The organism is Rhizobium sp. B21/90 (genome assembly GCF_019355815.1).
Taxonomy (GTDB): domain Bacteria; phylum Pseudomonadota; class Alphaproteobacteria; order Rhizobiales; family Rhizobiaceae; genus Rhizobium; species Rhizobium rhododendri.
The window spans coordinates 1,380,856-1,437,994 of the sequence record NZ_CP072163.1; the positions used below are offsets into that span (position 1 = coordinate 1,380,856).

The following is a 57,139-nucleotide window of genomic DNA, read 5'->3' on the forward strand; positions in this document are numbered from 1 at the left end:
TCACGATCAGCAAGTCGGCCTTGCACCGCTTCCTTGTCCGGCACGGCCAGACGCGTAAAAAAAGACTGGCCACGCGATAGAGCAGAGCCGGCCCGATGTCTTGGAGCAGCGCCAGCGCTGGTTCGACGACCAATTGGATCTCGATCCCGCCAAGCTCGTCTTTATCGACGAAACCTGGACTGCGACGAACATGGCCCGCAGCCATGGACGCTGCAGGAAGGGAGAGCGCCTGCGAATGGGCTTTCCTCACGGCCACCGCAAGACGACGACGCTGGTGGCGGGTTTGCGCAGCACAGGCATGGTTGCACCGCTCGTGATCGACGGGCCGATAAACGGAGACTGGTTCGAGGCCTATGTCGCACAGGTGCTGGTTCCGACATTGAAGCCTGGCGATGTTGTCATCCTCGACAATCTTTCCAGCCACAAGAGGCCCGCAGCCCGCGCGTTGATCGAGACTGCCGGTGCACGCATGCTGTTCTTGCCGCCCTACAGCCCCGACTTCAACCCCATAGAAAAGGCATTCTCAAAGCTGAAAGCACTCCTGCGCAAGGCGGCAGAACGCACTGTGGCAGGCCTTTGGGACAGGATTGGAAAACTGATCGACCTCATTGAACCTCAAGAAGCCCGAAACTTCTTCACCTCCTGCGGATATGATCCAGAATGAAAGGGAAACGCTCTAATGGACGAGGGCCAATGCTTTTCGGGATCGGTCCGCTGCGGTCGTTCAACCATAGTGCGCATCTCCGGCTACCGGTACCGATGATCGGCGCGGCTGCCGGCTTTATGCCATCCGCCAAATCTTTCTGCCGCGCGAGGCGCCGACCAGGCGAGGTCCGGCCATGCAAACAAGGAGGCACAGGATCGTCGGCAATGACCTGTTCTGAACTTGGCTGTGGTGGGGTCGCGCCGCTTCAGTTAGCGCGAAGGAGGCAGGTCTCGATAGTGTGCCCGACGTCCACGAGCAGACGTCCCCCGCTCGAAACGTAGAGCGGCCACGTTGACGAGCAATACCTGAGGTATATGTCTCCTTGACGTGTCGGATCTGATTTCACGACGAAGACAACGTTGTTCCGGGCGTTGAATAGGCTTTTAATTAAAAAACTCATTCTCGCTTCACGGGCATACGATAGTTTCCCTGAACATCAGGGAGAAGGTCATGGCAATTTCTATCTACCTCGCGATTGCAACTAGCTTTGCTATTCCAACCGTGATCGAGGGCAATCGCAATGGCATCGGGTGGTCGTTCAATCGTTTCGCGGGCCTTGCAACGTGTTTGGCCTGGCCGTTTGTGCTAATAGCAACCGCAATTCTGGCGAGTGCATCCGCATCACGCTCAGTCTGAAGCCGATTATCGCTGTCCCGCCGTTTATGGGGAAGGGGACCCCATTTGCTTTACGTATATGGGAAGTCCTCTGTTTCCGTGGCGTTTGTGATCGCGCCATGATGACGCCGGTCACCGGTCCCTGATGCCCATGGTCGAGGGAGCCCACCGCGCCAACATGCGGCGAGCTGGTGGTCTTACGTGGTCTCTTACATCACAATGGATCAATCGTGAGGAAGTCTCCTGCGCTACACCGATTCCAGCTTTTGTCTTGGATCGCGTGTGTCTGACCCATCCAGACGCGCGCCCGCCGCAAGCGCTGTCAGGCCCAATCGATCTTCGCTCCATTTCGGGAACCATCGACATCCACCACGGCGCATTGTCGAACTGTCTCTCAGGAGCGTCACGCTCTGGCAGGCGATCGGGCTGCTTTGGAATTTCAAGGCGACATTCAGATCGATCGGGAAAGACTCCAGACACGCCGCGAGGGCGCCGCGCGGGATTTGGCCTTGACTGTCCTTGCCGCCGAAGTGCGCTTGGCAAGCCAGCGGCTCGTTGTTGACGCCAGAGCTCAACCGCGGCTCCGATGAGATGCCGAACCGAGACCATCGCATTTTTGTCTCTGGGGATGGCGCACTGCCAAGACTGGGCGGCAACTTCCTTGATGTCTGACGAATGTCGTCGGCAACGAAAACGCGGGCCCGGCGTCATAGGTCTCTCACCCCATCGATGCGCCCTCGGTGACGATGGGCATATCGGGATCACAGGGTCGCCGGTAGTCGCTTCCGTCCATGAGCCGCTTCTCGCGCCATTCGAAGGCATCGGCGGTTCCGACCGCCGGATGTCATGCAGCCGCATGACTGGCGACAGCTTTGGATCATCCTATTTCAACGGTGCCAGGACTGCGTTGCCCCTTTGGCAGATCCAGCGGGTAGCCGCGCTAAAGGGCCGAACGCAATTGCGCCAACCGCGACCCGCAGCCTGTATTTCAATGGCTATTCCTCAGGCAACGTTATTGCTAACTCTCGGGCAGGTCCTTGACGGATCCGTGTCCGCGACGGGACAGTGTGAATCTTCGGCAGATACGCCACGAGACCCATTGTTGACAATGAGGTTGGCCACCCCGCTCTATGGCCGTTCCATTGAAGCCGTAATCACGGCCCTGCTCCCCTGCGTCGCCACCGGCCAGGCTCGAGCGACGTCGAAGATCGAGATGGGCCAAACAGAACTTGCACAAATACGGCTTGCCGGCTTTCCGTATTGTGGCGAAGGCAGGCGTGGTCGAGTGCGCGACGCCCCCGCAGACAGACTGTCTGAGGTTTTGCATGGGGGCGGCTACTATGGAGAGGGTATGAGCTGGCACACCTTTTACCTGGGTGGCAATGATTGTCGTCAACGCTAGGCTGTAAAGCGGTAATGACGGAAAAGCCCCGTTCTTTCAAAGCGAGTGAGCTTCGCCTTTTACTACACCTTAATCAGGGCGTGGTCGTTACTGATTTGCGGTGGTGCGTCAGCCCTTTGAGGATAATTTTTGCGGTCGCTGGCGCTTCTACTGTTTTAGAGACCATCATGGGCGTTGGGCGGCCGGTTTTCAGCCCAACCCATTGCTGCGGACCATTTTCCGATTGAAACATTATCCAGCGCAAATCTGTCGACCGCCAGTCCTTGATCCGACTGGTCCGATTATCGAGCACTAGATCGCCCTCGGACGTCTTGGCAATCAACACGGCGTGGCCCTCGCCAGCTGATGTCCGTGCAACGGCAATCCTCAGGGCACGGGAAGACCATCCCAAAGCCAACAAGTGCTTGCGTTTCGTAAGAGCAAAGTCTTCGCAATCGCCCTGTGCAACATCAACGCTCCAAACATCGGTGCCGGCGGGGTCGTTGACTGGGCGGATCGCCCGGTTGACGGAGGAATTGACGTCGGTCAACTGACGCCTGTGTACGTCGTCTAGCATGACAACATTGGCGCCGCCTGTGTCTTTGCACTGATCAGGTTGCTGAAGACAGAACACGACGCTGGCGAACGGTGCCAAAGCACGGTCACCCTCCAGGATGTGAGTGACGGCAGCTCCAATCCCCTTGGCTTGGCCTGCGGGGCCTGCGGCATGCGAGACGGCTGGCATGGTCAAGACGGAAAGGAAAATACCGAGCGGCGCGGCGAAGCATAATGCAACTTTGGTTTTCAACATGACAGAAAGCATCCCGGTGATCTCCCTTTGGCGATGACACCGTTTTAGAGGTCATCCAGTAGAGATTTCGTGCGCCGAAATACTAAAATTTTATCGATGTCTGAAATTGGGACATAGGGGGTGACGACCGAGGGTCAGCGACGTCACCGATGATTGAACGGAGGGGTCAAAGGGGGTTGCCAGATACGCGTTTGAAATTGGATCGGAATGCCATATGCCTGTTCAGCATAAGAGGCATCTTCGCCTCGCAGACTGTCCGATACCTGGCAACGAAAGCCCTGCCCAAGACAAGAAGTTCCAGCTGGTAGGGCACCCAAGGGACGGCCTACGGGTATGATCCGCTCTGCCCCTGCGTCCTTCATTGCGCTGATTCTAAAGTTAGTTGAGCGGCTTTGATGGAACGATGGGCCTGCCGAACGCACGAAGAAGCTGTCTTAAAGAAGATTGTACACCGCGCGTCAAGGAACCACACCAAGGCCGATCTTCCGTCAGGAACATCGGCAATGGCGATGTTGGCGCTGTCGATCTCCGCGATCAATCAAATGGCCTCCGACGATACAAATCGGTCACGCGGAGTAACTGGTCTGCATCTTAAGTACGGCCGGGGGAGGATCAGCATCATGTTGCATGGATCACCTACCAATTCGCTAAAAACTCAATAAAAAGTTCTCGGCGATTCAAATTCTGCATAAGGAAACCTAGAGCAAAATTTTGCGGTTTGATCTGGAGGTGAGGGCATATTAAATGTCAGTAACATCATTATCCAACCCAATGGCGCAACGCGACAATATATAAATTATTTACCATGTTCGCCTTTGAAGGCGTACCTTTGACGGAACCATTCCATTCTATTCATCTAGCTAATCGAAAATTAACGTGGCGGCGTTTTACTCGGCTAAACATGAATTGGTGTAACCGATGTCGACGCGAATAAAGTACCTTTTCATTGCCTTTGTGGTTTCGATCGGCCTCTGGAGCAGCCTGATTTCAGGCGTCGTTTGGATCAGCGGTAAATCCAGCGACGGTATCGATATGAACACCACCGCTGCCGTCTCGGGCAGCCGTTGATGGCAGGGGGCGCCTAATCACTTATCCCGAGGCGGCGGATTGGTCCCAGTGATGACGCCAGAAGGCGGAGGATCGTTGGCGATCCATAGGCCAAACTCAACTATCCCGACCCACATTACCAGGGAAATCAGGATCGCAATGATCAGATATTTTAATCGATTCGTCATGGCACAAAGCTATTTCAGCTCGAAAAATGTGTCTCGATAAGGTGTCAGACTCAGATAACAACCCGTAAACGCACTCTGTGTTCTGATCTATAATCGAACAATTTTCATTGCTCGTGCCCCGATTCGTAACAGTATGAGACATTTTACCAAACCTCCTCATGCGTTTTTGGATACGCAGACTTCGAGTCGTCCACACTCGACATAGGTCACGCGCGTGACTCTCACCGAGAGCTGCGCGGGCAAGGCGCGCCTGCCCCTCACTCGACATGCCGGGCCAAGCAATCTGGACAAAAGGGGGGTGTCGTCTTGCAGGGCCTTCGTGAGTGGACCTACTCCTCGACTTCCTTCGTCAAAGCGGGCAAGAGGAAATAGACCCGCAGAGCCTGACACCGGCGAAAACCGTCCCCGTAAACAGAAGATGGTCTGACACCGCGAGACGCGAAACGCCGGCCGGAGCGATGCAGCTGGTCTCGGTGAAACATGGGGCTATCTGGACCGCATGACCTCGGAAAAAGACTTCCGGCGTGCGATAAATTCCCTCAGAAGCGGCAAGAAGAATGCCTTGCTGAAACGACCGATCGGAGGTTCAGGTTCCAGATAGAACGACCGGCCGATGATGTCGCTATTGAACTCGTCGAGGATGATCCAGAGACGCAGATCTACATCGAGGGCCGCCCGGCGTTTTTCGATCGCTGGTATTTCGACCGTGAAACGATTTGCCTCCGGCTGCTTCGTCGTAATAGGGAAGAACAATGCGATATCCCCGTCCGCTCGCGGGATACGAATGCCGCCTGCCACGGGTCGATCCTTGCGCTCTTCCGTTTCACCCTTCCTTGCTTCACGTCCAGAGATAGGGATAGCGGATCACCGCCGCTGTCTGGAACTCGTCATATCCGCTTATCGGTTTGTTTCATCGCTGTTAGCGTAAGCATCGACAGCGCCTTCGAATTCGCAGAGCAATGCGTCGGACATGGTCTCAAGTGTGCCAGCCATACGCATATCGGACTGACGCATCAAGCGCTCGTAGTCTTCGATGTTAAGAAGTACAGTCGCGGCTTATTGCGTTGCGTGATGGTAACCGGATGACGCAAGGCCTCGGCGATGATGTCGCCTGACTTCCGCGATAGGTCACTTGTCGTGTAGGAACCGATGCTGCTCGTCATTGCGTTTCTCCTCGCCATGAAATGTTATTAAATCGGATAAAGAGTGCCGCTGAGACATCTTCAGCAAATGCATCATTGCTGTAAATGCTGCATTTGCTGTAGAGCAGTGACCGCCCGCCGATAAATACTGGTCGGATTGAGGGCAATTTTAGCTGCAATATCCCCGATGTCGATGGCCTCGCTCGACAAGGAGACTATGAAACGTCTAACGCCTTTCGAAACCTTACAGAGAATGCACTGGCGTTGGCTGTCGACTAAGGGGCACGTCAGGCGCCAGAGAGGGCAGAAAACTTCCGATCCGGTTTCGATTTCCTGGAGCGTTGGCTTGATGGAGAGACCCCGAAAAAGTCCATAGCGACGGCCAATCTCATCGCGCTCAGGAGCGGTCCGTTTTGCAATTGCGAATAGGTAGCCTATGACTTGAGCTGCTCGTGTCGCATTGTTGGATGAATTCCTTTACCATGTAAGCGCGGAGATCTGAGGCGTCGCAAGCGGCACCCGCTTGGCCACGCCGGATAGCATAGCCAGTTTGCTGTCGATCGAAAAAGAGTCTAGCGACAGCTCCTGCGTTCATTTGCAAGTCTGCTGTGCCTCTCGTGCCACAACGTTTTGTAAATCTACGGCCGATTCACACTATTTCCTGTCCTATTGACGTATCTTGCGATTGACATTGCAGTGGATGATCGCGCAAATGACGTTAACTTTAACGGCAGATACAATGCTGGCCGTGATGTTACTGATACTAGTTTTTTACATCAGGCGTGCTACTGGTCTCAAGCTTCTGACGTAGAGGCAATGATTATCCTTTGGTGCAGAAGCGACTGGGTTTTAGATGAGCAAGATTTCTTTTCCGCGTACGAGCCTCGTCTGTCTGAGCATTGTTTTGCTTTCCAGCTGCACCTATTTGCCCCGTTCTGGGCCAGACGCAAAACTGATAGATACTCAGGCATCTATCAAGGTTTCATCTCCTGACCGGAGGGTCGGGATCGACTACGCATTGATCGATCTGAACCAGAATACGTTGAAATTTTTCGACCAGAAGTCTATCGCCTCGCTGAAGGAAAGTTTCGGCGGCGGGCGCGGTGGTGCTCCGGACGTTCCGCTCGGCTATGGTGATGTTGTCCAGGTTTCGATTTTTGAATCCCAGTCGGGAGGCCTGTTCATCCCTGCAGACGCGGGTAGCCGCGCGGGCAATTTCGTGACACTGCCAAATCAGACCATCGACCGCGGCGGCACGATCAGCGTGCCCTACGCCGGACGCATCGTGGCTGCGGGAAAATCGAAGGAAGAAGTCGAACGCAACGTAGAAGACAAGCTGGCGAGCCGAGCGATCGAGCCGCAAGTGGTTATCTCTACTGTAAGCTCGGTGTCCAGTCAGGTTGCCGTGCTTGGGGACGTCAATAGTCCGAAGAAAATTGAAGTCAGTCCCGCCGGTGATCGCATTCTTGACGCGCTGTCCGAGGCAGGTGGCCTTGCGACGCCTGGCATGGAAACCAATATCACCCTTCAAAGGCGCGGTAAGACGGCGACCGTGGCCTATGAAACGCTTCTCAAGAACCCGATCGAAAATATCTATATCGCGCCCGGCGATACGATCTTCGCCGACCGTCATCGCCGCACGTTCGTGGCCTTTGGTGCGGCGGGGAATAACGGGCGCTTCGACTTTGACGATACGGATCTCAGCCTTAACGAAGGTATCGGCAAGGCTGGGGGGCTTTCCGATACGCAGGCCAACCCAGGACAGGTTCTGCTATATCGCTTGGTGGATAAGAAGATCTTGGAGGATATGCACATCAATACAGGCTCGTTCCGCGATGAGACTGTTCCGGTGGTGTTCCGGGCGAACCTGCGGGATCCGGCTGGCCTGTTCGCGGCGCAGAAATTTGCAATGCGGGACAAGGATGTCCTGTACATTTCCAATGCGGGTTCGATCGAACTGCTGAAGTTCCTGAATATTGCAAACTCGATCACATCAACAGCATCCGGAACGACATCCGACGCCGTTACAACGCGAGATGCGATCCGCACACTCAATTGACGCACCGCAGAACGGCTGGGCACTCTTTGAAGACCCATATCCTCGGGTCAAGTCGGACTGCGTAGAACCGTTTCCTTTCCGGTATGCGATGAACCGATGAGGGCACGCACAACGATCGGACGGGGAACACGGTGGCAAATGTCCAGCCGCTCCTTTGATAGGCAGAATGTCCGGTCTAAGCACTGTCTCGCATAGTTGCCGCCAATCACCGCCTCTGCCCTCTGCTCCCTGAGGAGACTTTGGCTCCGGGTCATCAAGAGTGACTTGACGCCAAATGTGTATGCATGTGCCGAACTTCACAGCCGAGTCGACCTTCTTTCCGTTTCTCTCGTTCCCTCGGTGCACAGCAGATCTAAACCGATTGTGATCTTTCCAAACATTCCGCTTGGCTGACCACCGCATCCGGTAGGTGGGTGATCCCGTGGCCCGGATTTTTGGGCCTGCTTCCGGTTTGCGGCTGATGCCTGGTCGATCAGAATTGTCACTTGCGATTTCTGCTTTGCTGTCCACCCAAACGGGTAAAGCATGTCGACTTGGATAGATGAGGGCGCTCTAATGGAGGAAGCTGACCAACATCTGATCGCGAGCGATATGCTTCAGGGAGTGCTTGGCCTCGCGCCCGCCGACGTGACGCTGCCGCTGATGGGGTTCCTCGATGCAGAGAGATCCGCGATAGCGGTTCAGGGCAATATCCGACTGCTGGAATAATGTGGGTCGGCCTAGTTTGCGGTAGTTCACAAGGTGCTGTGCGGCTAGTTTACATGCGGTTTACCGGCTGCACTTCGGATCAAGTAAGTCCTCTGCCGAACCGTGAAAGCCCCTATGACCGAGGAGCCGAGCCAGAATGTAAAAGCCTCGTTGGCCAGTCTTCAACGAGGCCCCTACAACGCCGATGGCAACATCCTGCATATCTTCTCGCGCGCCTGGTACGCCATCCGCAACGATGTGAAATGGATTGATGTCCGTCAGGTTATCAGCAGCGTAGAACTTCACCCAGAATGAACGCCAGGCGGTATCGGTTCTTATTTTTTGGAAGGAAAGGACGCCGATCTCGTCTCGCTTGCCGCTCAAAGCGGATTTCAACCGCGTGGAGACGCATCCTATGTGGATATGGAGGTGATCCTGGGTGCGGTTCGTTGCAGCGTTTATGGCAAGGGCCGCATCCAACCAATCGTCTTTCTGCGGGTAGCCATCCAGAATGATCGATCGTTCCTTCCAGGCATCATCGAAATAATTCGGCCCTCCGGCCGCCATAAGGCGTGAATCTTCTATGCCGCTGATCGCGTCGAGCGGTGTAAGGATGGTCCGCTCTTTGTGCGTCGGCTCTCGTAATATTGCATAGGCTGACAACGGACGCGGCGACTGGACGATCTTCAAGCAGGGGAATGGCGAACCCGTTATGGAAAGATTGAGCTCACAACTGTCGATCACAAGGCCCAACGCCGAGCGGCTTGCGTAAGAGCTGGTAAGCACCGCGACCACAACGATACTGGCCGAAATAAGGAGGCGACGGTAGTTCATGAACAGCGGGAAACCCTGGGTGTGGAGCGAGCATGGCTGAAGCCGATCTCAATATCTCAACTCGACCGTTACCTCATTTTCTTGAAAAAGACATCCCGTCCTTCGCAATTCTGCAGGTGTGGCGATACATTCCAAAAGTCTTTAAAACTGTCGGCGCCGCTCGTCGTCAAGGCCACGACGATTCCATCAAAACGATGAGCGCACCGCAGGACGTTCGATGCCGCCAATCCTGGACTTGTGGTAGGGGGCCGCCGCCGGCCGGCTGTTTGGTCCTCGTTTTGTAAGGCAATCCTATCGCATATAGGACAGCAACTCCTTTGCCTCTCTCAATGCCGCTTCCTGCGTTGCAAATTTGCGGCTTGGCCTGCTTTTGTTTTCGCTCAAGTGAATGACGTAGACCCATTTACCGAAGCGTACTGCGTGGGTTTCGATCGCGTACTTGAACGATAATGTGTCTGCCGGCATTGTGGTTTCCCTCTTCATGTGAGCTACGGACTGATTAATGGGAGATTAAGGCCCTGGCCAGCCAATGCTTTAATGATGGTTTATCGAGAAGGTTAATGGCCAGTGAGCAAGAGGGGAGCGCTTGCGGGCTAGCGCTTGCAGATCCGTCTTCCGCGGCTGTCCACGTAGCAGCGGCCAGCTTTCTGGTGCAGCCTGTTGAAGCTGTCAGTGGGGGTTTTTCTCAGATAGGCACCCGGTCGATTGCTCTGCGTGACCCCGCAGTTCGAACCGATGCAGCCTGGCCGGGCGATGCGCGCGTCGGTTTGGGCCTGCGCCGCCGAGCTAGCCAGAACTATCATCGCTATAAGTACATGTTTCATATACTTTATTTCTCACCTGTTGGACGACATTCAGGAAAACTGGAATTGTTCATTCGAACTCAATCGAATGCTTCAGAGGACGCATATTCAACGGAAAACAACAGCCAATACCGCCAATTCCCTGATCCGCTGAACACTGATTTCAGCGAGAGCAACATCGAGTTCCCGTTGGTTGTCACTGTGATCTTCGTTGTCCTTGCGAAACTCTCTCCATTCTTTCTCGATGCGCTCAAATGTATCCTGCAGTACTGTCTGCATACGTTCCTCCGTACTGATAACGCTAACATGCCAGAATCGCAGGGCTTCGCAACCGAGACCCGCCTTTAACCTTAGTCAAAAAGGTAAACGTCCCCGCTATTCTCAAAGTTCAAGATCATGTGTCACTGCGTAAACTTTTACTAGAGCGCCCTGTTCGCGATATAATGTAGGTCTGCAACCGGCAATCCATGAGTTGATTGATCCAGGTGGAGGGCATCGCTTACCTCGGCCCACCGACAAATCGCGGCGGAATAGGCAATTCAGGTTGAGCGGAACGCTGCCTGATCTCGACGGCTAGGCTTCTCACCAAAAATTACATCAACCTGACCGACGGTATCGCAAGCCATGCCGTCGAGGAGAGCTAACTGGCGACCTGGCTGGGGCTTCAATGGGGATGTATGAATATGCGTGGCTCGGTCAGTTGGGATGTAAACATCGTCCCGACAATAAAGGATTGATACGTGAGGTTCTCAGCATTCCCTGCAGCAACCTAAAACCCTGCAAGGTTACTGTTCCATTTTGATACATTTACATCTAATGTGGTTGCTGGAATATTAAGAACGATTTGGGCATATCTGCTCCATTCCGAAGCTAACCGGGGTCCCATGCTCTTATTTTTGATAATATCGCTCCTCCTCAACTATTTCTATGTTTCCAGTGGAAATTTTATTATCAGTCTGGTCGCATGGCCGCTTATTGTTGTGATTGCAATGTCCACATGGGGTCCCGCATGGGGCATTCTATCGGTGTCGTTCATTGTCGTTGTGTCGAGCGCGTTACCCTTCTTGGGTTCGATTGGCATCGTTGACCGGATCACGCGCTGAAAGAGGCCTGATCGTGGCTTTAGATAGAGGGTGAGCCTCTCGCATACGGCCATGATTCAGCCGGACTTACGCCGGTTCGGAATGGCGCTCGGCGCCCGGTGAGAAAGTGAGCCCAGCCTTTCAGGCCATGGATGGGCTCGCAGATGGTATTCACGGCCACGAGCAACGGATCAGCAACAAGCATTCCGCCGGCCCGACCACCGCCATGCGCAGGGGGGCACGGCGATGAAGACGACGCTGCTGTTCAGCCGAAGAGTTCGTCCGATGGGGTCGGGTGTGTTTAACTGGCCTTCAACGCTCGTCCAGCCAATATAGAGGACGCCGACTGCAATCGACTAGCCGCGCCAATCGGGCACGTTGAGCGCAGCCAGTGCCACACGTGTCGCGAAGAGAATGCCCGCGCAGGCACTGAGATGGGCAATGGCGTGGAGAAAAGACGCCAGCAAATGTGCGTATGAGGCGGCCCGTTATGTCTCGCCTTCGCCATGGTTCGGCCGTCCGATGCTCGAATATTCGAAGCCGTGCTTTGTGATTTCGTCGCGGCGGTAGATATTTCTGAGGTCGACGAGCACAGGTGCGGCCATGACCCGCTTCAGGCGGGCAAAATCGAGCGCGCGGAACTGGTTCCATTCGGTGACGATGACGAGAGCGTCTGCGCCCTCGGCGGCGGTGTACGCATCGGCTGCGAACGTCATGCCCTCGATCAGGGCGCGTGCGTTGTCCATGCCCTCGGGATCGTAACCGACCACCTTGGCGCCGGCATCCTGCAAGGTCTGGATGATCGAGATCGCAGGGCTGTCGCGCATGTCGTCGGTGTTCGGCTTGAAGGTCAGACCGAGGACCGCGACGCTCTTGCCGCGAACGTCGCCACCAACAGCCGCGATCACCTTGCGACCCATGGCCCGCTTGCGGTTATCGTTGATCGAGATGGTTGTTTCGATGAGGCGCACCGGGCTGTCGTGATCCTGGGCGGTCTTTGCCAGAGCCAGCGTGTCCTTCGGAAAGCAGGAGCCGCCATAGCCCGGGCCCGCATGCAGGAATTTGGCGCCGATACGGCCATCGAGCCCGATGCCGCGGGAGACTTCCTGGACATTGGCGCCGACTTTTTCGCAGAGATCGGCCATCTCGTTGATGAAGGTAATCTTCATGGCGAGAAAGGCGTTTGCGGCGTACTTGATCAGTTCCGACGTGCGGCGCGAGGTGAACAGCAGCGGCGCCTGGTTGAGGTAGAGCGGCCGGTAGACTTCGGTCATCACGGCCCGGGCACGATCGTCGTCGAGGCCGATAACGATGCGGTCCGGTCGCTTGAAGTCCTCGATGGCGGCGCCTTCGCGCAGGAATTCGGGGTTGGACACGACGGCGATGTCTGCGTCCGGGTTGGTGTCGCGCATGATCCGCTCCACTTCATCGCCGGTGCCGACAGGAACGGTCGACTTGGTGACAATGACGGTGAAGCCCTTGACGTGCGTTGCGATTTCGCGGGCGGCTGCATAGACGTAGGACAGGTCGGCATGACCATCGCCACGGCGCGACGGGGTGCCGACGGCGATGAAGACGACATCGCTGGCGGCGACGCTTTCTGCCACTTCCGTCGAAAACGACAGGCGGCCGGAGCGGACATTTTCCGCCACGAGACTTTCGAGCCCCGGCTCGAAGATCGGGATCTCGCCGGCCCGCAAGGCTGCAATCTTCTTCTCGTCCTTGTCGACGCAGATGATGTCATGGCCGAAATCCGCAAAGCAGACGCCTGACACCAAACCCACATAACCAGACCCGATCATCGTGATACGCATCGATTTTCCTCTTTTTCAGACAACGCAAACGCGCTCACTTGCAAACATCAGTTACATTTCGCGTCTATGCAACGCGGGCGAATTTTCGGTTGTTGCTCTACTATTATAAGCTGTGAACAAAAACCAGCGTAACTCAGGTCTCGGCCCCGTCCATCAACATTAAAAGAAGACTGGCAAAAGCGCCTCGTACATTTGGCGACATTGATCGGCGAGGGAAGGCACGAAAGTGGTCCATAGTGTGGGACTGCGATGGGCGTCGCTGTTGAGAATGCGGTCGGCGCCCGATGCGATGAGAGGACGACGAGGGTCCAGTTTGGACTTCCGAGGGTTTGTCCGCGTTCCAATGATTGCTGGACCAGCTTGGCGCTCAGGGCACAGCCGCGGACGTTCAACCGTCACCTGGCCAAGGGTCTACGGAGCGCCCTGGCGCAACCGTTCAGTGCAAATGCCGGCAACAATGCCCTGTAGTTTCTTGATCCGGCCGAAAAGCCACTCAAGTTCTTCGTTGGTAATTTCGTAATGTGCGGAGTACCGTGCATCGACATAGGCTCGGTCGAGACGCGTAAAGCAGCGCCTCGCAAATTTCTGATCGCCCAGCCAAGCTTCGACAAGGCGCGCATCGATGCGCTCAGCGTGTAAGCGCAGCATGCTGAGACGATGGGACTTCGGGCTGTAGAGGGTTAGAACAAGCAGCACGCAGTGGTATGCGCTCTCTGTCGCCTGATGTAAGTTGAACGCTGCTAAACTTGAATTTCCCTTCTCGCTATAAAACGCAGCGCCTTGCAAAAAGTCGACAATGCGAGGAAACCAGTGATCAAAATGTCGTTTGGCTTCGAGCCGCTGGGCCTCCGGTGTGAGCGCCTTCGGTTCGGCAAGAGGAAAGCCAGGCGCCTCATACAGGACAATGCCGTCGCGCGCGATATCCACGAAAAACGGCAGGCCACGGGTGAGTTTGTCATGGATGTCAGCCAGGCTGTGAACGATGACTTTGGCGGGCGTGGCGAGATGCTGGCTGATCATAAAGTCTCTCGTCAAGCGGTCATCGATTGTAAGCCAGACATCGTTGTCCTCAGCGTGGCGGTTGGTGTTGACGACGGCCAGAAGATCGTAGTCGGAGCGGTAGCCGCTGGTGTGATCCTCAACCCAGTCACCGCGGGCGTAAGAGCCAAACAGGATCAATTTTAGAATTCGCCCGGATCTCGCCTTCTCGGACATCTTGGTTTTCTGCGCGTCTTCGAATGTGTCAAATATGACCTGCACGACGTGAGACAACTCACGGCGCTTGGTATGGGGCAAATGTTCGAGTTTTTCGGGAAAGATCAAAAAAGCGCCCCATCATAAATCTCCGTAGCAACCGCGCTACGGCGTCTTCGATTCTGGTGCGGCACCGGCGAAATTGCAAGGGCAACATCCCCGCGGCCTTTCTCGCGGTCTGCCTCAATAGGCGAGTGCAAGCGGCAAGGGCGCCAGCGTGACAACGACCGTGACACCCGGCTAAGAGCCGCATTTTTTAAGATCCATACGGATTGATAGCATTTTACTGATCCTTATCGTGATCTGAATAAACGAATTGTGTTGCGGAAATGAAGAAGTCAACGTTTCGGCTGAATACGTGCCGCCGTGCCTATTCAAGAGACGGCTTGTATCCGTAAGTCAAAATATCTTAAACGACTAATTAGACTGCCACAGAATCCCTGCGACGACCTTGCGTATGTGTATCCGTGAATTCGATGTAGCAGGCAGGCGCGATACATGGCGTCGGTAAGCCACTATTGTTTGTCTAAACTCGGTCTTAAACTCTTTACTATGCTGTGAAGCCGCATTCATTCTTTGCCAAATCGTAGCAATTTTGATTTAGCGGTGGCTTTGCTTGTTTAATCAAATAGGGCGGATCGCCCAGGAGGTATATGTGGGACGGCATAAGAAAGTACGTAAGGCTGTGTTTCCGGTCGCTGGCCTTGGAACGCGGTTTCTGCCGGCAACAAAGGCAGTACCGAAGGAAATGCTGACGGTCGTCGATAAGCCGGTCATCCAGTACGTCGTAGACGAGGCTATGGAAGCCGGCATCGAGCATTTTGTCTTCGTCACCGGGCGCAGCAAGCACGTCATTGAAGACTATTTCGACATCCAGTTCGAGCTCGAGCAGACGCTGCGCCAGCGTAACAAGAAGGCCGAGTTGACGCTGCTCAGCAAGATACTACCCACCGCCGGCACCGCCAGCTTCACCCGCCAGCAGGAGCCGCTCGGCCTCGGCCACGCCGTCTGGTGTGCGCGTGAAATCGTCGGCGACGAGCCATTTGCGCTGTTGCTGCCCGACATGGTCATGCAATCCGATGTCGGATGCATGAAAAGCATGATCGAACTCTACGAGCAGAGCGGCGGCAACGTCATCGGCGTCGAGGAATGCGCGCCGGACCAGACCCATAAATACGGCATCGTCGGCGTCGGCGAAAGCATCGGCAACGGCTTCCGGGTGACCGAAATGGTCGAGAAGCCGCCGCAGGGTTCTGCCCCGTCGAACTTCTTCATCAACGGCCGATACATCCTACAGCCTGAGATTTTCCACATCCTCGAGCATCAGGAGCGCGGCTCCGGCAACGAGATCCAGCTGACCGACGGCATGCTGAAGCTTGCCAAGCAGCAGGATTTCGCTGGCTACCACTTCAAGGGTGAAACCTACGACTGCGGCGCCAAGGATGGCTTCATCCTCGCCAACGTCGCCTTCGCCCTGTCGCGTGCCGATATCCGTCCGACCGTCGAAGACGGTTTCAAGGCGCTGCTCGCAGCCCTGAAGTAACGACCAAGCGCTGCTCGCCTTTCGGGGGCGGGCGGCATTCCATGTCAGTGTTGGGACATCAGCCGATCTTACTCTTAACCGGCGCTATGATTTCCTTTGGTCAACCTTTCCGACAAATTCGGCGCACTCAAAGCGATGATCTTTGCCTCAAGAACATGGAAGGTTGCGACTGGCGAAACTATCATCTCACAACAGTCGTAGAGCCTTGGTGATTGCTCGGGAGCTCCCATGCGAAAAAATCGGCGCCATTCTTCCAAAAGTCCAAGAACAACTGCACGCAAGCGACCCAAAAAGCCAATTCAATCCAAGGCGTCAGTCTCCGCACGATAAAATTTACGGGGTACTAGGGGCTGGATCGCGCTTGACGCTTTCGATTAGGCTGGTGCGGGGGCGTCAGGCGAGAAGGACTGCTATTGGCATAGCAACGACGACTGTCCATCTCGCAAGGTGATCGCACACCAGTCCGTCCGAAGCGCCGATTGGTCGCCCCGGTGTTGGAAGGGCTCATATTACAACGGCGCTGATCGAGAGATCAACACCGCTGTTTTTCCGCAAGCTCAATGCGCGAGCCGAGCCTTGGTTCGCCTTTGACAAGCATGGCGCCGTCGGCGCCGACGTACACGGGACCCCGCATGCACAGCGCTTGCAGGCGCCGAAGTCTCCTGGAGCATGATGAAGATACGTGAAGCTGAGCTTCGGAATGCCAGCCTGAGCATATCAGGACTTCAGTCAACCGGCAGAAGAGAGTTTGACCCGTGCCAAGTCCGCCAGGCGTTGTAAGCGTTGACATCGTGACCAAGCCTCGATCTCGAGGAATAGAGACCCTTCATAATTGTTTGAAAACTTTTCGGAGTCAATATGTAGTTGTATTTAGGGTTGCGTCGCTTCGAGTTTTGCGCAAATTGATCTGACCTCTCAGACGGTATGGGACGAAAAGGCAAGGAATGCAGCAAGAAGACTTCTTGGCTCTGGCTACGGGATATTTGGTCGCAAAAGGTAATCTTGCAAAATGTGAAGCGCACGGTTCGATTTTTCGCATTGAAAATTCGGACTTTGAGGACGGTTTCTGGAAAAAGGCAATGATTGACCGACTGCGCGGTGATAGCGGCCCGGTTCCGTGGGCTGCCAAATTCAAGTCCGTCGACTACATCGACCTTCTCAAGGGGGCTTATGACGACCATTTGGGCGTGCGGTGCTCATCGTGTGCGGGGATGATGGGCGGTTAGGAAAGCCCATGGCGACGTCCTCGTTCTCGGGAGTAATCGGCCGAAGACGATAAAAACCACGCCACATATCAGGAAAAAGGCAAGGCACTGTAAGAGGTGTTGAGCCCGGATCTTCATCAATCTTGTTCGATAATGGTGCAATAGCGTGTCCATGGGCAAGTAAGCCGAGGCACTTTGACAAATTGACTTTAGCAGATCTTGCTTCAGGCCCGGGTGTTATGTTCTTTTCTTCTGTTGACAACGACAAATAGTAATACAAGACTGGTGACGGCGAATATGTCATTCGACCGAGGATCTAAACGTTAATTGTCTTTTATCTTTTATGCTTAATAACCGGTTAGCAGAAGATTGCCTTTCGATGGAACATGACTTGTACAGCAAACCATTTTTTAAAACTTTATTGGCCTCCATCACGTTGCTGACCGCCGCTATGGGTCCCGCCGCCGCCGACTCCTTGTCTTGGAGCGGCGCTGTGGATACTGATTGGACGAAGGACGGCAACTGGCTGAACGGAGGCGCTGCGGGCCACGCACCTCAGGCCGGCGACAGTGTCGATATCGACACGCCAGCTTCTGCCATCATTTACAATAATCTCGGAGCGCCGATCCCGAATATTGCCGGGCTGACGGTCGGCAATGGTGCAAGCGGCAATCTCACCATCAACAATGCACTTACTTCCACGACGGCAAATCTTGGTGCCGGAGCCACGGCCAACGGCAGCGTGACCGTCTCCGGCTCGCTTGGGCGTTGGAGCAATGGCGATCTGACGGTCGGTAATGCCGGACTTGGCATTGTGACGATCACGGCCGCTGGCGGCTACAGCGGCAGCGGTGCGGCGACCATCGCGGCGGATAGCGGCAGTTCCGGGACCATCGGGGTGAGCGGTGGAAGTTCCTATTTCCAGACGAGCGGCCCCTTCGTCATCGGCAAGGCAGGCGCTGGCCGCTTCGAGGTGGTCACCGGCGCCGCAGCATCCACCGCCGAGACGACCATCGCACAGGTTGCAGGGGCTACAGGCACGGTCAATATTGCCGGCGGCGGCACCACCTGGACGGCCGGCGATCTCACGGTCGGCGATGGTGGCCTCGGTACCGTCTCCATCTCAACCGGAGCCACTGTATCGGTCGACAGCACCGTCATTGGCAGTCTTGCCGGCAGCGACGGCAGCACGGTCGGTCTCAGCGGCAGCGGCAGCGCCTTCGACACACACGGTTCACTGATCGTCGGCCAGGCGGGCGATGCCAGTCTGACAATCTTTTCTGGCGCCACCGTCTCCAGCGGCAGCGCCGTCATTGGTGCTCATGCCAACGGCTCGGTCCGTGTCGGCGGCCTTGGGTCCGTCTGGACGTCCGGAGCGCTCTTTATTGGCGGTGACGGCGGCGGCGTCACTGGCCGCGGCAACGGCACGCTCGACATCAGCGGCGCTGGTCAAGTCGAGAGCAGCTCGGCGACCCTGGGATATGCAGGCGGGGATAGCGGCATAGTCACTGTCGACGGTGGCGGCACGCAATGGGATGTCACAAATTCGGTGATCGTCGGCCGAAGCGGCAGCGGCCTTACAAAAATCACCAATGCCGGGACTGTCCAATCGAATGGGCTCGTTCTGGGTGACAGTTTCAATGGCAGCGGCACTGTCCTTGTGACTGGCGCCGGCAGCACCTGGCGCGACGACGGTGACCTCATCGTCGGGGGCGCCGGCACCGGTGCGCTGCAAGTCACTCTGGGCGGCACGCTCAGCGCCTCGTCGACGACGATCGGCCGAGATGCCGGCTCGACCGGCAAGGTGACTGTTACCGGCGACGGCTCGACCTTTTCGACCGCAGGCAGCCTGACCATCGGCGATGCCAGCACCGGCACCGTGACTGTTGCCGATGGCGGGACGATCTCTGCTGGCAGCATTACCATCGCCGCACAGGCGGGCTCGACCGGCACCTTGAATGTCGGCTCCACGCTGGGCCAGACCGCCGCCGGTGCAGCAACGCTCGACACCAGTGCCATCCACTTCGGCGCTGGCAGCGGCACCCTCGTTTTCAATTTCGGCGGTCCGGCCTACACGCTTTCGGCGTCTGTTGACGGCAATGGCGCCATGGATGTTGCCGACGGCAGCGTGTCCTTGACCAGCGATTCCAGCAGTTTTTCCGGGATCACCACCGTCTCAGGCGGAAGGCTGGCGGTAAACGGCCTGCTTGGCGGCACGATGCTCGTCAACAGCGGCGTCCTGTCAGGCACCGGCACCGTCGGAACGACGTCCGTCGCATCGGGCGCCACCATTGCGCCCGGCAGCGGCGTCGGAATCCTCACGGTCGCCGGCGATCTGACGTTCGCCAGCGGCGCTCTCTACACTGTCGACGTCGATGGGACGGGAAGCGACCTGATCAAGGTGAGCGGCACGGCGAGGCTCGTGAGCGGGGCTGCGGTGAGCCTTGGCGATACTAGCGGCCTGCGGGCTGGCAAGACTTACACCGTTCTCTCGGCGAGCCGCGGCGTTATCGGCACGTTCGGCGCCGTCGCCTCGTCTGCCGCCTTCGTCGATACGACGCTCGGCTACGATACAGACGATGTCACCCTGACGCTCACCCGCAACACTGTCGCCTTTGCCTCAACCGCCAGGACCGTTAACCAGCGCTCCGCCGCTGAGGGCGTGGAAAGTCTGGGCGGTGATAATTCGCTTTACCAGTCTGTCGAAACGCTGAGTGCCGAGCAGGCGCGCAATGCTTTTGTTCAGCTGGCCGGCGCGCTGCATGGCGCGTTGACCACCGCCACTTTTGACAACAGCCGCTTCGTGCGCACCATTGGCATCGACCGCCTGCGCAGTGCCTTTGACGGCGTTGGCGCGGCCAGCGGGAGCGTCTTTGTGCTCGGAGGTCCGCCCGGCGGCGCAAGCAGCGCTCTCGGCTATGGCGAAACGCAGAGCACCACGCCCGCGGCACAGGCTGCCGCGGCTATCCTTGCCGATCCCTATAGTGCGCGGGCTGTCGGTTGGGGCCAGGCCTATGGCGGCTGGGGTAGGACGGACGGCGACGCCAACGCCGCCGGTATCAAGGATTCGGTCGGGGGCGTGGCAATCGGCGCGGATGCCCCGTTCCGCGAGACAACATGGCGGATCGGTGTGATGGGCGGCTATAGCAAAGGCAATTTCGATCAGGCCAACGGCAGCGCGTCCGGTAGCAGCGACAATTACGATGTCGGGGTCTATGGCGGCAACCAGTGGGGCCCGCTGGCCTTGCGCGTCGGCGCGCTCTACGAGAGGCAGTCGATCGCAACGGAGCGAAACGTCGAATTTTCTGGCTTTTCACAGAGTTTGGCGGCCGACTACGACGCAGCAACGGCGCAGATCTACGGCGAGCTCGGCTACCGCATCGATGCCGGCAGACTGGCCTTCGAACCTTTCGCCAATGCCGCCTATGTTCATCAGCACAGTGACGCTTTCAACGAGACCGGCGGGTCGGCCGCCTTGACCAGCGCTGCCGAGAACGCGGGGGTTACTTTTACCACGCTAGGCCTTCGCTCCTCAACCGGGTTCGCGCTGGCCGGTCTTGACGCTACGGCGCGCAGTTCTGTTGGCTGGCGCCATGCTTACGGCGATACGACGACGCAGTCTTCCTTCCACTTTGCCGGCGGCGACGATTTCACCACCGTCGGCACGGCGCTCGACAAAGATAGCCTAGTCCTCGACGCCGGCCTAGATTTCGCCGCCGCCCAGGCATCGACCATCGGCATCACCTATAGCGGCCAATATGGCAGCGGCAGCCTCAGCCAGACGGTCAAGGCCAATCTGGCTGTCAGGTTCTAGCTGGCGAAAGACCACCTGGCTGCGGGATCATGGCGGACGATGATGTTTAGCCACGGGCCACTGTGACCCGAATAGGACGGTCCGATGTGGAGAGAACCAGCGTCCATGGGGAAGTCTCCCCTTGTTTTGTTCGGTGATTCAAGGCCAACTTCGTTGCGAAGTTGGAACCGAAGCGCTTACAACGAGGCGAAGGCGTTTGACAGGCAGAAGACAGGGCCTCCATCTTTGAAGCAATCGAAATGGGAGAATTTATGAAAAAGATCTTGCTGGCCGTTGTCTTGGTGTTGTCCGCCGCGAGCGCGAATGCCGCCGATACATGCAAGTCAAAGGCGATCGACAAGAATGGAAAGCCGCTGGCCGGCGCGGCTCTGACCTCGTCGCTGAAGAAGTGCACCAACGAGGCTGCTGCTGCCTGCGATAGCTCTGCCAAGGATAAAAATGGCAAACCGCTGGCCGGCGCTGCAAAGTCCTCATACACCAAGAAATGCGTCAGCGATGCTGTCGGAGGCTAGTAAGGCGTCCGCAAACACGATGCAAGAGACTTCAGTGCGCCTGATGACCAGGGTCGGTCCTTAGCTCTGATCCGGCGCTTTCTTCGTTGACGCGGCCGTAAGGCTATCAGGCGTGCAGTATCGGATTGCCGTTCTACGCAGGTGACCGCTCGACCGCCGTTGAGCTTTCGAAATAAGAAAGGCTACAGCTTCGCTGCGCGCCCGCACGACTAGAGCCCTTTCAATTTCGGGCGTCGCCCTTTTTGACCCAGGCCGAGTTCCCGAGCGATTTTCGAGCGCGCTTGCGAATAGAGGGGGGCAACCATCGGATAGTTCCCGGGCAACATCCATTTCCCTCTATAATCTTCGGGCGATATCGAATGGTGCATCGCCAGATGACGCTTCAGTGATTTGAAGTCGCCACCGCATTCCAGGCAGGTGATGTGGTCCTTATGGACCGACTTTTGCACGGAAACGGCCGGTTTTTGTGCTTCGACCTGCGGCGCTGGCAATACCACCAGCGAGCAGCTGTCGAGCGCACGATAAACAGCGGTGATCAGATTTGACATATCTGTCACTGGGACGACGTGCTTGCGCACGTAGCTGGAAACAATTTGGGCGACAAGATCGGCCAGGGACTTCGGCGTCGCAAGCGGGGCAGGGTGGCTCATAACAGGTCGTCGGGTGTGGCGTAATACGCACACCTGCAACCAATTCGGCGTCGTGAATATGCCATGTTTCCCTCGCGATTTCGTTGGTTGAGAAAAAACGTCGATCACATAATCAATATTTCATTAGAAAACAGCCACTTAAAAAATCCACTCTAAGTAGCTGTGCCAGTATCGTACATGATGCAGGACTATTCTGAGTCACAATTCGTGATTTGAACAAATAGTCGCCTGTGTGATTCTCGTATTGTAACAAAACGGAGAGAGAAGTGGAAAACTTAAATTTCGATGAGCGACTCGAAGATGATGTAACGAATACTGACTGCCGAACAGAAGTGTACAAGTTCATGTCAGAACTTATTGCAAAGTTAGGAGGCAGGGGTTGGTCTGAAGTTGAAATTACAGTCGCGTTGGCTGATGCCGCGGATGAGCACGTCATGCTGCTGGCGAAGTCCAAACGTGGTGCATCCCACTAGCATAAAGACGGGATTTTAACCTTACCTGGTAAGCTTAACAAAGGCTTTCGGTTGCAAGAGCCAAGGGCTGTGCCATCATCCGGCATGACCTTTTTTCATCCGCCCAAGTTTAGCGTCGATCAAAAGGAGCGTTCGGTAGAATGTGCGGCCATGTGCAAACGGGCACTCACCGCATTCATCCGTGACGCGGTGGAGGCTGGATGGCGCGAGCAGGAGGCGGCTCTTTTCTTCGCCGACGCCTCTGACGATTACGTTGCCTATCTGGCAGCGACGCCCAACCGAAAGTGGGTGGCGGCAAACTCAAACTGACAGGGGAAGCGCTGCGCCCGCAGAGCGAGATGCCGCGCTACAGAGAATATCGACAAGTGTTCCTACTTCGACACCTGGATCGCTTTTTTCGAGCTGCGCAACAGCACTGGAAGACGTGCCGGCGGGGCTGCGAGACCAGACACAGAGATGCCGCGCCGCAGGGATGCGTTGCGCATGTTGTGCCCCAGTCTTTCAAGCGCCGATTTGGACTTTGGCGAAGCCAACATAAATCTCCGTGCATGACCGACATGGCTTCGATGTCAGTCATTTTATGATGAATGAGTCGATTTCTCAAATGAGACGAGGTGATGGCTGAGGCGGTGCAAACAGGGGCAATGGGTTAGGTGGGCGACGTACTGCATCTCACCCGCGCAAACGCCTGATCGGTGGCCCCCCAGTATCGATACGATCAGGGCAGAGTAACCCTGCCAAAATTGTGCTCGTTTCGGTGAACGCCCCCGGGCTGTTGTAGGTGGGTGCAGCACGATGAAGTGATCTTGCTCTAACGCCGCGCAACCGCAGAGGTTCGTGGGATCCTACCCTTTCTTCGGTCCAACCGTGCCACATTGCTCCCCACCACAGTGGGTTAGGGTGCTAGGTAAAGAGCGCCAAAGATTGAAGAACATACCTGAAGGAGCGCGCCGCATGACACCATCGCTACGGCTACCCATCCAATGCGCTTGTACAGAACTCGCCGCTTGTTAAGTGCGAGCCGAGTTTCGTTCCTCAAAGAGCCAACGACGAACTCCATTCCGTTCGGCGTGACAATTTCGAACGGCACGCCGAACCGAAATAATAAGATCGCGCCTACCCATGCTAAAACGACCCCAACCGAGTTCAATATTGCCAACAGCATGATGACCTCCTTTTAATTTGAAGTCATATGTCAGGTTCATAAAGGGCCGCAAGCCATTTCCAATTGTGACTAGGGCGCCAGGAAACGAAGCCAGAGGTGGAGTTGCCCCATAAAAACCGGACAGGATCAGATTTCTGTTTGACGGTCTAATCCGGCAGGCTAACGGCCAGCAGTTCGACCAGATGGCCCTTGGCGAAGAGAAGGCCGGTCCATCCTATTTCGAGAGCGATGGCGGTCATGAGCCCCGGCTATCGGCTTCCAGCCGAGCCACGATCTTTGCCATCCTGCGGCAGAAGAGGGCCAGTCTCGACCAGCTACAGGCCGCTTTCGGCTCTGATGATCCGATCGATTTCCTGCACGCGCTGCTAGGTCACCGGTCCCTTCCCAACAGGGCGACGACTGTCTTCATCACCGATTTGCTGGGAAAGCTGTACTCTCAAGGCTGAGTAAATGGCCCAAAGAAGTGATCAGGGCGTGCATCCTCTGCGTACTTAGAATGAACCATCTGACGGAAAGCTGGCGATTTGATTGAGGAGCCTCGACCAGCGCTCGGCCTCCTCCTTTGGCAGCTTCCAAAAGACGAAGAACCTGCCATCGACCTCAATTTCAGCCGGACCGGCGGTTCTGGCATCAATCACATGCCAAGATCCGTCTTCATGCGGCGATAGATGATACCTTGAGAGGCTATCCATTGTCCGAGTATACCATCGCTACAACCTTTTAGTCAGGGTGATGGGTGGAAAGCACCAAAGATTGAAGAGTATACCTGAAGCAGCGCGCCGGATGACACCATCGCTAGGGCTACCCATCCAATACGCTTGTACAGAACTCGCCGCTTATTAAGTTCGAGCCGAGTTTCGTTGCTCAGAGAGCCAACAACGAACCCCATTCCGTTCGGCGTGACAATTTCGAATGGCACGCCAAACCGAAATAATACGATGACGCCTACCCATGCTGAAACGACCCCAACCGAGTTCAATATTGCCAAAAGCATGAAGACCTCCTTGAGTTCCGGGACCAGACCTTACGAAAAAAACCTTGAACTCCGTCATGGCGTTCAAGGTTTTCAGTTACATGTCAGTACTTTTCGGTCCGGTCATGTCGGCCAATCACGGACAGCCTGTCGGTAACGTCTCAATATGAAACGAAACTGAAAAGCGGTAGTAACTTCATTGGGCGCCGACTATATTTCAATCCGACCACTATCTTTTCCACCACACCAGCCACGACGTGATCAGGGTGATGGGTTAAAGATCAGCTTCATCATCAATCATTTGTTCCGGGTCGGAAACAACCTGACCAAGCGACCTTTGCCACAGCGCCTCAACCTTTGTAGTCTGCTCTGGCGTAGGTTCTCGCCCATTAAGAGCCCGAACCCAATCTTGATGAAGACGCTCCGCCTGATCTGCCGACAGATCGTTTATGCGCTTCTAGGTCACATGAGAGCCTTTGTGATCGGGGCGGGGCTGCCAGAATAGAGGGATTCGGAGTGGATGGCGTTGAACTGTCTGTAACTTGCAACCCCCATTAAAAGGGTTTGTATGGCCCGTACATTCGTTCGAGAAAGTCCATGCTCGACTTTACGTTGCATTCAAGCCTGTCGTTCACACATTTCACCGAATAATTTTCGCTGTAAATTATACAGCCGAAACCAACGAGAAAGAAAACACACATTGCAACCACCATCCACTTTTGCTCGTTATTCAGTTTCGCCATTTGTTTCTCCATTTAACGAGAGTTGGTGGGGGGAGCTCGCGAAGACCAAGTGCTATATATGATTGGGGGGATGGGCCCAGTCTTGCCCACGCTGCACTGCTATTGTCCGACCGAACAGTCGTTAAATAGAACTACGAACGGCAAGAAGACCATACAGGGGAGCAACCCGTTCGAGACATACGGAAAAAGACGCTGGCGAATTTTGCTTTCACCGGCTCTGTGCTTGCGAATAGGGCCGAATGGTCCTTCCCCCTTTGCTCGGAAGTAACGGTATCCTATCAACGTCCAAATCAAGAGTTCGAAGCTTACGACCGATGCCCCAGCAAAAAGACGGTTAGGAAAGCTTACTGTACAGGCAACAAGGCTGCGTCCGAGATCCTGCCCAGTGCTTATGTAAAAAGCCAGTTCCACCGGCAGCAGCGAGAGACCAATTACCAGCATAAACAGAACCGCTAACCCTCTGCCGTTTGAGTAATTGGAATATTTCATAACATAAATTTCGAAAGCATATCTAACCTGCTTGAACACCACATTCAACCTTGATGATCAATCCATAGGTGGCGTCGAAAAACAGCCATTCCTTTTGGAAAGCGGGCGAGGGCTCGCTAATTGTTATCAGCAGCAGTATAGCTGGCATGCGTCAGTCCCCGTTTTTTTCCAAGACCATGGACGATGGCCTCGAATGCCAACGCCTCTGTGGCGTCATTGAATCCGATTGCAAATGTCCCTTTGTTTAAAAGTGGCATGACCGTCAAATACCCCCAACGGCGATACCGCGGCATAATGACAACATACACTGCAACTGCCCCTTTAAATATGCGCCAACCTCCGGAGAGACGAAACAACCATGACAACAATCCAACGCGTGGTCCTTGCAAGCAGGCCCAAAGGCGCTCCCACCTCCGAGAACTTCCGACTGGAGAGCGCCGAGCTTGCCGACGCTGCCGAAGGCGAGGTCACACTCAAGGTTCTTTACCTCTCGCTGGATCCTTATATACGCGGCCGGATGAGCGACGCCAAATCCTACGCGGCTCCCACTCCTGTCGATGGCACCATGGAGGGTGAGACCGTTTGCGAGGTGGCGCGCTCCCGGCATGCCGACTTCAAGCCCGGAGACATCGTGAGTTCCCGTACCGGATGGTGCACGGGTGCCGTGATGAGAGCCGACGCGATCCGCCATGTCGACACGAAAGGCGCACCCATCAGCACCGCGATCGGCGTCCTTGGAATGCCGGGCTTTACGGCCTATTCCGGCATGAAGGTCATCGGTCGCCCCAAAGAGGGGGAGACCGTCGTGGTCGCTGCCGCATCGGGTCCGGTTGGCTCCATGGTCGGACAGCTCGCAAAGTTGGCAGGCGCGCGGGTTGTCGGCATCGTCGGCGGACAGCAGAAACTGGAATACGTCCGCGACGGGCTGGGCTTCAACGCAGTCGTCGATCACCGTTCAAAGGATTTCAAGACGGACCTGGAGCTTGCCTGCCCGAAGGGCATCGACGTCTATTTCGAGAATGTCGGCGGACCTGTCTGGGAGGCGGTCATGCCACTTCTGAACATGTATGCGCGCGTTCCGGTTTGCGGTCTGGTGGCCAACTACAATGGAGCGGCGGCTTCAGAGCAAGACAATGTGCCGGCGATGATGTCGGCCATCCTGAGACGGAGCCTGCTGATCCGTGGGTTTATCCAGACCGAGTTCGTCGTCGAACATTATGCGGCGTTCGAGGCCGAGATCGGTCCCATGGTTAACTCCGGTCGGATCAAGTATCGCGAAGACGTCGTCGAAGGACTGGAGAACGCTCCCGAGGCATTGATCGGGATGCTGCAGGGGAAGAATTTCGGCAAGCTGCTGGTAAAGGTGGCAGACCGATCGTCGAAGGGGTGACTGGCGCTTGCGGCAAGCCTCAAATCAGACCAGGAAAGACATCTAAGGGGACCGACAGGTTCCCGCCGCTAGCCTCCATAGGATCATCTCCCACGGTCAGCCAGCTTTGGGCTTCCTGCCCGGTCTCAGTGTTGCCTGGTGCTCCAACGACACTCACTTTGATAGCCAGCCAACCCGGATCGACGGAATTGTTCAAGAGCTGCGGACAGCGGCGGCCAACCGTTGGTGCCAATGCGGCGATCTACAGTTCGGTTACCGCCTAGGCTCGAGACGAATGTCTTGCCGTCCCATCGATCGTCGGAGGTCGACATCTCGACCTCCGCCCCGAGACAGTGCTGGCAATAGCGTTCCAACGGTGTCCTTGACCCAGACCCTGGAGCGGCATCACAGCTAGCGGTAGGCATCGCTGATCGCCTTGGTTCCGAATGCCTGGCGGCGCGCAATGCGCACTGAATAAGGAGCGCTGCGGCCTCCTACGACAGACGCAACCATCAGAGCGGTCACACCATCCTCATCGACATCCCACCGTCGATAACGATGGTCTCTCCGGTCATGAACTCATTGCCGATAAGCTGGACGATGACGTCGGCGACATCCTCGGGCCTACCTTCACGCTTCAATGGGATCCGGTTTGCAATGTTGTTCGCTTTCGCGATGTCGGTCATGCCGTCTTGAAACGGTGTCCGGATAATTCCGGGCGCAACGCAGTTCACCCGGATCCCCTCGGCGGCGTGGTCGCGCGCAAGCGCGCGGGTCATCTGAATGAGGGCGGCCTTGACGACCTGATAGGCGGTGTTGCCCGGACATCCACGCAGAGCAGCCGCTGACGAGAGGAGAACCACCGCGCCGCCCCGCGCGGCCAACGAAGGGTGTGCTGCCCGGAACAGATGGAAGGCGGAGTGGACATGGACGTCGAAGGCGTCGGTCCAGTTTTCGGCAGGCATATCGACGGCAGCGCCAGGGGCCGGGCCGCCGGCACAATGGACGACGCTGTCGATCCGGCCGAATTCGGACATGGCCATCGAACAAATTGCGTTGGATGCTTCCGGATCCCGCATGTCCCCCGTAACGTGCAGGACGCGGATGCCAACTTTCTCACCCTCGGCAACCAGCTCCGCAAATCGCGCGCTGGCAGTTCGCGAGTTGATGACCAGGTTCGCGCCCCTGCCAATCAGTTCCCTGGCCGTCGCATAGCCGATCCCCGAGGTACCCCCGGTAACGATCGACGTCGTTCCTCTGATGTCCAGCATGCTTTCTCACCCTAGCGTAATGACACGAATTCGGTCTTCCATTCCAAAGGCCATATTCCGGATTGTTGCCCTCAAGACGTGAACTTGCGTCCACTGAGCGAAGCTGCGCCCTTGCAGCTGTCCGATATATCTGGATCTCGGAGGCGATCATAGGCAAAAACCCCTTGCGACGACGGCAACCGCGTCACGCATGTTGCCCGACTGGCCGGAGGCGTGGAGGAGCCGCCTTTGAGCGGTAAGGTCTGCTGTAGCGCGAAGGCGCGAGGGTTTTCGATCAGGCGGGATCATACGAAAAGGCGAAAAACTGGCGCGGTCCGGCCTGCGTGAAGCGCAATTGGCCAACGGGCGTCAGCCTCTCACCAAGTGCGACATGAGCGGCAAAATCTGGCATCAAAAGGCTGCGCCATCTGGGTCAATGACATCCCTTTCGTCTTCTTTCGTCTCATGATCCTGCGTTTCCCGCCTGCGGAGTTTCGCGGCAAAGGATTTTCCGCGTTTCGGCAACTGTTCGGCGGCCAACGCCAGACCCTGATCGTCCTTGCGTATGTCAAGGAGGTCGGCCAGGCGCTCGACGAGCCCCATGGCGACGAGAACATCGGCAAGCGTACCGATGCCGACACCCCTATCGCCTTTTTCAAGCCTTGCGACGGTACTGGGAGACGTGCCGGCGCGAGCTGCGAGATCAGACACGGTGATGCCGCGGCGTAAACGTGCGTTGCGCAGGTCGTACCCCAGTCTTTCAAGCGCCGATTTGGACTTTGGCGAGGCCAACGCAATTCTCCGCATATGACCGATATAGCTTTATTATCAGTCATATATGATATTTACTACCCTCTTCAAGCGAGAGGAGATGATAGCTGAGGCGGTATAGACAGGGGCAATGCCAAATCACATGGGCAACGTGCTGCAACTCACCTTCGAAAACGCCAGGCGGTTGCGATAAACCCCTCCTGCATCGGTGCGATCAGGCGGACGGGATAGGTAGGCGGATGATCGTTCTCACGGCCGGACACCTCGACGGAGGTGGCGAGATCGCGATGTTACGATGAGAGTGCAAATCTTCTCAAGCCAGCCTTACCCTGCCAAAATGGCGATTGGTTCGGTGGACACCGCGGGACTGGGGATAGAGGCTTTAACAGGTGAGTTGAGTTAAGTGGGCGAATGGACACCGTTCACAAAGATCAACGCATCCCTTGAGGCGGTCTTCATCGACGAGAACGGACGGGGCTCTGGCGTGCGTCGATGGAAACCCCCACATATGATCCACGTCAACCGGTGCGCCTCCACAAAGAAACCCATGTGGTGGGCGTTCGATCGGGTACATACCACGCGAGTGTGTGCGATTGTATCGTCGCCGTTGGAACGCCCCTGCCGCCTGGGGAGGGTGTGGCAAGCCTTTTTCTGTTAAGCCACGCTCAACAAAATCGTGACTTGCAACAACACAAAGTATCCGTGACTATTAGCTTGCTGGCCCTGGAGTGTCGTTTCGCTCCGCGTGACCCCCCTAGCAATCCGGAGGCCAGCACCCCCCGCTCTGCAGGCATTGATGAGGGCCAAGGGCCGACGAATAACGTCCAACTCGGCCCACCAAGCCCCTACGTCTGTCACCACCGGATCAAACACGACTGTTTATATGCAGAGTTGCGATGACCGAAAATCGCGAGGCTTATGGGACGCAAGGAAGCCGCAGATTTTTGAGGTCGACGACAATCGGCGCGATGATCGCACCCACTGAGGTCAGCAGCAACCTCCTGTAGGGAAGTCCTGGATACGGGGCCGCGAGATTGGGACAATCTTCAAACCCCTTTGTCTGGACGCTTCCACGAGATGGCTCGCTGGGCGCCGCACGGTGGGGCTTCTGCGGGCGGTTTTGATCGTGACAGTCGCGTTGAAGCCGCAAGCTTATTCCATTCCTTTGCAGCGTGGCAGGACGAGACGAGGGCAAGATTTCGCTCAATTGCCGCCTCTTTCAGATGCCTAAACTCTTGGAAATACACGGCACTGGCGGCTGGGTCGTGGCGTTGCACGGCAACATAGCCGGAACGGTGAAACGCCACCAACACCTCTTAAAGCTCCGGCCGTTCGGGGGCGGGGCGCCCAACGTCTGGCGACTTCTCCAGCCGCTGGAATTGCCGCTCGATGGCCCGGCCGGCGCGTTGGGCTGCTTCCGGTGTCTTGGCTGCCAGGAGGCGACGGCTCCGCTCCAAGCCTTGGACCGCGCCTTCCGTGATGATGACTTATGGCACTCGGGCGCCGCCTGTTCGTCATCGGTGCCCCAGGTGCTTAGCCAGTTACCGACTTCCGTGACGGTCAAGTGTGGGCCGGTTTCCTGACAGGCCTTCCGGGACGCCAAAGCTTCCTGCTGGACGCGCGTTTTGAGGCCGTCATCGATGTTAAGCAACGTTGCCACGCCTTTGACCCTCCTATCACCTGGTAATGCCTGGTGATAACACGTCCCTGCTTGCCTGCTGTCTATTTATCTAGAGCGCGCCGATCGGTTCGACCGGAGTCCTGTCCCAAGCAAGAATGCTGGCAAACACAGCAGGATGCTCATTAGCCGCAGGCACTTTTATCTACACGCCCGAGTGTCTCGATCGGAAACTGATACGCGCTGGACCTCAATTGAGCTTAAATGAACATCTAAGGATTATTAAAATTTTCGCGTTAAAAGACATTTAGTGGTACATAACGCGAATATTTTATCGGAGCGACGCGAACCATGGGTACGAACTTATCTAAGGTGATTGATGACTTTGAACGCTCGGGTAAGCTAAACGTACGAGCGCCCGACCTGCGGGCTGCGCTTCCTGGCGTTACCGACGAGGGACTGCGTAAGGCCATACTCCGTCAACAGCGGCTGGGTCGCCTCGCGGGAATCTCTCGAGGTTCGTCACATTGGTTGATCGTCCCTCTACAAAATGCCGCGATGGGAGCGCCTCCACTCGAATCCTGGCTACATTAATATTTGAACAAGACACTCATGACGCCGTACTACGTGGCAATGCTCAGTGCGGCAGAACTCTACGGGGTCTCTCCATATGCCATTATGGTGACTCAGGTCATGGTGCCGGAGCGACGGCGAGCCGTGGCAGTCGGCCGTCATCGAGTTGAATTCCAAACGCGATCGCGATTGGATGAAATGCCGACTGGATGGCACGAGACATCAGACGGGCGCTTCAAGGTCAGTACACCGGAGCTGACGGTCCTCGATATAATACAGCACGAGAGCATGCTGGGCGGCATTCCCCGGGTGCGGGAGGTTCTGCATGGCATGTGGATGCACTGCTCAAAGGATGCGGTCGCCAAAACTCTCGACGCCGTGAACAATGTGTCTCTCGCTCAGCGCCTCGGAGCCTTGATGGAAATGGATGGGCAGGACGAGCTGTCACTGCCTGTTGAGCGTTGGCTCAAGAAGCGGCCTCTGCAGATCGTTCCATTGACTGGAGGCAGACAGACGGTTGACAATAAGTCTGTGTCGCAATTCGTGGACCATAGATTTAAAGTGCGGATCGCTGCAAATATCGGGAATGCAAACGCGTGATGATCCAATCCCATCTGACCGCCTGGCAGAACTATGCACCGTGGCCCAAACCCAGCCAGGTCGAGCAAGACCTCCGTCTAGCGCGCGGGGTCGCCGCGATCTTCGCTGATCCCATACTGCGGGAATCTCTGGCAATGCGCGGTGGTACGGTCCTTCACAAAGCGCATCTCGCTCCTGCCGCGCGATATTCTGAAGACATCGATCTAGTTCTCGTCAAGCCCATGGATCAACAAACCTTGGACGAACATCTCAGGCGAGTTCTCACCCCCGAACTCGGTCGGCCATCCAACTCTTTGATAGGAAATGCGCGGCTGGCAATCCGAAATGCGATGCGCCCGTCGAAGATACTTCGCACTGCCTACGGGTTTGTGCCGCTGGGATTGAACCGTGAACAGATTATCAAAGTTGAGGTCAACCTCAATGAAAGCGCCTCACTCTATCCGTTGGTGGACGTGCAGGTGGCCAAACTGGACGACGACGGCGATATGGTGCACGCAACTGTACGTTCCTACGATATCGACGAAATGCTGGGCACCAAGACAAGAGCGCTTATCAGGCCGAGCGTAGATCGGCACGTGGAGAGACGACTAGGAGGACGAGCCGCACTCAAACGAAAAAGCCCATCTTAGATCTACTGCTGACGGTTTCTGACGCGGCGACGATCTATCGATCCGTCGAAGCGACCGCCCTGCGCAGCATTGCACCCCACCGGGTTCGATGCCCAGGCGCCTGCTCAAGATGGCGGCTGGATCAGGCAGCCGCCTGCACGTCGAACTCGAAATGAATCCGGTCATAGGGAAAGTCCACGCCGGCCGCCGCGCGATCAATGACGCCGGCAATCACGAGTGTCGTCACATCCTTGTGGACGGCTTGCACATCGCGGCCGACACGGCGGGCGACCTCCCGGATCGCCAGCGGTCCTTGTCCTGCCAGCGTTTTTACGATCGCCAGCCGCGACGGGGCAAGAACCCGGTGCATGTCATCGTAACTGGCAAAATTAATCGAGGGCGTGACAGGTTCGGCCGAGCCCTCCAGCGCCTCGCGTCCCGCGTTGACAAACCGGGCCTTGGCATCGGACATCGTGCCGAGCCTGACAATCAAAGTCCTCATGCCAGTATCCTTTCCATGTCCGCCTGAAAGGCATCGAACAGCGCTTCCAGATCTGTGAACTCTATCTTTTCTTCAAGTCCGCCAATGGGGCGATGCTCACCCTTGCCACGCTCATTGTCGTATCGAAGGACGCACTCTCCATCCGCGACGAGCGCCAGCCGGTATTTGAACGGGTGGATGCTTTAAAGGACCGGCGCTGGCAAACGCCAGAGAACGACCTTGAAAAAGGCCTTGTCATTGACGACGGTTCCGGCTTTCTCACGCAGCACGGCATTCATGTTGTTGTTATTGATAAAAATGCTTTCCGTTGTTGTCAAGAACAACAGTTTGCGGCGGGGTTCGATGCCACGGCGCGCGCTTCCGGGGTGACGGAAACATGAAGGAATGGTCGTGACAGCTGCGATTTCCGCTTCTTTTGCGCCATCATCGCTTTTCTGCGATCCAAAATCGGCACCTGGGCCGCTTCGGTCCCGTCCATCCAGGCCATCGTATAGGTATGCTGGCAGATCCGTTGCATCTTGTCGGCCAAGCGGCTGCGTCGACCAAGCGACTGACCTTGCTGGCTCACGCTGCCTTCGAGGCAGGAATTGTTCCCGCCAAGGTGGGGTTCGATGCGAGCGCTGACAGTCTGCATGTCGGTCATCTTCCTCCGATCATGACGCTACGGCTGCTTCAGCGGGCCGGCCACAAGTCGGACAACCTGATTGGTGGCGGAACCACGGTATCGGCGACCCGATTTCGGAACCAAGTCGGCCACCTGGAGCGAAAAAAACAATTTCGACGTCGAATTTGAAGGCCTGATGGAAGGCGCGTCCGACGAGGGTGAAGCCTGATAACCCGGTCGAAAACCCCTGATAGTTGCCATCCGTGCCGACGCATCCGCAACGGCGTTTCGCTCACCGACACCATGCCCCTGTCGCCAGGGGACAGGCCTTTGACGGTGGCTCAAGCAGCGGCCTCGCCGCTGAAACCGGCGCTCGTTGAGGCTCGAGCGGTCAATATTCTGGCTTGATTAGGACCTGGCTCTGCCGCCGCTATGGCGATCCGTTTCGGCCGGACGGCGATGACAGCGGCTCGTCACGGGCGTATCGTCGTCTTTGGTATGAGAGCGTCATAGAGTGGCTCTATCCAGTGCCGATTAGCGATATCGTAGGCGCTGAAACTGCTCTCGAACTGCCAATACGACCATGCGAAGTGGTCGCTTTCCGCCGTTCGAGCCACAGCCGAAGTCCAGGCAACCCTAGCCGCCATATCGGCCTTGTCGTAGCTGCCGAATTCGCCAAGGAGGATGGGACGATCATGGGCTTTCGACCAGGCAGCGATGGTCGAAAAATTCCGCACTATCGTCTGGTGATCGGCGTCGGTACCCCATGGCACACCGATCAGCCGCTCGCGGCTCGGGACGGTCCATGTCGCGCCCTGGTGCGTGAAGGGGAAAGGGTCATAGTAGTGGACGGTCACGATGATGTTTCGATCGGTGGTCGGCAGGACCAGCGCGTCCAGGGAATGGAAATTGTTTGAGTTGGCCGGTCCAATCACCACGCCGCGCGTCGGGTTCGTCTGCCGGATGAGTGCGAGCGTCTCTGAAAGCAGTCCGTTCCAGAGGTCCGGTGTCATTGCCCTGTTGGGCTCGTTCAGAATCTCGAAGAGGACGGACGCCGGAGCATTCCGGTAGCGAGGCGCTATCTGCCGCCAAAACGCAAGGAGCTTGGTGCGGCATTCGTCGACATCTCTGCCGCAGAATTGGAAATCATGCTCATCCAGAATGACCAGCAGGCCAGCCTCGGTCGCGTGCTCGATAACGGAATCGAGCGTTTCGAGCCATTTCGGATCGAGTTTGTCCGCAGCATCCATGTGTGTGAAGGCTTGGAGGTTGACCCGGATGTGCTGGAAGCCGCTAGCGTGGAGCATCTTGTCGTCGCCTGGCTGGAAATGCGCCTTGCTCGGGTCTTTCCAGATGGGGTCGTAGCCAAGGACATTGATGCCTCGCCCCAGCTGCTGGACCAGTTGGTCGGCATGTCCGGCCTGACCGGCGACGATGTTGCCCGCGGATGTGGCAAGAAGAACCAAAGCGAGAAAAATCCGCATGTGCTTTTCCTTGCGATCGGCCGCCCATTTCGATGGCAGATGCCGGATTCTGACGCCGGCCGCGATTGTCTGGCCATGCGATCTCACGTCGGCGTTTCACTCACGTACGATATCGGGACATCTCGACTAGATCAGGGCGGGACGCCTCAATGTCTCACTCGAAATCTGGCGGGCGGTGTGCCTCAGTTGGGTTTCGTTGGCGGATCCCAAAGCTCATCGGCCTTGCCCTCCACGAACCGCCAGCTGTCGAACCAGGTCGTGGTGTAGGACTTCGAAGGGGCTTTTGCGTCCTTCACCTCTCCTGGATAGCTGACGGCGACGACCGAGACGATCTTCGTTTTCATCTTGTCGGGAATGGCAGACGGCTGCGTGTTGAGGACTTTGGTGAAGTCGTCGATAACGCTTTGGCGACCGGAGACGGCCGAGCAGGGACGCGATCGCGTGTATTGGGCCCGTCTCAGACCGCTAGCGACAGCTATCGGCGACCTGCCGCAATTGAATGCTCTGGTGGCAGCCTTCCGTGTTGCGAACGGGAAGGGTGGATTGATCGCTACGAGCTTCGACGGATGGGGAAATGCAATTCTTCCTTCCCTGCAACCCCGTCTTCGCTGCCTGGGATGTGGAAACAAGCAAGCAAACCGCTGGATTCTAGGGCAGCTACCGCGTTGATCGATTTTCTTCCACATCCTCAACGATGTCGAGGAGCCTGTCGTGCAATTCTGAACCCTCGTAATGGGCCTGAATGGCTTTGCTGTTTTCCATCGTTGCAACGATCACGGGCTTTCTACGGGAATTATCGATGAGAACGGCTTCATCGACCACATGAAGGGCTCGGGGTAGGTTTTCAAACGCCGCTTCGTAGCGTCGGATGATTGCCTCCTCTGGAATGTCGTGACCGCCGTCGGCTACGCGAAACCGCACGCGCTCGACGTTCCGCGTCGCGGTATCCAGGCATACGAAGATCATGTTGACCAGGAAGCCAGCTTCTTTGGCTCGCTCGATGACCTTGATCGAATGCTCGCTGCTGAGAGTGGTTTCGAAAACGAAATCTGCCTTCGTGGCAATCAACTGGTTAATGCGCGTGATCGCTATCCGGCCAGCCTTTACCCGGTTTGCGCTTTCTGCCAACCCTTGAGGCAAGCTCTTCTGGATTTCGTCCGTGTTCACGAAATCGCCAGCGGGACGATACTTCTCATATATGGAGGATTTACCGGAGCCGTTGGGACCCGCCAAAATCGTGCATATCGGCTTTGGCATGGAGAGCTAACCAGCCGCTCTCTTCTTCCTGCCCCTACCGAGGTTTGTCCGCAAATGCGCGCGCTTCATGTCACGAAGCTTGCGAATTTCGGTTCTAGAAGGGAGAGGGGTAGGCGTGGGAGGGAAATCGAACGTCTCTCCTTCGATGGCTGGTTGCCAGGACGGAACGACGCCGAGGACTTCGCCGCGCTTTTCAGCGTCGGAGCCGATTTCCTCGATAGCTTTCCATCGTTCTTTGAGCGATTCCAGCAGCATTCAATACCCTTAGTTCAATCCGAGACGACCTTAGCAGCTGTCGGCCTTAAACTCCATCGTCTTCGACGACGCGATAAACGTCCGCATTGCCCTGCTTTTCCGAAGGCCCTTGAAAGCCGCATACCTCCGTTTCTGGTCAGTGGTCCACGCACGATACTCGATTTCGGCAATAAGGATAGGCGCGATCCACACTACTTTGCGCTTGTCGGAGGATGGAAGTGGCGGCTGCTTCTTTTTCCATGGCAGCCGATCGATGGAGGTCCTCAGATCTACAGCCTGTCGCTCATCAAATCTGGTTTCCACGCTGCCCACGCAGACCAGGTCGTCGCCTCGATACGCCGCCAGTAGCAAGGAGCCAAATCCGCCGCGTGCGGACATGACGGTTCGTAGCCCACAATTGAGCTCGACCCGATCGCCGCTCCGGCCGCTGAGGTCAGCTTGCGCGAGGCGATCGTCCTTGCGGTTTTCGACATCCGATCACAACGGGCGTGGTCCAGTCGCATGAGGCGGAGAGACCGGCCCTGCTCGACCTCCCGGATCGCCAGCGGTCCCTGGCCACACGATCTCACGTCGGCGTTTTAACTCACAAACGATATCTGGACATCTCGACCAGATTCAGGTCTGGCCCCCTCAGTGTCTCGCTCGAAAACTGACGGGCGGTGTGCCTCAGTTGGGTTTCGTTGCCGGATCCCAATGCTCATCGGCCTTGCCGTCCACGAACCGCCAGCTGTCGAACCAGGTCGTGGTGTAGGACTTCGAAGGGTCCTTTGCATCCTTCACCTCCCTGGGATAGCTGACGGTGACGATATCGCCTTCGGCGACGACCGAGACGATCTTCGTTTTCATCTTGTCGGGAATGGCAGACGGCTGCCTGTTGAGGACTTTGGTGAAGTAGTCGATGACGCCCTGGCGGCCGGAGACAGCGTTCGGGTTGTGCTGGAGGTAGCGCGCGGTCAGGTATTTGTCCGCCATCTCCCAATGATTGGCCTCGAGCAGCACCTTCACAATGTTGTAGGCAGCCTGCTTGTTGGTGTTCAATTTCGGGTCGCTGCTCGTAAACAGCGCGTCCGGGTTGTCGGTGCCCACGACGGCCTCCTGTGCTGAAACGGTGTGTGCCAGGCCCATGATGGCTGCAGCAATGAGAAAGCGCTTCATGTCAAACTCCGGTCAGTTATCAACGTCACGGCACATTATAGGTGGCCGGATCGCTCGAAAAGTAGGCATGTTGCCCACCCATAGGAAGCAATCAGTAACCGAGCCTGGAATTTCCCCTTCGAAGCGGTCCGGTGCAACGCTGTTGGGAGATGTCACTCGTTTACGACTTACCTGTTCTGTCCAAGCCCTCTCCACATAAGGGTCCAACGATCTTCTGGGCTACGGCGACCCGGTCCGTGCGCCATTCCACGTCCTCGGTCGTCAACTGGTAGCGGGAGGAGGAGTGTGCCTCGACGCAGGCGCAGGACAGCAGCTCGAAACGGCGACGCCCCACGCAAGGCTCCTGTGCCATTCGGCGATCGTCCCTCCCACGCGTCCTGACGATGGCCGTATCGCTTACGGAACACCGCCGCTCAGCGCGCGCTGCGCGGTATCGCATTGAGACGAAATGCATGGCTCGCCGCTTCTGATCACGCCGGTCGGCGGGCAGGTCTCATGTCCAGATTGACCGCCAGGGCGACAATGAACCCTGTCGATCCGCAGCCCTGGCTTTCAGACGAGCTTGCCCGCCCCGCCGACCATCCCCACCAGCCGGGCCGACGAGCTGCTGCGCTGACACTGGAAGGCGGAAAGATCCACTATCACGGGGGCGACGTAAACAGCGTTTGAAACAGCTGCTTTGAGCGCTCCACGCCCTCATCCGTCAAGATCACTGACTTCGCCTTGTTGACCGGGTCCCCGATCATCCCCTTCTTGAACAGCCGATCCATCGTGCCCCAGTCAAAACCCTTCCAAGCACGACCCTCATGCAGCGTTAGCCACAGCAGCGCCAAGACCGCGTTGTCAATTTTATCTTCGTCTATATCCATCGGGGAATGATAGCCAAAGCCGGCTTGCTTGAAAACCAGTCTGGCTGCCGCCTCCGCCCCATACTTGCCATCCCCTCCCGGGTCCCGCTTCGGGAGCACACGGGAAACAGGATGCTGATCCACCGATCTGAGCCATCCCTGATGCGGTCCGTCCTCGCACCGACGCCGACGATGACGGTCATCAGAGGAACCATCGAGGCTTCTTACTTCATCGCGGCCAGGGCGGCGTGTATCTGGGCAACGACAGCCGCGCCTTCTCCCACGGCGGCGGCAACCCGTTTGGTGGATCCGGCTCTGACGTCTCCTATTGCAAAGACGTTGGGCAGGCTCGTCTCAAGCGGGAATGCCGCCCGCCCGCCGGCAGCATCGGAAAACCTGCCGGTGCAGATGAAGCCGTGTTCATCTGTCTCGACATGGTTGCGGACCCACGCCGCGTTCGGATCCGCGCCGATGAAGAGGAACATATGCCGCATGGATATTCGACGTTCACGGGCGGTCTGCCTGTCTTTCAGGATTGCCCCGCATAGGAGACGCTCGCTATCGGCTTCGAGCCCAACCACCTCGCACGTCGTATGGATCTCGACGTTCGGCAGGGCGGCGATCCGGTCGATGAGATAGCTTGACATCGTCTCTTCGAGCTTCCGCCTGACGATCAGGCACAGCTTCTTGACCTGTGGCGCAAGGAAGACAACCGCCTGGCCGGCGGAGTTCCCTCCGCCAATGAGGGCGATTTCCTCGCCGGCGCATAGCCGCGCTTCGATGGCGGACGCCCAGTAAGAGATGCCGGCGCCCTCAAAGCTGTCGATGCCTGAGATGTCCGGACGACGATAGCGCGCACCGGATGCAATGACGATGGTTCGGGCAGCAACGGTACGGCCGTCCGTCAATGTAAGGGCATGGAGCGCGCCCGGACCCGATTTCGGAACCAAGTCGGCCACCTGCAGCGGAAAGGCAATCTCGACGCCGAATTTGAGGGCCTGATTGAAGGCCCGCCCGGCGAGGGCGAAGCCTGAGATGCCGGTCGGGAACCCCAGATAGTTCTCGATCCTTGCGGACGCACCCGCCTGGCCACCCGCGGCCCGTTCGTCGAGGACGATGACGCTCAGGCCTTCCGATGCGGCGTAGACGGACGCGGCAAGACCCGCGGGGCCGGCGCCGACAATCGCCACGTCATAGACCATGCCTTCCTTGAGATCGGGCGTGATGCCGAGACACAGGGCAGCGTCGCCATCCGTCGGGTTTCTGAGGACGGTTCCATTGGGGCAGACCATGAGCGGCAGCTCCGAGGCAAGGATGCCCAAGCGTTCGACCAATGCGCGCCCTTCCGTGTCTAAGGTGGCGTCGAGCGTGACATAGGGGAAGGCCACACGCGACAGAAATCCCTCGAGCCTTGTCAGTGACGGTTGGCCGGGCGTGCCGACGAGCACGGACCCCGAGCCTCCGGCACTTATCAGCGCCACGCGGCGAAGGATGAAGGCGCGCATGATCAATTCGCCGATGTCCGCCGACCCGATGACCAGCGCACGCAGATGCGCTCCATCGAAGGCAACCGCACTGCACCCATCGGGACCAGCTTTGCCATCTACCAATATAGGACGGCCCGAAAGCTGGCTGACTTCGCCCGATATCTGCCCGGTGCGATGCGTTGTGAACTGCGCGCGCCGCGTCAGGCCATCATGGCGAAACGTCTCGATCGCTCCGTCAAGGACGAGCCAGGCGGGCACGTTGTGGTCACCGACCGAGAAGACTTGTTCGCCGGGCGCGAACCGTGTTGGCTCGCCGATGGAGAAACGCTTTGCCGTCTCCATCTGTAGCGGCGAGAGCACAGGAAGCATCTGATATTCACGGGAGCTGAAATCGGTCGTCACACGCCTCTCCTCAAGGTTTGAGCGGGTCACGATCGACCCTAGGTAGACATGGAAAGCCTGCCGAATTCCAAGAGGTTCAGCAGCTTAACCCCCGTCTGGGGCGAAGACCCCATTTTATAAAATCAATGGCGTAGTCAAAGTCGGCGTTCCGCCTTTTCCGGGCCTTTTCCGCCAATACTTTCCCGGTCGTCTTGCGTCCAGGGAGGCGCGCAGGGAGCCGGAAAAACGAAGCGAGCGAGGAGACAGAGCGTCTTGATTGGTTTTAGGGTGAAATGAAGCGTAGGGCCATTCCAAATTCCATTCCAACTGAAGAACGGGAATTGCGAAAGTTTCATCCGGGCGTCGCGCGCCGATGATGTGAAACTCGATGATTTAGCCATTCAGTGTCTCCCCTTGCTTCGACTAGGCTTGCGGCTACTATGTTTATAAATCGAAATATTCCCGATCGGGAATTTCTGGCGGACGGGTATGCTAAATTTGAGCGGAATTTCCCGATCGGGAATATGCTGTAGACAAAAGGCCGATTTTCTTGCTATTTTCCCGATCGGGAAATAAAATGGCAAAACAAGTTAGCAGTCCAGCCGAGATCGGCGCCCTGATCCGCAGCACACGCAAGGCGCAAAACTTGCGGCAGGACGAGCTTGCTGGCGTTTCTGGCGTCGGCCTGCGGTTTATCGTCGATCTCGAAGCCGGCAAACCGACAGCACAGATCGGAAAGGTCTTGCAGGTTTTACAAACGCTCGGTTGTTCGATTGATATTCTAGCCCCAGGTGAACGTAGAAAATGACGGTAAGGGTCCTTAACGTCTGGTGGAATGGTCGCATTGTCGGACAGTTCACCCAAGATCAGCACGGCGACATTGGCTTCGCCTACGCCGAAGCTTGGCTTGAGGACGAAAAGGCACTTCCGCTTTCTGTCTCCCTACCGAAGCGTCCAGAGCGTTTCTCTCGCCGTGAATGCCGCCCATTTTTTGGCGGCCTACTGCCAGAGGAAAGCCAGCGTCTGGTTGCGGCGCAGGCGTTGGGTGTTTCACCTGCCAACGACTTCGCCCTTCTTGATCGCTTGGGCGGCGACGTCGCCGGCGCGCTTCAACTTTTGCCCGAAGACCAGGAACCGATTGGAGGGGGCCTGATTGCCGATCGGCAAACAGCAGCTCTCGATGAGGTCGGAATCGTCCGGATACTGGACGCACTTCCGACGAGGCCGCTCTTGGCCGGCCAGGAAGGCTTGAGGCTATCGCTTGCGGGCGCCCAATCAAAAGCTCCAGTTGTTCTCATCGATGGCCAAGTCGCACTTCCCTTACCAGGCCAGGCGACGACGCACATCTTGAAGCCACCGATTGCGCGCTTTCCAGGGACGACTGAGAATGAAGCCTTCGCGATGAGGCTTGCTGCCGCAATCGGGCTCGACGTTGCTCCCGTCGACCCGAGGTCCGCGAATGGTCGCCCTTTCCTTTTGGTCAACAGATACGATCGCCACCACGATGGCGACGGTGTGGTTCTCCGCATCCATCAGGAAGACTTCTGCCAAGCGCTGGGTGTGCCACCTGAAACAAAGTATGCAAGCGAGGGGGGGCCGACCTTCAAGGATTGCTTCGAGCTGTTGCGTCGGGTCTCTGCGCGGCCGGGCACGGACATCGCTAAGCTTTTGGACGCTGCGATTTTCAATCTCGTCATCGGAAATGCGGATGCTCACGGTAAGAATTTCTCGATCCTCTATGACCATTCTGGACCTAGGATGGCTCCGCTGTACGACCTGCTTTCCACCGTGGCCTATCCAGATCTTTCCCCTAAATTGGCTATGCGGATCGGCAAACGCGCGACGCTTGCTGACATGGACGCTGATGGCTGGCAGGCTTTCTCGAAGGAGACAGGTGTCAGCTTACCTTTAGTGCGCCGTCGGGTGAAAGAACTGACTGATGCCACAGGGGACGCGATCCCCCGGTTATTGGAAGATATGTCCCCACTTGCCGCAGACCCTGTGTCGTTAAATCGCGTAGCGGCTTTGATCGCAGACCGTGCCAAACTCGTGGCCCTGAGCATTTAACTCAACAGCGCCAAGCACCTCTGCCGATATAATTTAAATATTGAGGTGTAGCCCGGCTCAAAGGACTGCAGCGTTTATGGCGTCGGCCAGTCGAGGATCGACGCCCTGACCGCTGCAGATGGTCTGTACATCCCCGACAAGGGCCTGGGAGTGCGATTTCCGTCGGTCCCTGAAGCTGCTCGTTAGCAGGTCATGCGTTACGCGTCCGGTCGATGGTCAATCGGGTGAGAAGAGAACGCAAGCATGTCCATGGCTCGCGGTACCAATGGCAGTTATTCAACCCACTTTAAGGGGTTGAATAACGTGATAAGTTGCATCATCTGCACCATTGAAAGGGTCAATAGACGTGCTTAACGCTGGAAACCCACTTTGATGCCCGGTAGTATTACGCCGTGACTATGGCACTCTTGGACGGCAAACTGATGCCTGATTTGTCGAGCAGAAAGCACTGGCAGCCAGGCTTGGCGCGTTTGCCAGACACCTGCACCTGGCTCCGGCCGTGGCGAAGGATATGGGCCGGTGCCGGACATTCGGGACTATACGATCGAGCACTGCATTGGGATCGCAGACGGCACCCTTGCGGCTGCGACTGATTGCAAAGGACAACTCATGGCCCGATGGAGAAAGCCGACGAAAGAGGAGGTTCTGCAAAACCGGCGAACACTGGCGGAACGGGCTCGAGCAGGGGATCTGCGGCTGCCCGGCGCCGTGGCGGAGATCCGGAAAGGGATCGGGATGACGCAGGAGGAGTTTGCCAAGGCACTTGGGCTATCTAGACGCCAAATTGCATAACTGGAAGCAGGAACTGCTAATCCCACACTGGAGACATTGAAGAAAATCGGTCGGGCCTTCGGTTTCGGGGGTTGGTTTTACGCCCAGAGGTGGATGACCGACAGAAGGCCATGACGTCAGGGAGCGAGGGCGTTGAGGACTACACCCATCTCGTCGGTTGATAGGCGGCCGTGTCATTTGAGGGTCGTTCGGATGCGTGCGAATGATCCAGAGCGCCATCGAGCACGCGCTGTCTCTTAGATCCCTGTCCTACCTCAGGTGCTGAAGTGTATAGCTTCACCTTCGATCGCGATCCTAGTGGTGGGCGGAGATCTCAATGCAGAATGGAGCGTCAAGCCCCAAACTACGCGACGTCTCCGCTTCCTTGACCGTTGAGACGGTGAGGTGCCCATGCCGTCGATATAGGCGCGTCTGTCCCTCGCTAAAAAGGCCACTTACCCGCGCGAGTCCAACATTTCGCATGTCCGGGAGGGGCCAATACGGCGTCGTCCTTATCGAATGGCAATCCCTTGCGCCTTCAGTCCGTCCTTCAATGCATCGATCATGTCGTGACGGGTTTCCGACCACTGTGATGTCGTCGCCCAGTACTGGAGCGTCAAGACGGTCTTGTCGGCGGTAAGGTCATCCGAGAAGACACGGGGAGGCGGGTTCGCTTTGACGCGTTCGTCTGAGGTCACGATGCCGATGATGGTCCGTTTGACCGCTGCGGCATCCACATCGTTGCCGATCGCCACCGAAAGCTCCTGGCGGCGCTCGCGTTCTCTGCTGTGGTTGGTGATCGGCGTATTCCACAGCGTCGAGTTCGGGGCCATCAGGTACAGACCGTCGACCGTTTTCATCTCGGTTGCAAACAGCCCGATCTCGACGATGAAGCCTTTGACGCTGCCTGTTTCGATGTATTCGCCGACCCGGAGAGGGCGGAGAACGAGAAGCATAATTCCGGCCGCGATATTCTGAAGGGTGCCCTGCAGGGCAAGGCCAATCGCCAGGCCCGCAGCGCCCAAGGCGGCAAGGAGCGAAGTCGTCTGGACGCCGAACTGACCGAGGACCGCCACGAAGACGAGCACCAGCAGTCCGTAGTGGACGACGCTCTGGAAGAAGCGGGCCAGGGTCTCGTCAATGCCATGGATGCGCGACATTCCCTTGTAGACCCATCGGCTGATCACTCCCGAAAGGATCCAGCCGATCACAAGCAGGACGATGGCACCGACGATTGAGAAGGAGTATTGAACTGCGAGCGCAGCGAGTTGGCTGAAGGCGGTTCGTGTCGCGACGAGTATGTTGTCAGGCTGGGGATTCATGTCTGGTTCTCGGTTTCCGGTCTGCACAAAACCGGCATGGCAAAGCTTGGTTCCAATTACAGACGTCCGATACCTCTTGTCCCGAGACGTTCGACAGCGAGAGACAATCTGGCGTGAACGATGTCGAAGACCAACGTCGCGGCAGAAATACACAGTCTCGGCAATGTTGGCTGGCCCACCCGCTGCCCAATCAACCCAATCGGTGTCGTCATCGAGCGCTTCTCAATGTGCTACCCGAAGAGGCCCACACCGGTCAGTCCTTCCAACTTGACCACCAGCTGGTCTTGAAAGCCTATGTTGGTTACCTCGGCACTCGGTTGTCGTTGTTGGCGATGATGCCAGTAGAAGCCGCTGACCTTGGCGGATGGATCATCGCTTGCCGCCAGCCAGCTTTGGGTTTCCTGCCCGGTCTTGAGGTTGCCTGGTGCTCCGGCTCCACCCATTTTGGTTGCCACCCAGCCCGGATCGACGGAATTGCTCAACACCTGCGGCCAGTGGCGGCCGATCGCTGCGGCCAATGCGGCGATCTGCAGTTTGGTTTCCGCGTAGGCTTGAGATGGACTCCACTGTCTTGCCGTCCAATCGATGTCCTCAAGAGAGCCCCCACCACCTTGGTGCAGCCCGCTGCTGAGATAGACCAGACGGTCCGGGCGATCGATGAGGGCTGTCAGAATATAGGGTGCCAGCGTGTTGATGGCCAGCGTCCGCGCATGACCTTCGGGGGTATTGCCACGCTGGGGTTCGGCATAGACCCCAGCATTGTGAATGACGGCATCCATTCGGCCGATCGCGTTCACCTGATCGGCAAGTTTGCGGGTTTCGACTGCGCTCGTGAGATCGCCGATGACGACAGCCAATGCACGGGATGCGATGCTTCGCAATGTGGAGGCCCTTTCCCTGGTCCGGGCGTGAAGGACGACCTCGTGGCCTTGTTCCAGGAGCGAACTGGCAGCAGCAAGGCCGAGGCCATCAGAAGAACCGGTGATGAAGATGCGGCGCATGGAAAACTCCGATTAAGGATCTTCAGATCAGATGTGGGTCGTACCCTATCACGATTGGTCGCCAGAACAGCGTCGCGCGACCGGACGGCCGCCGAAGGCATCTCCAGGTGACATGCAGGTGCCGCCGGACCCGTCGGGCCCTTGCTTGCTTGCCTGCTGCCTTTGCCTTCGTCGGCGTCTCTGCCCTTCAACGTCGAGCCGGACGATGTAGGTCGCGCAGGGAGTGACCGTCGAAGGATATCGTCGGACGGTCAGGCTCAATAGGCAGCGTACATCGAATAATTCGCGACGCGATGGTGGGTAATGAAGCAAACGTGCTGATCTTGTAGATCGCAAACCCCATAGGCCCGGAGCTGTCGGCATTGCCGGCGAATGGCACGGCACGGCACGCAAAGGTATGTAACGGCGGAGCGGTGCAACATCAGCGCGGATTTGGAGCCAAGTATACTTTCTCCGCAACCCGTTACCATCTCGAACAGGGCTATTAAACCTAATTTCCTCCACTATCAAAGTTGCGTTTCTGTTGTTTATATGAAAGAGACTACACATACTTTTATTTCGCTGGCTGATCAAAGCGGCGATATTGAAAATAGAGATCGGACGGATGGAAAATCTATCAAACGCTGCCAGCGAGGACTTACTCGTTGAATTGACCTCAGACATCGTATCGGCCTACGTGAGTAATCATGTCGTTCCTATGAGCGATTTGGGCTCCCTCATCGCTGACGTCCACGCGGCTTTGTTTTCAAGCTCGATACCTCCCGCTGAAGTGGCTGCCGAAAAGCAGAAGCCGGCCATTTCGGTCCGCAAATCTCTCCAGGACGATCAATTGACGTGCCTGGAATGTGGGCTTAGCTTCAAGTCGCTGAAGCGCCATCTGATGACCAGTCACTCCCTTCAACCCGATGAATATCGCGAGAAATGGGAGCTTTCGAGCGAATATCCCATGGTCGCACCGGCTTATGCAGACGCACGTTCGCGTTTGGCCAAGGAAAGTGGTCTTGGGCAGAGGCGTCGACAGAAGGTGGCCTGATTCGATGGGGTAGGGCGTCTTTGAAAATCGATGCCCATCTCCAGTGCCAGAATCAAGTGTTTCCCTTCCCTGGGCAAGGCAGCCCTCGCCCACAGTCCTTGAACGGTCGAAGTGTGACCGCCACGCCCGGTCGCAAGCCCTCCAACAGGATCGGGGATTTGACGCTTGTGTCGGGCCATGGCCCGGCCGGAGTTGCCTGCATCAGTCCCTTGGAACGGGAGGGCCAATCGAGGACAGGCGATTGCTCGGCCCGTTTCCAAGCCTGGCTGGTGCTTTCAGCTATCGATTTCCATTAAATTGCAATTCTAAATCGCGCTTCCGAAACCTCACCTTACGGTTTCACCCTCAATCAAGGGAGTGGACCTATCCTCTTTGACCCCCGATGAAATGTCGGCGTTCTACCAGCGCGGATCAGGCCACTCCGCATTTCCCCAGAGGGCGAATTCGGCCGGAGAGATCAGGTTTTTATCGCCGTTCTTCACGCGCATAGGGTAAAAGCGGTCATACATCGGGTCGAGACTTGCGAGAAGTTGCGCAAAGCCAGCCTTCCTTTGCGCTTTCGTCCATGAGCTATAGAGAGCTCCGCGACTATCCATCATGTCGAACACCTCAGACTGAGCTGGGTCGAGGCGCTGCCAAAGATCGACGATAAGCCCCGCCTGCGCTCCGAAATCCTCGCGCAATCCCTCTTCGATGACCGCCTCCAATGCATAAGCGATGGCTTGTGTCTTTGCCTTATGATCGAGGAACGCGAGGGATTGCCTCAGAAGCCTCTGCTGCAACATAAGAACAGGCCAAAGGATCTGGACACCATAGCGGACGCCGATTTCCTCAAAATGTTTTGGTGGTTTAATAATTTCGCGCTGCCGCTCATAGGCTTTTCGCACATCATACGCCAACCCGAGGAAGGAGCCTTCCTTGTCTTTCACAAGAGGCGAGCGATCGTTCACATCGTGAACGACTTCATGCAGCCAGGTCAGGGACGTGTAGTCTCCGATCAACAGGATGCCGGCGTGGTTCTTGAGCAAGCGGTAGGAAAGCATCCGCAGTATCCTTTCAGAACTCATGCGTTGGCCAAGTCAGACCGCCCATGGGTCAACGAGGTCTATTCCGAAGCATTTGAAATCCTTCGTCTTGCGTGACGCAAGCGTCAAATCCCGAGCCACGGCGGTGGCCGCGATCAGACCGTGCATGCATGCAAGTCCCCGGCCGCTTCGCTTGGCAAGTGCCATTAGGTTATTGGCCGCGAACGCGTCGGCAAGCTTGTCGCCGGCATCGAGTCAGCGGTGCCATCTAAGGCGAGAGTCCCGAGCCATATTCCTCCGCAATACGCCAAAACCAGTCCGCATCGAGATGGAGTTCGCGCGCCGTCTCGCTGAGCGCCAGGCCGGCGCGGTCGAATATCGCATAGCACACCTCCGTATCGTCGTGACGTGCGTGATAAGCGATACCGTCGACATTTTCACCGTGATCGAATATCGCCCGGGACCATGCCTGCGGCGCCCGATAGGGCAGGCCTGAATGGGGAACCTCCGCGGTTGCACCGGCTACAGCAAGTCCCTGACCGGTGAGATTGACCATGCGCAGGTCCCGTGTCGCGGACAGACGCACATAGGCTTTTCTTTTGAGAAACCCGATGTCGATCAGCGTGTTGCCAGGCGTCCGGAGAAATGTCTCGGCAAAGGCACCCTCGATCTTTTTAGCCGTGTAAAGAACGCCATAGGATCCGTCTGGGGCGTTAAAACGGCCCAAATCAGATCTATCGAAATAAACTGGTTCGAATGTCGATGTGTAGAACCGATGCATCTCCGATCTGACAGCGATTGATACGATCTGGAGTTTGCGGCTCTGAAAATCCGCAGGTGGCAGAGGAGGGCTCAAGCGCCCTGTTCTCCAAATCTGCGCGCCGCATCGACGACGAGGGCGATGTTGCCTTCACGCAATACGTCGATCGGTCGTCTTCCGCTCAGCCTGTCGTCTTCCCTTGCCAGAAAATTCAACACGCTCCAAGGGCTTTCAACCGGCAATGCCGCTTGAACTTCCTTCAGACCGTCGATCAAGACGCCAGACCGATCAAATTGCAAGGTGGGATAGCGGCGCCGGTTGCTGGGCCCCGGCACCGCCAGTAAGCTGCCTTCCTGAACCCTCTTGTCCACCGCCTGGCGCGTGATGCCATTCAGAAGCGCCTGAACTTCCTCAAGGTCATAGGCCCCGCCCGCGACCTTTAGATCGGACTGCGCGACGCGGATGCCCTGAAGTATTGCCTTGCTACGAGCGTCAGGCTCGAAAGCGCCTCTGTCGATCTCAGATTTTGCATCTGTTCGCGGTGTTTCCTGGTGACCAGTTTCCGCTTGGGCCATGCGAACGAGGAATCCATCGCTCTGGATGCGCTCGGCCAGGCGGCGCGCGACCGATCTGGCAGCCGCAGGCTTCGACGTGACCACTGCCACCCGTGCACCGGAGGGCAGCGAAAAACCGTCGACACCAGCGAAAGGATTAGTTTTCAGCACAAACATCGTCATCATGCCGTCTGGGCCTGCGTCGGTTTTCTTGCGCCTGCGCGCGGGTGCTCTCTCTACCATGTCATCTTCTCCTAGTCACAAGATGGGAGAGGCAGGCAATTTTGTCAACCTGGACAACTCGGTCAAATGATGATGCATGGAATTCCCCGTATCTGCCAAGCTTCGGTCAACCAGCTCGCCAATGCTGCGCGCCAAACTTCTGGCACAGAATGCCACTCACGAACGATGTTGGAAAATCGTCCACCACGGTTGGCCATAGTGTCCTGAGCAAATCCGCGTAGAGCACGATGGAGCGAGGCCAGCGCACAGCCCGACGCGGCCAAGTTTCTTTCGGAGCCCCAAGCTGAGCATAGCGAAGTCCTAAAGCAAATGGACAACAGAGAGCCCAATTCGACAATATAACTCAAAACGGTGACAGGAAGGTCCACTCGCGGCAGCGACAGCCGCGGGACTCAGTATTGCAGTGTAATTCGGAATGTCTTCTGTCTGCCCGACAACACGCTGCCTAGAGCCGTCAAATCGTAATTCAAGTTCAGACCTTCACTTGAGCCTTTCGGCGCAGATCTGTGCGACGATGTCCTGAAGCTGCTTGATCCGGCCGACAAGCCAATCAAGCTCTTCTTTGGTGATCTCATAGTGGGCTGAATATCGGGCATCAACATAGGCACGGTCGAGGCGGGTGAAGGATCGCGTTGCAAACTTTGTGTCGCGCGGCCAAGCCTCAATTAAGCGTGGATCGATGCGCTCCGCATGGGTTCTGAGCATGCCAAGGCGGTGCGATTTTGGGCTGTAGAGGGTCAGGACGAGAAGGACGCAATGGTAAAGCCGTTCAGATGCTTGGTGCAGCATGAACGCGGCATCGCGCCATCTTTGGCTTGAAATTCCAAACTCCGCGAAAGCGAATGCATCGACTGATAGCGGAAACCACTGATCGAAATGCCGCAGCGCCTCTTGGCGCTGAGCCTCTGGCGTCAGTGGCTTTGGCTCAATTAGCGGATGCCCAGGGACTTCGTATAGCGTAATCCCATCACGGGCGATGTCGACAAAGAAGGGCAGGCCGCGGGCTAGTTTATCGTTCACGTCCGACAAGCTATGAACAATGACTTTTGCCGGCGTCTGGAGGTGGTGTGTGACGGTGAATTCCTGTGTCAGGTGTTCGTCGATCTTCAGCCAGACGTCGTTCTCCTCGGCAAATCGGTTGGTGTTGACGACAGCGAGCAGATCGTAATCGGAGCGGTAACCGCTGTCGTGGTCTTCGACCCAATCGCCTCGGGCATAGGAGCCAAACAGGATCAGCTTCAGGATTCGTCCCGCGCGAGCTTTTTCAGAAAGTTTGGTTTTCTGGGCGTGCTCGAACTCCTCAAAGATAATCTGCACAACGTGAGACAGCTCGCGGCGTTTTGTGGCGGGCAGATGATCAAGTTGCTCGGGGAAGATCAAAACGGCCTCATGAAAATTTTCTTTGGAAATGCCAACATTGCGCAACGAATGATCGATTCTGTGACGCAAGCGGCAAAAAAGCAAGTGGTGACGCCTGGTATTAGGCAGTGCCATCCGCTCTTCTCCACCAGTGAGCTCACGCTGTTCCTTCGGCATACTCGGCCAGAGCACCGAGTGGCAGATCATTCCATGGCTACTTAGATACCCTTACGGCGGATTACATTGAGCAGTGCCAACGCTTGGTCTATTGGCCGCGAACACGTCGGCAAGCTTGTCACCGGCATCGAACGCGAGAGTGCCCTGCTGGCAGATCCTAACGACCGGGCGGATCACTTCGTGCGTACATAGTAGGATTTGGAGTCCGAGCGTAAGAGTTGCGTGCTTGGCAATATAACGAGGCGCTCGGGAAAGTACGGATCCCGCCGACTCCGTTCTAACATGGACTGAAAAAAGAACCCGCCGCTTCTGGCATGGTGGCTCCAGATCTGCGTCAACGTCACCCTCTGATCGTCGCGAGATTGGACAGCAGCAAGAGGCCATAGATCACGGCTACAATTGTTATCTGCCATACCAGCCCGGCAAACACGGACACACACCACATCAACAGCGCCGTGACCAAGATTGCAATGATCATCGAGAAAACAATCCCGGCGAGGCGCCGATAGAGGGGCCATATAAATACTCCCACCACGGCTATCCCCGTTGTCCGATTGCGATCGGAGCCTGGTTCACCGAGCCGACCGCTCAGCATATCTTTATTGATACGGGTGATCCCCGCCAGAAAATAGGCCAGAACGACCACTGCACTCCAAAACTCCACGACCCTGCTCCTACCGTAGTTTGCGAATTGTGCTGTCCCGCCTGCCGATACCACAGTCCACGGCAAGGCCACATGTCCGTCTCCCTGCCAGGGGTGGTATGGCGACCCCTGGCAGGGAGACGGTTGCTCGCACAACGCTCATAGCAAAGCTTTCATTGGGATCAACATAAGCGGCAAGCTGACCCTATCTGGCATCGGTAGAGCGTTTATATGTATTGCGGATAGACACTTCACAATCTGTGAGCTTCTATGTCTGCTCCTAGCTCTCGGGCCAGAAACTCCTTGGGATCGAGGCCGCTAGGGACCGGCTTGAAGGCGTTCCGTGGCAGTTTCGGCGTCGTTGGACCAATTAATTTAAAGAACGGGCCGTGGCTGAGGCGATGGAGCCGGACGCAAGCGTTCCAACGATTGCGCATCGCATCGGACACAGCCAGGTCCAGTTCAATCATGCCGGCTCGTGGCTTTGGTCGACGGAATGGGCTGGAAGCGGGTTCCTCTCGCGCCTGACAATACGGCGATATTGGAAAAGAGATCGGACGGATGGAAACTCCAGCAATCGCTCCAAGGGAGGACTTACTCGTTGAATTGACCTCGGATATCGTATCGGCAACCATGTCGTGTCCGTGAGCGATTTGGGGTCCCTCATCGCCGAGGTGCACGCGGCTTTGACGTCGAGCTCCCTGCCGCCCGCCGCTGAAGTGGTTGCCGAAAAGCAGAAGCCAGTCATTTCCGTCCGAAAGTCCATCCAGGACGAAATTGACGTGCCTGGAATGTTGGCTTGCCTTCAAGTCTCTGAAGCGCCATCTAAGGACCAATCACTCGCTTCTACCGGAAGAATATCGCGAGAAACGGGAGCTTTCGAGCAACTATCCCATGGTCGCCCCGGCCTACGCGGAGGCACGTTCACGTTTGGCCAAGGAGAGTGGTCTTGGGCAGAGGCGTCGGCAGAAGGTGGCCTGAAACGATGGGGTAGTGCATCCTGAAAATCGATGCCCATCTCACGTCCACGGTTCCATGGGCGAACCGGTCAACGCCCTCGGTCCTTGAGCGGGCGAAGTGCAACCGCCATCCCAGGTCACTAGCCGTCAAACGGGATGATTGATTTCATGCTTCGTCGGGCCATGGCCCGTCCGATGTCGCCTGCATCAGTCCATCGGAATGGGGTACCAATCGATGACTGGCGACTGCTCGGCCTGTTGCCAAGTCGGATTGTGGCTTTCAGCTGTCGCTTTCAATTGAAGCGCTACCTTAAAAATATGGTTCTGAGATCTCACCTCACGGTTCCACCCGCAATCGGGGGGAGGGAACCTATCCTTTCGGACCGCCGATGAAACGCCGGCGTTCTACCAGCGCGGATCGGGCCACTCTGCATGTTCCCAGGCGGCGAATTCCGCCGGAGAAATCAGGTTTTTATCGCCGTTCTTCAGTCGCATAGAATAAAAGCGCTCATACATCGGGTCGAAACTGGACAGAAGTTGCGCAAAGCCGGCCTTCCTTTGCCTTTTCGTCCATGAGCAATAAAGACCTCCGCGACTATCCATCATGTCGAACACTTCAGGCTGAGCTGGGTCGAGGCGCTGCCAAAGATCGATGACAATCCCGGCCTGCGCTCCAAAATCTCCGCGCAGTCCATCCTCGATGACCGCCTCCAAGGCATAAGCGATGGCTTGTGTCTTGGCTGTATGATCGAGAAACGCGAGAGATTGCCTCAGGAGCCTCTGCTGCAACATGAGAACGGGCCAAAGGATCTGGACACCATAGCGGACGCCGACTTCCTCAGAGCGTTTGGGTGGATGAATAATTTCGCGCTGCCGCTCATAGGGTTTTCGCACATCATACGCCAACCCGAGGAAGGAGCCTTCCTTGTCTTTCACAAGAGGCGAGCGATCGTTTACATCGTGAACGACTTCATGGAGCCAGGTCAGGGACGTGTAGTCGCCGATCAACAGGATGCCGGCGTAGTTCTTGAGCAAGCGGTAGGAAAGCATCCGCAGTATCCTTTCAGAGCCTATGCGAAGGCCCAGTCAGACCGCCCATGGGTCAACGAGGTCTATTCCGAAGCCTTCGAAATCCTTCGTCTTGCGTGTCGCAAGCGTCAAATCGCGAGCGACGGCGGTGGCCGCGACCAGACCGTCGATTGTGCAGTCCCCGGCCGCTTCGCTTGGCGAGAGCCGTGAGATCACCCCAAGCCAAGGCAACATGCGCTTCCACCGGAATAATCCTTTTGTCAAGACGCTGGGGCAGATCATGCGTAAGCCACGTGTCCAAGGCGTCGCGCTTTCGCCAAATCTCCATAAGCGCAACGCTGCGGCGGATTTCGGCAATCGAGACAATGCTGATGAATGTGCGATCTTCATCAAGCACGTCAAGCCAACTCAAGACACATTCAGCGGGGCGAAGTTTTGTAACTTCCAACAGAAAATTGGTGTCGAGGAGCAGTCTCATAGGGACGAGTCGAGCGGCTCGTCTCTTAGCCGCTCAGCGTCCAGATCGGCGCCACGCAGAGGCGACGCCAATAGAAATTCCGCAAGCGATCCCCGACGCGCGGTCTTCTTCTCCCATTCCTCGGCAGAGACGACCACCACGCTCGGCTTTCCGTTGCGGGTAATGGTCTGAGGCGCCACCTGCGCGCGCTCCATCACCTCCAAAAGTTTCGCCTTCGCTCCCGCAACTGTCCAGCTCATATCATCGTGCATCGATGCGCGCATTGTCTCACCTACAACTGGAATGACCATCATGACTATAATGCTTGAGCCGCGTCTCTGCAAAGTGCGCCGTCAGACGGTGGCAGCTGCAGGGACAGCGAAAGTTCTGGTGCATTGGTTAGAGTTAAGCCGGGCCGATCGCGCCGCCGCTGATATCTGCGTGTCATCCGTAGGAACACCAAGCCGTTTCCTGGACGAAGCGTTCGTCGACCTCGGCAGTGGAGCGAGGCCAGCGCAATGGGAGTGACCAGAGAACGTGAAGGCGCCCTCGACCCTGCTGAGTTCGTCGCGAGCTCTGCGGCCCGCTTCACAAGCGGGGCGGGGTCCCTTCCCTTCCGTTCGGCCAATCGGACCCGAGAGCCTCCCCTTGCCCAGTCACGCGGCGAAAGAGGGGATATAGGCCAGCTTTTCGAACTTGATCAAGGTCTCGAACGCGGCAACCGGGCAGGTCCATGCCTGCGGCACGCGATAGTGCAGGCCAGAATGGGAACCTCCACGCAGTCTTACCAGCCACGGCAAGTCCCCGACCGTCAGGTGATCGTGGGCGGCCCTCGGTCGCGGACACGCCCTTACAGGTTTTTCTTTCGAGAAACCCGATATCGGTGAGGGTGTTGCCAGGCGTCCGGAGGAATGTCTCTGCAAAGGCCCCCTCGATTTTCCAAGCCATACAACGAACGCCACAGGATCCGTCTGGCGCGTTGTAGCGGGTCAGTTCGGATCTATCGAAATAAACCGGTTCGAATGTCGACGTGTAGACCCGATGCATCTCCGATCTGACAGCGATCGATACGATCTGTGGTTTTCGGCTCTGAAAATCGCCAGGTGGGGGAGGAGGGCTCAAGCGCCCTGTTCTCCAAATATGCGTGCCGCATCGACGACGAGGGCGATGTTGCCTCCACGCAATACGTCGATCGGTCGTCTTCCGCTCAGTCTGTCGTCTTCCCTTGCCAGAAAGTTCAACACGCCCCAAGGGCTTTCAACCGGCAATGCCGCTTGGACTTCCTTCAGACCGTCGATCAAGACTCCAGACCGATCAAATTGCAAGGTGGGATAGCGGCGCCGGTTGCTGGGTCCCGGCACCGCTAGTAAGCTGCCTTCCTGAACCCTCTTGTCCACCGCCTGGCGCGTGATGCCATTGAGAAGCGCCTGAACTTCCTCAAGGTCATAGGCTCCGCCAGCGGCCTTCAGATCGGATTGTGCGATGCGGATGCCCTGAAGGATTGCCTTGCTACGAGCGTCAGGCTCGAAAGCGCCTCTGTCGATCCCAGCTTTTGCATCTGTTCGCGGTGTTTCCTGGCGAGCAGTTTCCGCTTGGGCCGTACGAACGACGAACCCATCGCTCTGAATGCGCTCGGACAGGCGGCGCGCGACCGATCTTGCAGCCGCGGGCTTCGACGTGACCACCGCCACCCGTGCACCGGGGGGCAGCAAAAAACCGTCGACGTCGGCGAAAGGGTTGGTTTTCAGCACAAACATCGTCATCATGCCGTCCGGGCCAGCGTCCGTCTTCTTGCGCCTGCGCGCGGGTGGTTTCTGTACCATTTCATCATCTCCTGATCGCAGGATGGGAGAGACAGGCAACTTCGTCACCCTAGATGATGACGCATCGAATTGCCCGCATCTGTCAAGCTTCGGACAACCAGCTCGCCAATGCTTCGCGCCAAACTTCGGGCACAGAATGCCACTCAAGAACGATGGTGTAAAATCGTCCACCATGATTGGCCACAGTGACCCGAGCAAATCCACGTGGAGCACGATGGTGCGAGACCAGCGCACAGCCGGCGCGGCTAGGTTTCTTTCGGAGCCCCAAGCTAAGCATAGCGAAGTCCCAAAGCAAATCGACAATAGGGAGGTCGTTTCGACAATGCCACTCACAACGGTGACAGGAAGGTCCGCCACGCGTGCGGCCGAGGAGGCGATCTGCCGTCTCACCGCATCAAAAATCCCAAGGTCAAATCCTGTATGGCCACTAGAGCGTTTCCCCTTCATGCTGGATCGTACCCGCATGATGTGAAGAAGTTGCGGGCCTCTTGAGGCTCAACGAGGTCGATCAGTTTCCCGATCCTGTCCCACAGGCCCGTCACGGTGCGTTCTGCCGCCTTGCGCAGGAGCGCTTTCAGCTTCGAGAATGCCTTCTCAATGGGATTGAAGTCTGGGCTGTAGGGCGGGAGGAACAGCATGCGCGCACCGGCAGCCTCTATCATTTCACGCGCCGCCGGTCGCTTATGGCTGGAGAGATTGTCAAGGATGACGACATCGCCAGGCTTTAGGGTCGGCACAAGAACCTGGGCGACATATGCCTCGAACCATTCTCCGTTGATCGGCCCGTCGATAACGAGTGGCGCAACCATTCCCGTGCTGCGCAAGCCAGCCACCAGCGTTGTGGTCTTGCGGTGGCCGTGCGGAAAGCCCATTCTCAGGCGCTCTCCCTTCCGGCAGCGTCCGTGCGTGCGCGCCATGTTCGTCGCGGTCCAGGTTTCGTCGATGAAGACGAGCTTGGCAGGATCAAGGTCCAGTTGATCATCGAACCACTGCTGACGCTGTTCCAGGACGTCGGGACGGCTTTGCTCTACCGCGTGGCCAGTCTTTTTTTGCGAGTCTGGCCGTGCCGGACAAGAAACCGGTGCAAAGCCGATTTGCTGATCGTGACGCCCTGGGCAGAAAGCGCGTCACGCAGCTCGAACAAGGTTCCATCGCGGTGCTCGG

General features: G+C 56.9%; 52 protein-coding genes and 7 pseudogenes (2 of these 59 running past the window's edge). 24 read left to right on the forward strand and 35 right to left on the reverse strand.

Annotation, left to right across the window (positions count from 1 at the left end; genetic code table 11):
- Together J5278_RS24360 and J5278_RS24365 are read left to right on the forward strand one after the other, a co-directional pair.
- Positions 1 to 664, forward strand: a protein-coding gene (locus J5278_RS24360; RefSeq protein WP_219258731.1) for an IS630 family transposase whose coding sequence is annotated in 2 segments (ribosomal slippage) — positions 1 to 57 and positions 57 to 664 — 948 coding nt in all; it begins 283 nt to the left of the window's first position. Because the reading frame shifts where the segments join, the coding sequence is not laid out codon by codon here.
- 492 nt (positions 665 to 1,156) lie between these two features.
- Positions 1,157 to 1,342, forward strand: a complete 186-nt coding sequence (locus J5278_RS24365; RefSeq protein WP_219258733.1) for a hypothetical protein — start codon at positions 1,157 to 1,159, stop codon at positions 1,340 to 1,342.
- Positions 1,343 to 1,569: 227 nt separating this feature from the next.
- On the opposite strand, the gene J5278_RS24370 is transcribed toward J5278_RS24365, so the two are convergent.
- Positions 1,570 to 1,896, reverse strand: coding sequence for a hypothetical protein (locus J5278_RS24370; protein ID WP_219258735.1), 327 nt, complete (start codon positions 1,894 to 1,896; stop codon positions 1,570 to 1,572).
- 900 nt (positions 1,897 to 2,796) lie between these two features.
- A complete protein-coding gene (locus tag J5278_RS24375) occupies positions 2,797 to 3,525 on the reverse strand; it encodes a transglutaminase-like cysteine peptidase (protein ID WP_257623434.1) in 729 nt (242 codons plus the stop codon).
- Positions 3,526 to 4,431: 906 nt separating this feature from the next.
- Between J5278_RS24375 and J5278_RS24380 the strand changes: the two genes are divergently transcribed.
- Positions 4,432 to 4,581: a hypothetical protein gene (locus J5278_RS24380; RefSeq protein WP_219258737.1), complete on the forward strand. Its 150-nt coding sequence runs from the start codon at positions 4,432 to 4,434 to the stop codon at positions 4,579 to 4,581.
- Positions 4,582 to 5,234: 653 nt separating this feature from the next.
- On the opposite strand, the pseudogene J5278_RS31515 reads toward J5278_RS24380, so the two are convergent.
- Both J5278_RS31515 and J5278_RS31220 read right to left on the reverse strand, forming a co-directional pair.
- A pseudogene (locus J5278_RS31515) lies at positions 5,235 to 5,649 on the reverse strand (hypothetical protein).
- Positions 5,646 to 5,911, reverse strand: a pseudogene (locus J5278_RS31220) (type II toxin-antitoxin system prevent-host-death family antitoxin). The pseudogenes J5278_RS31515 and J5278_RS31220 overlap by 4 nt, the downstream one beginning before the upstream one ends.
- Positions 5,912 to 6,743: 832 nt before the next feature.
- Here J5278_RS31220 and J5278_RS24390 point away from each other — a divergent pair.
- Together J5278_RS24390 and J5278_RS24395 are read left to right on the forward strand one after the other, a co-directional pair.
- On the forward strand, positions 6,744 to 7,949 hold the full coding sequence (locus J5278_RS24390) for a polysaccharide biosynthesis/export family protein (protein ID WP_219258739.1): 1,206 nt from the start codon (positions 6,744 to 6,746) through the stop codon (positions 7,947 to 7,949).
- A 525-nt stretch (positions 7,950 to 8,474) separates the two neighbouring features.
- Positions 8,475 to 8,657, forward strand: a complete 183-nt coding sequence (locus J5278_RS24395; RefSeq protein WP_219258741.1) for a hypothetical protein — start codon at positions 8,475 to 8,477, stop codon at positions 8,655 to 8,657.
- A gap of 60 nt (positions 8,658 to 8,717) precedes the next feature.
- Here the strand turns inward: J5278_RS24395 and J5278_RS24400 are convergent, their stop codons facing one another.
- Positions 8,718 to 9,470 (reverse strand): CDP-diacylglycerol diphosphatase, encoded by a 753-nt coding sequence (locus J5278_RS24400; protein ID WP_219258743.1) that lies wholly within the window; start codon positions 9,468 to 9,470, stop codon positions 8,718 to 8,720.
- A 32-nt stretch (positions 9,471 to 9,502) separates the two neighbouring features.
- On the opposite strand from J5278_RS24400, the gene J5278_RS24405 reads away from it, so the two are divergent.
- Complete coding sequence (locus J5278_RS24405) at positions 9,503 to 9,754, forward strand: hypothetical protein (RefSeq protein WP_219258750.1); 252 nt, start codon at positions 9,503 to 9,505, stop codon at positions 9,752 to 9,754.
- Between the two features lie 276 nt (positions 9,755 to 10,030).
- Positions 10,031 to 10,621, forward strand: a complete 591-nt coding sequence (locus J5278_RS24410; protein WP_219258752.1) for a hypothetical protein — start codon at positions 10,031 to 10,033, stop codon at positions 10,619 to 10,621.
- 1,222 nt (positions 10,622 to 11,843) lie between these two features.
- Here J5278_RS24410 and J5278_RS24415 read toward each other — a convergent pair.
- On the reverse strand, positions 11,844 to 13,169 hold the full coding sequence (locus J5278_RS24415; protein WP_219258754.1) for a UDP-glucose/GDP-mannose dehydrogenase family protein: 1,326 nt from the start codon (positions 13,167 to 13,169) through the stop codon (positions 11,844 to 11,846).
- A 411-nt stretch (positions 13,170 to 13,580) separates the two neighbouring features.
- Positions 13,581 to 14,492, reverse strand: a complete 912-nt coding sequence (locus J5278_RS24420) for a HEPN domain-containing protein (RefSeq protein ID WP_219258756.1) — start codon at positions 14,490 to 14,492, stop codon at positions 13,581 to 13,583.
- A gap of 586 nt (positions 14,493 to 15,078) precedes the next feature.
- Here J5278_RS24420 and galU point away from each other — a divergent pair.
- The 4 genes from galU to J5278_RS24440 all read left to right on the forward strand — a co-directional run bounded on the left by galU (position 15,079) and on the right by J5278_RS24440 (position 21,497).
- Positions 15,079 to 15,966: a UTP--glucose-1-phosphate uridylyltransferase GalU gene (gene galU / locus J5278_RS24425; protein WP_219258759.1), complete on the forward strand. Its 888-nt coding sequence runs from the start codon at positions 15,079 to 15,081 to the stop codon at positions 15,964 to 15,966.
- Between the two features lie 944 nt (positions 15,967 to 16,910).
- The gene (locus J5278_RS24430) at positions 16,911 to 17,192 is read left to right on the forward strand and encodes a hypothetical protein (protein WP_142832081.1); all 282 of its coding nucleotides are present in this window, start codon (positions 16,911 to 16,913) and stop codon (positions 17,190 to 17,192) included.
- Between the two features lie 472 nt (positions 17,193 to 17,664).
- Complete coding sequence (locus J5278_RS24435; protein WP_219258761.1) at positions 17,665 to 20,985, forward strand: autotransporter domain-containing protein; 3,321 nt, start codon at positions 17,665 to 17,667, stop codon at positions 20,983 to 20,985.
- Positions 20,986 to 21,236: 251 nt separating this feature from the next.
- The gene (locus tag J5278_RS24440) at positions 21,237 to 21,497 is read left to right on the forward strand and encodes a hypothetical protein (RefSeq protein ID WP_143123479.1); all 261 of its coding nucleotides are present in this window, start codon (positions 21,237 to 21,239) and stop codon (positions 21,495 to 21,497) included.
- 209 nt (positions 21,498 to 21,706) lie between these two features.
- Here the strand turns inward: J5278_RS24440 and J5278_RS24445 are convergent, their stop codons facing one another.
- Positions 21,707 to 22,147 (reverse strand): MucR family transcriptional regulator, encoded by a 441-nt coding sequence (locus tag J5278_RS24445; RefSeq protein ID WP_209186778.1) that lies wholly within the window; start codon positions 22,145 to 22,147, stop codon positions 21,707 to 21,709.
- 266 nt (positions 22,148 to 22,413) lie between these two features.
- Here J5278_RS24445 and J5278_RS24450 point away from each other — a divergent pair, with 266 nt between their 5' ends.
- The 4 genes from J5278_RS24450 (at position 22,414) to J5278_RS24465 (ending at position 27,380) form a co-directional block, all read left to right on the forward strand.
- Positions 22,414 to 22,620 (forward strand): hypothetical protein, encoded by a 207-nt coding sequence (locus J5278_RS24450; RefSeq protein ID WP_142832078.1) that lies wholly within the window; start codon positions 22,414 to 22,416, stop codon positions 22,618 to 22,620.
- 69 nt (positions 22,621 to 22,689) lie between these two features.
- A complete protein-coding gene (locus J5278_RS24455; protein WP_257623436.1) occupies positions 22,690 to 22,929 on the forward strand; it encodes a hypothetical protein in 240 nt (79 codons plus the stop codon).
- A gap of 1,038 nt (positions 22,930 to 23,967) precedes the next feature.
- On the forward strand, positions 23,968 to 24,231 hold the full coding sequence (locus J5278_RS24460; RefSeq protein WP_142832076.1) for a hypothetical protein: 264 nt from the start codon (positions 23,968 to 23,970) through the stop codon (positions 24,229 to 24,231).
- Between the two features lie 2,117 nt (positions 24,232 to 26,348).
- Complete coding sequence (locus J5278_RS24465; protein WP_219258762.1) at positions 26,349 to 27,380, forward strand: NADP-dependent oxidoreductase; 1,032 nt, start codon at positions 26,349 to 26,351, stop codon at positions 27,378 to 27,380.
- Between the two features lie 500 nt (positions 27,381 to 27,880).
- On the opposite strand, the gene J5278_RS24470 is transcribed toward J5278_RS24465, so the two are convergent.
- From J5278_RS24470 to J5278_RS24480, 3 genes are all read right to left on the reverse strand, one after another.
- Positions 27,881 to 28,630, reverse strand: coding sequence for an SDR family NAD(P)-dependent oxidoreductase (locus tag J5278_RS24470; protein ID WP_209186780.1), 750 nt, complete (start codon positions 28,628 to 28,630; stop codon positions 27,881 to 27,883).
- A 390-nt stretch (positions 28,631 to 29,020) separates the two neighbouring features.
- Positions 29,021 to 29,401 carry a helix-turn-helix transcriptional regulator gene (locus J5278_RS24475; protein WP_209186781.1) on the reverse strand — a complete coding sequence of 127 codons (381 nt, stop codon included), beginning with the start codon at positions 29,399 to 29,401 and terminating at the stop codon, positions 29,021 to 29,023.
- Positions 29,402 to 30,696: 1,295 nt separating this feature from the next.
- Entirely contained in the window at positions 30,697 to 30,837 is a 141-nt protein-coding gene (locus J5278_RS24480; protein WP_209186782.1) for a hypothetical protein, read from the reverse strand.
- Positions 30,838 to 31,610: 773 nt separating this feature from the next.
- Here J5278_RS24480 and J5278_RS24485 point away from each other — a divergent pair.
- Together J5278_RS24485 and J5278_RS24490 are read left to right on the forward strand one after the other, a co-directional pair.
- Positions 31,611 to 32,171: a type IV toxin-antitoxin system AbiEi family antitoxin gene (locus J5278_RS24485; RefSeq protein WP_209186783.1), complete on the forward strand. Its 561-nt coding sequence runs from the start codon at positions 31,611 to 31,613 to the stop codon at positions 32,169 to 32,171.
- A complete protein-coding gene (locus J5278_RS24490) occupies positions 32,171 to 32,800 on the forward strand; it encodes a nucleotidyl transferase AbiEii/AbiGii toxin family protein (protein ID WP_247749909.1) in 630 nt (209 codons plus the stop codon). The genes J5278_RS24485 and J5278_RS24490 overlap by 1 nt, the downstream gene beginning before the upstream one ends.
- Positions 32,801 to 32,921: 121 nt before the next feature.
- On the opposite strand, the gene J5278_RS24495 is transcribed toward J5278_RS24490, so the two are convergent.
- Positions 32,922 to 33,281: a transcriptional regulator gene (locus J5278_RS24495; RefSeq protein WP_209186785.1), complete on the reverse strand. Its 360-nt coding sequence runs from the start codon at positions 33,279 to 33,281 to the stop codon at positions 32,922 to 32,924.
- Positions 33,278 to 33,559 (reverse strand): annotated as a pseudogene (locus J5278_RS24500) (DUF6516 family protein). Before J5278_RS24500 ends, J5278_RS24495 begins: the two are co-directional and overlap by 4 nt.
- A gap of 218 nt (positions 33,560 to 33,777) precedes the next feature.
- Between J5278_RS24500 and J5278_RS24505 the strand changes: the two are divergent.
- Entirely contained in the window at positions 33,778 to 34,074 is a 297-nt protein-coding gene (locus J5278_RS24505) for a hypothetical protein (RefSeq protein WP_209186787.1), read from the forward strand.
- 284 nt (positions 34,075 to 34,358) lie between these two features.
- Here J5278_RS24505 and J5278_RS24510 read toward each other — a convergent pair whose 3' ends face one another.
- The 6 genes from J5278_RS24510 to J5278_RS24535 form a co-directional block, all read right to left on the reverse strand.
- The gene (locus J5278_RS24510; RefSeq protein ID WP_209186788.1) at positions 34,359 to 35,369 is read right to left on the reverse strand and encodes a glycoside hydrolase family 5 protein; all 1,011 of its coding nucleotides are present in this window, start codon (positions 35,367 to 35,369) and stop codon (positions 34,359 to 34,361) included.
- 182 nt (positions 35,370 to 35,551) lie between these two features.
- Entirely contained in the window at positions 35,552 to 35,713 is a 162-nt protein-coding gene (locus J5278_RS24515; RefSeq protein ID WP_209186789.1) for a hypothetical protein, read from the reverse strand.
- 313 nt (positions 35,714 to 36,026) lie between these two features.
- Positions 36,027 to 36,626, reverse strand: a complete 600-nt coding sequence (locus tag J5278_RS24520) for a zeta toxin family protein (RefSeq protein WP_209186790.1) — start codon at positions 36,624 to 36,626, stop codon at positions 36,027 to 36,029.
- Between the two features lie 6 nt (positions 36,627 to 36,632).
- Positions 36,633 to 36,881, reverse strand: a complete 249-nt coding sequence (locus tag J5278_RS24525) for a hypothetical protein (protein ID WP_209186791.1) — start codon at positions 36,879 to 36,881, stop codon at positions 36,633 to 36,635.
- A 30-nt stretch (positions 36,882 to 36,911) separates the two neighbouring features.
- Positions 36,912 to 37,259: a hypothetical protein gene (locus tag J5278_RS24530; protein ID WP_247749904.1), complete on the reverse strand. Its 348-nt coding sequence runs from the start codon at positions 37,257 to 37,259 to the stop codon at positions 36,912 to 36,914.
- 288 nt (positions 37,260 to 37,547) lie between these two features.
- A complete protein-coding gene (locus tag J5278_RS24535) occupies positions 37,548 to 38,036 on the reverse strand; it encodes a nuclear transport factor 2 family protein (RefSeq protein ID WP_209186792.1) in 489 nt (162 codons plus the stop codon).
- A gap of 379 nt (positions 38,037 to 38,415) precedes the next feature.
- Here J5278_RS24535 and J5278_RS31230 point away from each other — a divergent pair.
- Positions 38,416 to 38,652: pseudogene (locus J5278_RS31230) on the forward strand (IS66 family transposase); the annotation flags it as partial.
- A 25-nt stretch (positions 38,653 to 38,677) separates the two neighbouring features.
- Here J5278_RS31230 and J5278_RS24545 read toward each other — a convergent pair.
- The 3 genes from J5278_RS24545 to J5278_RS24555 all read right to left on the reverse strand — a co-directional run bounded on the left by J5278_RS24545 (position 38,678) and on the right by J5278_RS24555 (position 41,153).
- Complete coding sequence (locus J5278_RS24545; RefSeq protein ID WP_209186807.1) at positions 38,678 to 38,905, reverse strand: DUF6429 family protein; 228 nt, start codon at positions 38,903 to 38,905, stop codon at positions 38,678 to 38,680.
- Between the two features lie 203 nt (positions 38,906 to 39,108).
- Positions 39,109 to 40,740, reverse strand: a complete 1,632-nt coding sequence (locus J5278_RS24550) for an FAD-dependent oxidoreductase (RefSeq protein ID WP_209186808.1) — start codon at positions 40,738 to 40,740, stop codon at positions 39,109 to 39,111.
- Between the two features lie 167 nt (positions 40,741 to 40,907).
- Entirely contained in the window at positions 40,908 to 41,153 is a 246-nt protein-coding gene (locus tag J5278_RS24555) for a hypothetical protein (RefSeq protein ID WP_209186794.1), read from the reverse strand.
- Between the two features lie 176 nt (positions 41,154 to 41,329).
- On the opposite strand from J5278_RS24555, the gene J5278_RS24560 reads away from it, so the two are divergent.
- From J5278_RS24560 to J5278_RS31690, 3 genes are all read left to right on the forward strand, one after another.
- Positions 41,330 to 41,560: a helix-turn-helix transcriptional regulator gene (locus J5278_RS24560; RefSeq protein WP_209186795.1), complete on the forward strand. Its 231-nt coding sequence runs from the start codon at positions 41,330 to 41,332 to the stop codon at positions 41,558 to 41,560.
- Positions 41,557 to 42,819 (forward strand): type II toxin-antitoxin system HipA family toxin, encoded by a 1,263-nt coding sequence (locus tag J5278_RS24565; protein ID WP_209186796.1) that lies wholly within the window; start codon positions 41,557 to 41,559, stop codon positions 42,817 to 42,819. Before J5278_RS24560 ends, J5278_RS24565 begins: the two co-directional genes overlap by 4 nt.
- 735 nt (positions 42,820 to 43,554) lie before the next feature.
- On the forward strand, positions 43,555 to 43,611 hold the full coding sequence (locus J5278_RS31690; protein ID WP_257623477.1) for a hypothetical protein: 57 nt from the start codon (positions 43,555 to 43,557) through the stop codon (positions 43,609 to 43,611).
- A gap of 491 nt (positions 43,612 to 44,102) precedes the next feature.
- Here the strand turns inward: J5278_RS31690 and J5278_RS24575 are convergent, their stop codons facing one another.
- Together J5278_RS24575 and J5278_RS24580 are read right to left on the reverse strand one after the other, a co-directional pair.
- Entirely contained in the window at positions 44,103 to 44,912 is an 810-nt protein-coding gene (locus J5278_RS24575; protein WP_209186797.1) for a mechanosensitive ion channel family protein, read from the reverse strand.
- Between the two features lie 230 nt (positions 44,913 to 45,142).
- Positions 45,143 to 45,913, reverse strand: a complete 771-nt coding sequence (locus tag J5278_RS24580) for an SDR family NAD(P)-dependent oxidoreductase (RefSeq protein WP_209186798.1) — start codon at positions 45,911 to 45,913, stop codon at positions 45,143 to 45,145.
- A 604-nt stretch (positions 45,914 to 46,517) separates the two neighbouring features.
- Here J5278_RS24580 and J5278_RS24585 point away from each other — a divergent pair.
- Positions 46,518 to 46,946, forward strand: coding sequence for a MucR family transcriptional regulator (locus J5278_RS24585; RefSeq protein ID WP_209187847.1), 429 nt, complete (start codon positions 46,518 to 46,520; stop codon positions 46,944 to 46,946).
- A 398-nt stretch (positions 46,947 to 47,344) separates the two neighbouring features.
- Here the strand turns inward: J5278_RS24585 and J5278_RS24590 are convergent, their stop codons facing one another.
- The 6 genes and pseudogenes from J5278_RS24590 to J5278_RS24610 all read right to left on the reverse strand — a co-directional run bounded on the left by J5278_RS24590 (position 47,345) and on the right by J5278_RS24610 (position 51,728).
- Positions 47,345 to 47,989: a hypothetical protein gene (locus J5278_RS24590; RefSeq protein WP_209186799.1), complete on the reverse strand. Its 645-nt coding sequence runs from the start codon at positions 47,987 to 47,989 to the stop codon at positions 47,345 to 47,347.
- Positions 47,990 to 48,025: 36 nt separating this feature from the next.
- Positions 48,026 to 48,199 (reverse strand): annotated as a pseudogene (locus tag J5278_RS31240) (VapC toxin family PIN domain ribonuclease); the annotation flags it as partial.
- A 40-nt stretch (positions 48,200 to 48,239) separates the two neighbouring features.
- On the reverse strand, positions 48,240 to 48,698 hold the full coding sequence (locus J5278_RS24595) for an RES family NAD+ phosphorylase (RefSeq protein WP_247749905.1): 459 nt from the start codon (positions 48,696 to 48,698) through the stop codon (positions 48,240 to 48,242).
- Between the two features lie 125 nt (positions 48,699 to 48,823).
- Positions 48,824 to 49,471 (reverse strand): hypothetical protein, encoded by a 648-nt coding sequence (locus tag J5278_RS24600; RefSeq protein WP_247749906.1) that lies wholly within the window; start codon positions 49,469 to 49,471, stop codon positions 48,824 to 48,826.
- Between the two features lie 537 nt (positions 49,472 to 50,008).
- Positions 50,009 to 50,908, reverse strand: coding sequence for a HEPN domain-containing protein (locus J5278_RS24605; protein WP_247749910.1), 900 nt, complete (start codon positions 50,906 to 50,908; stop codon positions 50,009 to 50,011).
- Between the two features lie 496 nt (positions 50,909 to 51,404).
- Entirely contained in the window at positions 51,405 to 51,728 is a 324-nt protein-coding gene (locus J5278_RS24610) for a hypothetical protein (RefSeq protein WP_209186802.1), read from the reverse strand.
- 540 nt (positions 51,729 to 52,268) lie between these two features.
- On the opposite strand from J5278_RS24610, the pseudogene J5278_RS24615 reads away from it, so the two are divergent.
- Positions 52,269 to 52,688: pseudogene (locus J5278_RS24615) on the forward strand (MucR family transcriptional regulator).
- Between the two features lie 383 nt (positions 52,689 to 53,071).
- On the opposite strand, the gene J5278_RS24620 reads toward J5278_RS24615, so the two are convergent.
- The 5 genes and pseudogenes from J5278_RS24620 to J5278_RS24640 all read right to left on the reverse strand — a co-directional run.
- Positions 53,072 to 53,674 (reverse strand): hypothetical protein, encoded by a 603-nt coding sequence (locus J5278_RS24620; RefSeq protein ID WP_257623437.1) that lies wholly within the window; start codon positions 53,672 to 53,674, stop codon positions 53,072 to 53,074.
- Between the two features lie 78 nt (positions 53,675 to 53,752).
- Positions 53,753 to 54,173: pseudogene (locus J5278_RS24625) on the reverse strand (type II toxin-antitoxin system VapC family toxin).
- A complete protein-coding gene (locus J5278_RS24630; RefSeq protein ID WP_209186804.1) occupies positions 54,170 to 54,436 on the reverse strand; it encodes a type II toxin-antitoxin system prevent-host-death family antitoxin in 267 nt (88 codons plus the stop codon). Before J5278_RS24630 ends, J5278_RS24625 begins: the two are co-directional and overlap by 4 nt.
- Before the next feature lie 834 nt (positions 54,437 to 55,270).
- Entirely contained in the window at positions 55,271 to 55,975 is a 705-nt protein-coding gene (locus J5278_RS24635) for a hypothetical protein (protein WP_247749907.1), read from the reverse strand.
- 443 nt (positions 55,976 to 56,418) lie between these two features.
- Positions 56,419 to 57,139, reverse strand: a protein-coding gene (locus tag J5278_RS24640) for an IS630 family transposase (RefSeq protein WP_209186805.1) whose coding sequence is annotated in 2 segments (ribosomal slippage) — positions 56,419 to 57,017 and positions 57,017 to 57,139 — 948 coding nt in all (it continues 226 nt past the right edge of the window). Because the reading frame shifts where the segments join, the coding sequence is not laid out codon by codon here.

Excerpts from the sequence above, each read along its gene's own strand:
- J5278_RS24365 (WP_219258733.1), top strand. The coding sequence starts at position 1,157 with ATGGCAATTTCTATCTACCTCGCGATTGCAACTAGCTTTGCTATTCCA.
- J5278_RS24375 (WP_257623434.1), bottom strand. The coding sequence starts at position 3,525 with ATGCTTTCTGTCATGTTGAAAACCAAAGTTGCATTATGCTTCGCCGCG.
- J5278_RS24380 (WP_219258737.1), top strand. The coding sequence starts at position 4,432 with ATGTCGACGCGAATAAAGTACCTTTTCATTGCCTTTGTGGTTTCGATC.
- J5278_RS24390 (WP_219258739.1), top strand. The coding sequence starts at position 6,744 with ATGAGCAAGATTTCTTTTCCGCGTACGAGCCTCGTCTGTCTGAGCATT.
- J5278_RS24395 (WP_219258741.1), top strand. The coding sequence starts at position 8,475 with ATGTCGACTTGGATAGATGAGGGCGCTCTAATGGAGGAAGCTGACCAA.
- J5278_RS24400 (WP_219258743.1), bottom strand. The coding sequence starts at position 9,470 with ATGAACTACCGTCGCCTCCTTATTTCGGCCAGTATCGTTGTGGTCGCG.
- J5278_RS24405 (WP_219258750.1), top strand. The coding sequence starts at position 9,503 with ATGGCTGAAGCCGATCTCAATATCTCAACTCGACCGTTACCTCATTTT.
- J5278_RS24410 (WP_219258752.1), top strand. The coding sequence starts at position 10,031 with ATGGCCAGTGAGCAAGAGGGGAGCGCTTGCGGGCTAGCGCTTGCAGAT.
- J5278_RS24415 (WP_219258754.1), bottom strand. The coding sequence starts at position 13,169 with ATGCGTATCACGATGATCGGGTCTGGTTATGTGGGTTTGGTGTCAGGC.
- J5278_RS24430 (WP_142832081.1), top strand. The coding sequence starts at position 16,911 with ATGCAGCAAGAAGACTTCTTGGCTCTGGCTACGGGATATTTGGTCGCA.
- J5278_RS24440 (WP_143123479.1), top strand. The coding sequence starts at position 21,237 with ATGAAAAAGATCTTGCTGGCCGTTGTCTTGGTGTTGTCCGCCGCGAGC.
- J5278_RS24445 (WP_209186778.1), bottom strand. The coding sequence starts at position 22,147 with ATGAGCCACCCTGCCCCGCTTGCGACGCCGAAGTCCCTGGCCGATCTT.
- J5278_RS24460 (WP_142832076.1), top strand. The coding sequence starts at position 23,968 with ATGGCCCTTGGCGAAGAGAAGGCCGGTCCATCCTATTTCGAGAGCGAT.
- J5278_RS24465 (WP_219258762.1), top strand. The coding sequence starts at position 26,349 with ATGACAACAATCCAACGCGTGGTCCTTGCAAGCAGGCCCAAAGGCGCT.
- J5278_RS24470 (WP_209186780.1), bottom strand. The coding sequence starts at position 28,630 with ATGCTGGACATCAGAGGAACGACGTCGATCGTTACCGGGGGTACCTCG.
- J5278_RS24485 (WP_209186783.1), top strand. The coding sequence starts at position 31,611 with ATGACGCCGTACTACGTGGCAATGCTCAGTGCGGCAGAACTCTACGGG.
- J5278_RS24490 (WP_247749909.1), top strand. The coding sequence starts at position 32,171 with ATGATCCAATCCCATCTGACCGCCTGGCAGAACTATGCACCGTGGCCC.
- J5278_RS24495 (WP_209186785.1), bottom strand. The coding sequence starts at position 33,281 with ATGAGGACTTTGATTGTCAGGCTCGGCACGATGTCCGATGCCAAGGCC.
- J5278_RS24505 (WP_209186787.1), top strand. The coding sequence starts at position 33,778 with ATGCTGGCAGATCCGTTGCATCTTGTCGGCCAAGCGGCTGCGTCGACC.
- J5278_RS24510 (WP_209186788.1), bottom strand. The coding sequence starts at position 35,369 with ATGCGGATTTTTCTCGCTTTGGTTCTTCTTGCCACATCCGCGGGCAAC.
- J5278_RS24515 (WP_209186789.1), bottom strand. The coding sequence starts at position 35,713 with ATGAAAACGAAGATCGTCTCGGTCGTCGCCGTCAGCTATCCAGGAGAG.
- J5278_RS24520 (WP_209186790.1), bottom strand. The coding sequence starts at position 36,626 with ATGCCAAAGCCGATATGCACGATTTTGGCGGGTCCCAACGGCTCCGGT.
- J5278_RS24525 (WP_209186791.1), bottom strand. The coding sequence starts at position 36,881 with ATGCTGCTGGAATCGCTCAAAGAACGATGGAAAGCTATCGAGGAAATC.
- J5278_RS24530 (WP_247749904.1), bottom strand. The coding sequence starts at position 37,259 with ATGTCCGCACGCGGCGGATTTGGCTCCTTGCTACTGGCGGCGTATCGA.
- J5278_RS24535 (WP_209186792.1), bottom strand. The coding sequence starts at position 38,036 with ATGAAGCGCTTTCTCATTGCTGCAGCCATCATGGGCCTGGCACACACC.
- J5278_RS24545 (WP_209186807.1), bottom strand. The coding sequence starts at position 38,905 with ATGGATATAGACGAAGATAAAATTGACAACGCGGTCTTGGCGCTGCTG.
- J5278_RS24550 (WP_209186808.1), bottom strand. The coding sequence starts at position 40,740 with ATGCTTCCTGTGCTCTCGCCGCTACAGATGGAGACGGCAAAGCGTTTC.
- J5278_RS24555 (WP_209186794.1), bottom strand. The coding sequence starts at position 41,153 with ATGGCTAAATCATCGAGTTTCACATCATCGGCGCGCGACGCCCGGATG.
- J5278_RS24560 (WP_209186795.1), top strand. The coding sequence starts at position 41,330 with ATGGCAAAACAAGTTAGCAGTCCAGCCGAGATCGGCGCCCTGATCCGC.
- J5278_RS24565 (WP_209186796.1), top strand. The coding sequence starts at position 41,557 with ATGACGGTAAGGGTCCTTAACGTCTGGTGGAATGGTCGCATTGTCGGA.
- J5278_RS24575 (WP_209186797.1), bottom strand. The coding sequence starts at position 44,912 with ATGAATCCCCAGCCTGACAACATACTCGTCGCGACACGAACCGCCTTC.
- J5278_RS24580 (WP_209186798.1), bottom strand. The coding sequence starts at position 45,913 with ATGCGCCGCATCTTCATCACCGGTTCTTCTGATGGCCTCGGCCTTGCT.
- J5278_RS24585 (WP_209187847.1), top strand. The coding sequence starts at position 46,518 with ATGGAAAATCTATCAAACGCTGCCAGCGAGGACTTACTCGTTGAATTG.
- J5278_RS24590 (WP_209186799.1), bottom strand. The coding sequence starts at position 47,989 with ATGCTTTCCTACCGCTTGCTCAAGAACCACGCCGGCATCCTGTTGATC.
- J5278_RS24600 (WP_247749906.1), bottom strand. The coding sequence starts at position 49,471 with ATGATGACGATGTTTGTGCTGAAAACTAATCCTTTCGCTGGTGTCGAC.
- J5278_RS24630 (WP_209186804.1), bottom strand. The coding sequence starts at position 54,436 with ATGCGCGCATCGATGCACGATGATATGAGCTGGACAGTTGCGGGAGCG.
- J5278_RS24635 (WP_247749907.1), bottom strand. The coding sequence starts at position 55,975 with ATGGTACAGAAACCACCCGCGCGCAGGCGCAAGAAGACGGACGCTGGC.